General features: G+C 74.5%; 30 protein-coding genes and 2 pseudogenes. 12 read left to right on the forward strand and 20 right to left on the reverse strand.

Annotated features, from left to right (window positions below; genetic code table 11):
- A partial coding sequence (locus ACFV04_RS26790) for a C40 family peptidase (RefSeq protein WP_380533004.1) occupies positions 1-584 on the forward strand: 584 nt, incomplete at its 5' end.
- 13 nt (positions 585-597) lie between these two features.
- On the opposite strand, the gene ACFV04_RS26795 is transcribed toward ACFV04_RS26790, so the two are convergent.
- Positions 598-1,077 (reverse strand): MarR family winged helix-turn-helix transcriptional regulator, encoded by a 480-nt coding sequence (locus ACFV04_RS26795; protein ID WP_380533007.1) that lies wholly within the window; start codon positions 1,075-1,077, stop codon positions 598-600.
- A 198-nt stretch (positions 1,078-1,275) separates the two neighbouring features.
- Between ACFV04_RS26795 and ACFV04_RS26800 the strand changes: the two genes are divergently transcribed.
- Positions 1,276-1,686, forward strand: a complete 411-nt coding sequence (locus tag ACFV04_RS26800) for a VOC family protein (protein ID WP_380335769.1) — start codon at positions 1,276-1,278, stop codon at positions 1,684-1,686.
- A 178-nt stretch (positions 1,687-1,864) separates the two neighbouring features.
- The gene (locus tag ACFV04_RS26805) at positions 1,865-2,443 is read left to right on the forward strand and encodes a hypothetical protein (protein WP_380335772.1); all 579 of its coding nucleotides are present in this window, start codon (positions 1,865-1,867) and stop codon (positions 2,441-2,443) included.
- Between the two features lie 162 nt (positions 2,444-2,605).
- Here the strand turns inward: ACFV04_RS26805 and ACFV04_RS26810 are convergent, their stop codons facing one another.
- The 5 genes from ACFV04_RS26810 to ACFV04_RS26830 all read right to left on the reverse strand — a co-directional run bounded on the left by ACFV04_RS26810 (position 2,606) and on the right by ACFV04_RS26830 (position 7,984).
- On the reverse strand, positions 2,606-3,148 hold the full coding sequence (locus ACFV04_RS26810) for a hypothetical protein (protein ID WP_380335774.1): 543 nt from the start codon (positions 3,146-3,148) through the stop codon (positions 2,606-2,608).
- 146 nt (positions 3,149-3,294) lie between these two features.
- Positions 3,295-4,506, reverse strand: a complete 1,212-nt coding sequence (gene thrS, locus ACFV04_RS26815) for a threonine--tRNA ligase (protein WP_380533066.1) — start codon at positions 4,504-4,506, stop codon at positions 3,295-3,297.
- 447 nt (positions 4,507-4,953) lie between these two features.
- Entirely contained in the window at positions 4,954-5,685 is a 732-nt protein-coding gene (locus ACFV04_RS26820; RefSeq protein WP_380533011.1) for a leucine-rich repeat domain-containing protein, read from the reverse strand.
- A 309-nt stretch (positions 5,686-5,994) separates the two neighbouring features.
- Positions 5,995-7,176, reverse strand: coding sequence for a serine hydrolase domain-containing protein (locus tag ACFV04_RS26825; protein ID WP_380533014.1), 1,182 nt, complete (start codon positions 7,174-7,176; stop codon positions 5,995-5,997).
- A 319-nt stretch (positions 7,177-7,495) separates the two neighbouring features.
- Positions 7,496-7,984, reverse strand: a complete 489-nt coding sequence (locus ACFV04_RS26830) for a carboxymuconolactone decarboxylase family protein (RefSeq protein WP_380335780.1) — start codon at positions 7,982-7,984, stop codon at positions 7,496-7,498.
- 120 nt (positions 7,985-8,104) lie between these two features.
- On the opposite strand from ACFV04_RS26830, the gene ACFV04_RS26835 reads away from it, so the two are divergent.
- The 3 genes from ACFV04_RS26835 (at position 8,105) to ACFV04_RS26845 (ending at position 14,386) form a co-directional block, all read left to right on the forward strand.
- Positions 8,105-9,064 (forward strand): pirin family protein, encoded by a 960-nt coding sequence (locus ACFV04_RS26835; RefSeq protein ID WP_380533017.1) that lies wholly within the window; start codon positions 8,105-8,107, stop codon positions 9,062-9,064.
- Between the two features lie 469 nt (positions 9,065-9,533).
- A complete protein-coding gene (locus ACFV04_RS26840; RefSeq protein WP_380533020.1) occupies positions 9,534-10,616 on the forward strand; it encodes a site-specific integrase in 1,083 nt (360 codons plus the stop codon).
- Positions 10,617-11,440: 824 nt separating this feature from the next.
- The gene (locus ACFV04_RS26845) at positions 11,441-14,386 is read left to right on the forward strand and encodes a tetratricopeptide repeat protein (protein WP_380533023.1); all 2,946 of its coding nucleotides are present in this window, start codon (positions 11,441-11,443) and stop codon (positions 14,384-14,386) included.
- Between the two features lie 12 nt (positions 14,387-14,398).
- Here ACFV04_RS26845 and ACFV04_RS26850 read toward each other — a convergent pair whose 3' ends face one another.
- The 3 genes and pseudogenes from ACFV04_RS26850 to ACFV04_RS26860 all read right to left on the reverse strand — a co-directional run bounded on the left by ACFV04_RS26850 (position 14,399) and on the right by ACFV04_RS26860 (position 16,448).
- Positions 14,399-14,857: a hypothetical protein gene (locus tag ACFV04_RS26850; protein WP_380336035.1), complete on the reverse strand. Its 459-nt coding sequence runs from the start codon at positions 14,855-14,857 to the stop codon at positions 14,399-14,401.
- Positions 14,858-15,176: 319 nt separating this feature from the next.
- A pseudogene (locus tag ACFV04_RS26855) lies at positions 15,177-15,599 on the reverse strand (transposase family protein); the annotation flags it as partial.
- A gap of 309 nt (positions 15,600-15,908) precedes the next feature.
- Entirely contained in the window at positions 15,909-16,448 is a 540-nt protein-coding gene (locus ACFV04_RS26860) for a GNAT family N-acetyltransferase (protein WP_380335908.1), read from the reverse strand.
- Positions 16,449-16,939: 491 nt separating this feature from the next.
- Here ACFV04_RS26860 and ACFV04_RS26865 point away from each other — a divergent pair, with 491 nt between their 5' ends.
- Entirely contained in the window at positions 16,940-17,278 is a 339-nt protein-coding gene (locus ACFV04_RS26865; RefSeq protein WP_380533027.1) for a hypothetical protein, read from the forward strand.
- A gap of 70 nt (positions 17,279-17,348) precedes the next feature.
- Positions 17,349-17,585 (forward strand): three-helix bundle dimerization domain-containing protein, encoded by a 237-nt coding sequence (locus ACFV04_RS26870; protein ID WP_380533030.1) that lies wholly within the window; start codon positions 17,349-17,351, stop codon positions 17,583-17,585.
- Positions 17,586-17,724: 139 nt separating this feature from the next.
- Here ACFV04_RS26870 and ACFV04_RS26875 read toward each other — a convergent pair whose 3' ends face one another.
- The 3 genes from ACFV04_RS26875 to ACFV04_RS26885 form a co-directional block, all read right to left on the reverse strand.
- Positions 17,725-18,507 carry an oxidoreductase gene (locus ACFV04_RS26875; RefSeq protein WP_380533033.1) on the reverse strand — a complete coding sequence of 261 codons (783 nt, stop codon included), beginning with the start codon at positions 18,505-18,507 and terminating at the stop codon, positions 17,725-17,727.
- Between the two features lie 81 nt (positions 18,508-18,588).
- Positions 18,589-19,032: an SRPBCC family protein gene (locus ACFV04_RS26880; RefSeq protein ID WP_380533036.1), complete on the reverse strand. Its 444-nt coding sequence runs from the start codon at positions 19,030-19,032 to the stop codon at positions 18,589-18,591.
- A gap of 487 nt (positions 19,033-19,519) precedes the next feature.
- Complete coding sequence (locus ACFV04_RS26885) at positions 19,520-20,002, reverse strand: ribosome-inactivating family protein (RefSeq protein WP_380335917.1); 483 nt, start codon at positions 20,000-20,002, stop codon at positions 19,520-19,522.
- Positions 20,003-20,351: 349 nt separating this feature from the next.
- On the opposite strand from ACFV04_RS26885, the gene ACFV04_RS26890 reads away from it, so the two are divergent.
- Positions 20,352-23,120, forward strand: a complete 2,769-nt coding sequence (locus ACFV04_RS26890; protein ID WP_380533040.1) for a BTAD domain-containing putative transcriptional regulator — start codon at positions 20,352-20,354, stop codon at positions 23,118-23,120.
- A gap of 94 nt (positions 23,121-23,214) precedes the next feature.
- On the opposite strand, the gene ACFV04_RS26895 is transcribed toward ACFV04_RS26890, so the two are convergent.
- Entirely contained in the window at positions 23,215-23,739 is a 525-nt protein-coding gene (locus ACFV04_RS26895) for a hypothetical protein (RefSeq protein ID WP_380533042.1), read from the reverse strand.
- A 230-nt stretch (positions 23,740-23,969) separates the two neighbouring features.
- Between ACFV04_RS26895 and ACFV04_RS26900 the strand changes: the two genes are divergently transcribed.
- Both ACFV04_RS26900 and ACFV04_RS26905 read left to right on the forward strand, forming a co-directional pair.
- On the forward strand, positions 23,970-24,263 hold the full coding sequence (locus ACFV04_RS26900; protein ID WP_380335925.1) for a hypothetical protein: 294 nt from the start codon (positions 23,970-23,972) through the stop codon (positions 24,261-24,263).
- Positions 24,260-25,483 carry a hypothetical protein gene (locus ACFV04_RS26905; protein WP_380533045.1) on the forward strand — a complete coding sequence of 408 codons (1,224 nt, stop codon included), beginning with the start codon at positions 24,260-24,262 and terminating at the stop codon, positions 25,481-25,483. Before ACFV04_RS26900 ends, ACFV04_RS26905 begins: the two co-directional genes overlap by 4 nt.
- A gap of 606 nt (positions 25,484-26,089) precedes the next feature.
- Here ACFV04_RS26905 and ACFV04_RS26910 read toward each other — a convergent pair.
- Together ACFV04_RS26910 and ACFV04_RS26915 are read right to left on the reverse strand one after the other, a co-directional pair.
- The gene (locus ACFV04_RS26910; RefSeq protein WP_380533048.1) at positions 26,090-28,102 is read right to left on the reverse strand and encodes a hypothetical protein; all 2,013 of its coding nucleotides are present in this window, start codon (positions 28,100-28,102) and stop codon (positions 26,090-26,092) included.
- Positions 28,103-28,318: 216 nt separating this feature from the next.
- Positions 28,319-30,724: a BTAD domain-containing putative transcriptional regulator gene (locus tag ACFV04_RS26915; protein ID WP_380533051.1), complete on the reverse strand. Its 2,406-nt coding sequence runs from the start codon at positions 30,722-30,724 to the stop codon at positions 28,319-28,321.
- A 423-nt stretch (positions 30,725-31,147) separates the two neighbouring features.
- Between ACFV04_RS26915 and ACFV04_RS26920 the strand changes: the two genes are divergently transcribed.
- A complete protein-coding gene (locus tag ACFV04_RS26920) occupies positions 31,148-34,060 on the forward strand; it encodes a BTAD domain-containing putative transcriptional regulator (RefSeq protein ID WP_380533054.1) in 2,913 nt (970 codons plus the stop codon).
- On the opposite strand, the gene ACFV04_RS26925 is transcribed toward ACFV04_RS26920, so the two are convergent.
- From ACFV04_RS26925 to ACFV04_RS26945, 5 genes and pseudogenes are all read right to left on the reverse strand, one after another.
- The gene (locus ACFV04_RS26925; protein ID WP_380335940.1) at positions 33,997-34,587 is read right to left on the reverse strand and encodes a sigma-70 family RNA polymerase sigma factor; all 591 of its coding nucleotides are present in this window, start codon (positions 34,585-34,587) and stop codon (positions 33,997-33,999) included. The two genes, ACFV04_RS26920 and ACFV04_RS26925, sit on opposite strands and share 64 nt — an antisense overlap.
- 219 nt (positions 34,588-34,806) lie before the next feature.
- Positions 34,807-35,205, reverse strand: coding sequence for a hypothetical protein (locus ACFV04_RS26930; protein ID WP_380533057.1), 399 nt, complete (start codon positions 35,203-35,205; stop codon positions 34,807-34,809).
- A gap of 216 nt (positions 35,206-35,421) precedes the next feature.
- On the reverse strand, positions 35,422-36,627 hold the full coding sequence (locus ACFV04_RS26935) for a S8 family serine peptidase (RefSeq protein ID WP_380533060.1): 1,206 nt from the start codon (positions 36,625-36,627) through the stop codon (positions 35,422-35,424).
- Entirely contained in the window at positions 36,624-39,977 is a 3,354-nt protein-coding gene (locus ACFV04_RS26940) for a right-handed parallel beta-helix repeat-containing protein (RefSeq protein WP_380533063.1), read from the reverse strand. The genes ACFV04_RS26935 and ACFV04_RS26940 overlap by 4 nt, the downstream gene beginning before the upstream one ends.
- Positions 39,978-40,039: 62 nt before the next feature.
- Positions 40,040-40,692 (reverse strand): annotated as a pseudogene (locus ACFV04_RS26945) (hypothetical protein); the annotation flags it as partial.

The raw sequence follows: 40,692 nt of genomic DNA on the forward strand, positions 1-40,692 counted from the left end.
CGCTCGGGGCGGGCCTGGCCCCCGCGCTCGGCCCGGCGGCGCAGGCCGCGCACGCGGCGACCGCGGCACCGCACGGCTCGGCCGGCGGGCCGGGCGTGGCGGCGGTGGCCGCCGACGCGCTGGGCCTGCGGGTCGCCGCCGTGGCCGAGGCCCAGATCGGCGTGCCGTACGCCTGGGGCGGCGGCGACCGCCTCGGCGCCGGTCTCGGCTTCTGCGACGACGAGAACGGCTACCTCGACGGCGTGTGCATGGGCGAGAAGACGGTCGGCTTCGACTGCAGCGGCCTGTCGCTGTACTGCTGGTACCGGGCCAGCCAGGGCACGGTCGAGCTGGGCCACTACACCGTCGCCCAGTTCCACCGCGGCGCCCCGGTGGAGCGGGACGCGATCGCCCCGGGCGACCTGCTGTTCTTCTCCCGCCCCGACGCACCCCTGCACCACGTCGGGATCCACGTCGGCGACGGCGCGATGATCCACGCCGAGCGCACCGGGACGCTGGTCGCGCGCGTCGAGAACGTGCTCGACGTCCCGCGATGGGCGGGCGAGTTCGCCGGTGCCCGCCGCCCCGGGCAGCCCGTCGGCTGACCGTCCGCGCCGGTCACGGACCGCTGCGCCGCTCCCCCAGCCCCCGGTGGACCCGCAGCAGCAGCGACTGCAGCACCTCCCGTTCACCCACGTCCAGCGGCGCGAGCACCTCGTCCTGCACCACCCGCGCCTGGACGTCGAGTTCGGCGAGCAGCGCCCGCCCCGCCCCGGTGACCGAGACCGAGACCCGCCGCCGGTCGGCCGGGTCCCTGGCGCGCTCGACGTACCCGGCGACCGCGAGCTGCTCGACGACCTTGGCGAGGTCGCTCGGGTCGAGACCCAGCCGCCGGACCAGGTCCCGCTGGGCCTGCGGTCCGAAGTCGGCGAGCGAGGCCAGCACCGCCATGTCCCAGAGCCGCAGGCCGCGTTCGGCCAGCCGGTCGGCGAGCCGGCCGCGCGCCGCCTTGCCGATCCGGGAGAGCAGGTAGCTGCTCAGGTCCAGCAGGGTCGGGGGGAGTTCGGGCGGCGGGTCGATCGGGGTCTCGGAGGCCATGGCGGAAGTCTAGGGTGTCTTCCTATAGTGGGTCCCGACCCACTAATTCTCGACCCACCGGTTCCGCCCACCCCTTCCCGACCCGCCATTCCCGACCCGCCATTCCCGACCCGCCATTCCCGGGCCGCCGATGCCGCGCCGCCATACCCGGGCCGCCGGTTCCGTGCCGACCCGGGACCGGATCCCAGGAGTTCGACCGTGGATGCCCTGTACCCCCGACTGCTCGTCACCCGCTTCGCCGACTGCTTCGCCTTCTACCGCGCGACACTCCCGCCGCTCACCGGCGCCACCCTGGTCAAGGGCACGCCCGAGGGCCCGTACGCCAACTGGGACGTCGCCGACCAGGCCGTCCTCGTCCTCTTCGACCGCGCCGCGATGGCCGCCACCCTCGGCACCGTCGACCTGCCCGCCCGGCACGCCGCGCCCGCCCAGGACGCCGCGATGCTGGTGTTCCGGGTGGACGACGTGGACGCCGCCCTCGATCTCTGCCTGCGCCACGGCGGCACCCCGGTCGCCGCGGCGACCGACCGCCCGGAGTGGGGCCCGAACCTCCGCAGCGCGCATCTGCGCGACCCGGACGGCCACCTGATCGAGCTGCAGTCCTACTGACACGGTTGCCGCCGACGACGGCCCGGCAGGCCCCCGCCAATCTGCCGGTGAAGCTGCCGCAGGCTCCCGCCCGGCCGCCATAACCTTCACTCGGCGCCCACCGGAACACCACACTGACGGACAATCAGGAAACGGGCGCCGCAGGCCCATCACCTTCGAGAGGACCCGAAGACCGCCCATGACCAGTCTCCGTCTACGAGCCGCAGCCCTGACGGCCGTCGCCGCGATCGGGTTCGCCACCCTGAGCGCCGGCGCCGCCCAGGCCGCCCCCGCCCGGACCTCGGCCCCGGCGGCCGCCCAGGCGGCCCCGGCCGCCACGGCAGCCGCGCTGTCCGCCCCCACGCACATCCCGATGAACAGCGTCATCTCCAGGAACCAGGCCTGGTACTCGCCCGACCACCACATCATGCTGGCCATGCAGGGCGACGGCAACGTGGTCCTCTACCGCGACACCACCCCGATCTGGGTGGCCAAGGGCGCCATACCCAACGGCAACATCCTGGCCATGCAGGGCGACGGCAACCTCGTCGTCTACGCCGCCGACAACACCCCGCTCTGGTGGAGCGGGACGGCCGGTCACCCCGGCGCCGAGCTGACCGTCTACAACGAGGGCGTCATCGCGGTCGAGCTGAACGGCACCGTCCTCTGGACCTCGGCCCCGCCCGCTCCCCACCTCCCGCCCTGCCCGGTGTGGGGCCCGCCCTACCCCGGCCAGTGGATCCCGCCGTGGTGCCCGACCTGGCCGTTCCCCAGCTAGGCCTGTCCGCCCCCGGGCGCTCGGACCCCGGGCGCTCGGACCCCGGGCGCTCGGACCCCGGGCGCTCGGACCCCGGGCGCGCAAGGCTCGCCCGCACGCCCGGGGTGAGGCGGTCCGGGTCGGTCGTCACGCCCGACCCGGACCGCCCGTCGGCCCGCCCCGTCAGCGGTGGAAGACCTGCAGCTCCCGCACCGCGTCGTTGAAGTTCGCCCCGAGAGCCGGGGCCGGCAGGTCCACGGTCTTCTCGACGTCGAGGGTGGACCAGAGGTGGGCGGCGTTGCAGTTGTCGTAGCCCTTCATCGAGGACACGTTGAGCGCCACGTCGAAGTAATTCACCAGGTGGTAGCCGGTGGCGTCGCAGCCGCCCGCGTCCCCGTAGAAGGCGTAGATGACGCCGCCGCCGTAGCCGACGTCCTTGAACTCCTCCAGCAGGAGCGTGCGGTCGGCCGGCTGCTCCGCCGTACGGGTGCGGCCGTCGGCCAGGGCGAGCGCGTCGGCCAGGGAGTCCGGCGAACAGGAACGCCCGAGGAGCGGCGAGCCGCCGCCCGCGCCCGGCGCGTGCCCGACCACGGCGGCGCAGTACCGGACGTCGGGCACGGGCAGCGGTCGGAGCCGGGTCGCGTCGGCCGGGGCGGCCGCGACCGCCCCGGCAAGGGCCAGACAGCCGGCGAGGACGGGGGCGACGAGTCTTCGGGGGGTGCGCATCGGGAACCTCCGGGACGGGTGGGGCCAGCGGCGGCCGTGGACTCGGCCACCGCGCCCATTCGACGGGCGGCCGGCGTCCACGGCCCGGCCGACACACCGCTCACCGCACTGGTCCTCCGGATGCCACCGCCTGCGCGACGGCCCGCTCACCCCGCGGCGCCGTCCTCCCACAGCTCGGCGCCGCACCCGGCCACCCGTGCGCCGATCCGCGCCCACGCCTCCTCGGCCGGCAGCGGCTCCAGCCTCCGGCCGTTCCGCAGACGCAGCGCGACCCGGTCGTCCCCGGCCTCCCTGGCGCCGATCACCGCCTGGTACGGCACCAGCCGCGCCTCCCGGATCCGGGCACCGAGGGTGCCGCGCTCGGGCCCGGCGACCTCGGCGCGCAGACCGAGGTCGAGGCAGCGCTGCCGGAGCCATTCGGCCTGCGGCAGTTCGGCGTCGGAGACCGGCAGCAGCACCACCTGGACGGGCGCGAGCCAGGCCGGGAACGCGCCGCCGTACAGCTCGATCAGGTGGGCGACCACGCGCTCGACGCTGCCGATCACGCTGCGGTGGACCATCACCGGACGGTGCCTGGCGCCGCCCGGGCCGATGTAGTGCAGGTCGAACCGCTCGGGCTGGTGGAAGTCGACCTGGACGGTGGAGAGGGTGAACTCGCGTCCGGCGCCGTCGGCGATCTGCACGTCGATCTTGGGCCCGTAGAACGCGGCCTCGCCCTCCGCCGCCTCGAACGGCACCCCGGAGCGTTCCAGCACGTCGGTGAGCAGCGCGGTGGCGCGTTCCCAGAGTGCCGGATCCGCCACGTACTTGCCGCCCGCGCCGGGCAGCGAGAGGCGGTACCGGACCGGGACGATGCCGAGCGCGGCGTGCGCCTCGCGGATCAGCTCCAGTGCGGCGACGGCCTCGTCGGCGGCCTGCTCCGCGGTGCAGAACACGTGGGCGTCGTTCAGCTGGATCGCCCGGACCCTGGTCAGCCCGCCCAGCACCCCGGACGGCTCGGAGCGGTACATGCCGCCCAGTTCGGCCATCCGCAGCGGGAGTTCCCGGTAGCTGTGGGAGCGGGAACGGAAGATCAGCGCATGGTGCGGGCAGAGGCTGGGCCGCAGCACCACCTCTTCCGAGCCGAGGGCCATGGGCGGAAACATGTCCTCGCGGTAGTGCGCCCAGTGGCCGGAGATCTCGTACAGCTCGCGTTTGCCGAGCACCGGTGAGTAGACGTGGCGGTAGCCGGCCCGGCGCTCGCGGCCGCGGATGAACTCCTCCAGGGTGTGCCGGACGGCCGCGCCGTCGGGCAGCCAGTAAGGAAGGCCGGAGCCCATCAGCGGGTCGGTGTCGAACAGGTCGAGTTCACGGCCCAGCTTGCGGTGGTCGTGCGCGGTGCGGCTCTGCGCGGGACGGTCGTGCGCGGTGCGGCTCTGCGCGGGACGGTCGTGCGCGGTGCGGCTCTGCGCGGTGCGGTCGGGCTCGCGGTGGCCGTGCTGCGGGTTCACGTTCACGGTGGTGGTCTCCACTCTGGTGCTGCGGGCGAGTGGAGCCGGGAACGACGAAGCCCCGGGGCACTCGCCCCGGGGCTTCGGACTAGGTCAGCAGTCAGCGCGCCGGGACTCTTTCCGGCGTCGTCGTGGCGAGTGCAGCGCGCTTCATGTGATCAACCGTAGCAGGTCGACCGGCCGGCGCGGGGCCCCTCCGAACGGCTTCCGACGGACGGCCCCGGCCCGGACGGCGCCCGTACGCAGCGACGTCAGCGCCGTGCATCGCCCGTACGAAGCAACGTCAGCGCCGTGCGTCGCCCGTACGAAGCAACGTCAGTACAGGACCACGCAGTCGCGCGCACCGAGCGCGTCCAGCAGTCGGGCCGACGGCCGGACGTCGTTCCACCGCAGGTCCAGCTTCTCCAGGGCCGGCAGCGCACCCGGTTCGCCGAGCCAGCGCGGCAGTTCGGTGATCCGGTTGCCGCGCAGGTCGAGGCGGCGCAGCCGCGGCAGTCCGGCGAGCACGGCCGGGACGGCGGTGAGGGAGTTGTCCCTGAGTTCCAGCTCGCGCAGTTCGGTGAGCCCCGCCACGGAGTCCGGCAGATCGCTCAACTCGTTTCCCTGAAGCAAGAGTTCGCGGATCGCTCCGAGCTTGCCGATCTCCTCGGGTAGCGCGCCGAGCCGGTTGTGCTGCGCCCGGAGTTCGACCAGGGATGCCATCTCGCCGATGGTGGCGGGGAGTTCGGTGAGCCGGTTCTCGCCGACGTTGAGGTAGCGCAGCGCGGTGAGCCGTCCGAGGGTGTCCGGCAGGGCGGTCAGCGCGTTGTCGTGCAGGTAGAGGAAGTCGCCCAGCCCGGTGAGGGCGCCCAGTTCGGCGGGCACCTCGGCGAGCTTGTTGTGCCCGAGGTCGAGGGTGCGCAGCCCGGTCAACCGTCCGATCTCCGGCGGGAGTTCGGCGATCCCGGTGTCGGCGAGGATGAGCACCGTCAGGTCGGTGCGGTCCCACACCCCGGCCGGCACTTCGCCGAGCGGCTGCCGCCAGAGGTTCAACGTCACGTCCGTCACTGCGGCACTCCTCGGGTCTGCGGAAGCCGGAGGGTGCCGTCCACGACGCGGTGGAGCGGGGCCTCCGGGAACCCGGCGAGGTTATCGCGGCGCGGACCGCCGGTGGCAGCCGACCCGGACGCGCGGCCACTCCGGCCCGTCCGCGCATCGAGGATTCCCTCTCGGATTCCCGTATGGGGCTCCTCGTGGAGGGCTCGCCGTCGAGCACTCGCGTCGAGGACTCCCCCAGGCGGACGGGCCGGAGCGGTGACACGCCCCCGCGGGGTCAGTGAGGTACCCCGCCGGGGCCGTCGGCGCACCCGGATGGCGTCACCGGGTGCCGCAGAAGGCCTGCTCCAGGAAGCCGGCCTCCGCCACCGCCTGCGCCTGGAGCTGCGTGCCGTCGCCGCGCGGGGTGACGGACAGCGCGACCTGCCGGCTCCCCGAGTTCCACAGCTGCGAGCTGTAGCCGGGTACCCCGCCGTCGTGCCCCCAGACCGCCCCGCAGGAGAGCTGCCACCGGGCCAGTCCGAGCCCGTAGCTCAGGCCCGTGGGATGACCGTCGGCCTCGATCGGGACGGTCGTGGTCATCTCCTTCATCAGCTGCGGCGGGAGCAGCCGGCCACCGGTCAGGGCCTGCTCGAAGCGGCCCAGGTCGCTCAGGGTGGAGATCAGTTCGCCCGCCGAGTTCGCCCAGGAGACGCTCGCCACGGTGACGTCCCGGTCGCTGCGGTCCGCCGGGCCGGGGCCCTCGGGGAGCGTGAGGTAGCCGTGCGCGTGCGGGCCCCGGATGTCGGTCGCCGTCCCCGGGAAGTACGTCCCGGTCAGCCCGAGCGGGCGCAGGATGCGTGCGGTGATCTCCTGCGCGTAGCCGTGCCCGGTGACCCGCTCGATGATCATGCCGAGCAGGGTGTAGTTGACGTTGGAGTAGCCGAAGCGGGCGCCCGGAGGGAAGGCGGGTGCGTGCGCGACCGAGGCCGCGACCACCTGGGCCGGGGTGATCGTCCTGGTCAGACCGCCCTGGTCCAGCCAGTTCCGGAGCACCGCCGGGTCGCCCAGGTCGGGGAAGACGCCGCCCTTCTCGTTGGTCGCGTCCCAGAGGCCGGAGGTGTGGTCGAGCAACTGGCGCACGCTGACGTCCGCGCCGTTCGGGAGCAGTCCCGGCAGGTGGCGCTCCACCGGGTCGTCCAGGCCGATCCGGCCATCCCCCACCAGCTGGAGCACGGTGGTGGCGGTGAACACCTTGGTGATGCTGCCGGCCCGGAACCGCCCGTCCGTCCGGACCGGCGCGCCGGTGGCCAGGTCGGAGACGCCGGATCCGCCGCGCCAGACCCCGTTCCGGTCCCTGACCTCGGCGATCGCCGAGACGGCGCCGGCCCCGGTCACCGCCCGCAGCGCCGCTGTCCGGCGGCCGGCGGTCTCCTGCTGTCCGGCGGCGCCCTGTCCGCCGTCCACCTCGGCGGCACCCGCCGAGGCGACCGGCGCGGCCAGTGCCAGACAGACCGCCACCACCAGCGCGGACCCCGCGCGGCGCGCCGTACGGCCCGCACCCCGCCGCGCGCGCCCCGCGCCCCGTTCCGTACGCCCCCCACCCTGCTCCATGTGTCCCCACCCTCAGCGCGGCGAGCACTCCCTCGCCCTCGAAGCCCAGCTTCGCCGCCGCCCTGACGGTCGGTCATCCACCGCCGGGAGGAACCGTCCGTCCACCCCCCAAAGGAGGGCCTACGCCGAAAGGCGGAGAACCCTCCTCGAACCGCTGCGGCTCGGGCCCGTCCCGCCCGGAACCCTCCGGCTCGGGCCCGTCCCGCCCGGAACCCTCCGGCTCGTACCGCTACCGCGCCGGCGCCGGACGGACGGGGTGCTTGCTCATGATGGACACCCGGTTGAAGGCGTTGATGGTGATCGCGACCCACACCACCGCGGAGATCTCCGCCTCGCCCAGCACCTCGCGTGCAGCGGCGTAGGCCGCCGCCTGGAGGGCCGCGTCCGCCGGGTCGGTGGTCGCCTCGGCCAGCGCAAGGGCGGCGCGCTCCCGCGCGTCGAACACCTCGGTGTCGCGCCACGCCGGGAGCACGCCCAGCCGCTGGGTCGTCTCGCCCTCGCGCAGCGCGGCCCTGGTGTGGACGTTCAGGCAGTAGGCGCAGCCGTTGATCTGCGACACCCGGAGGTTGACGAGCTCGACCAGCCGACGGTCCAGGCCGGCTTCCGCGGCCACCTCGCGGGTCGCCTCGGCGGCCGCGACCAGTGCCTTGTAGGCCTGGGGGCTTTGCTTGTCGATGAACACCCGCCGGTCCGTCGGGACCACCGTCACATCACTCACCTGGACTCCTTAGGCTTGATCGCTGTCGCCCGTCACTCTGCCATGCCATGATAGTTGAATATAGAACTATCATGCCCGCAGAACCACCGCACGACCCCGCACCTGGGAGGGACCCCGACCGTGAGCACCACCGAGACCGACCTCGTCGAGCCGCACGCCGCCGACCCGCGCGTGGAGGTCCTGTCCCCGCGGGACGTCCCCCTCGGCGGCCCGCGCGCCATGACCGTACGCCGGACCCTGCCGCAGCGCTCCCGCACCCTGATCGGCGCCTGGTGCTTCGTGGACCACTACGGCCCCGACGACGTCGCCGACACCGGCGGCATGGACGTCGCCCCGCACCCGCACACCGGGCTGCAGACCGTCAGCTGGCTGTTCACCGGCGAGATCGAACACCGGGACAGCCTCGGCGTCCACGCCTACGTCCGCCCCGGCGAGGTCAACCTGATGACCTCCGGCCACGGCATCGCCCACTCCGAGGTCTCCACCCCGGCCACCACCACCCTGCACGGCGTCCAGCTGTGGGTCGCCCTGCCCGAGGAACACCGGCACACCGGCCGCGACTTCCACCACCACGCCCCGACCCCGGTGCGGCTCGACGGCGGCGAGGCCCGGGTCTTCCTCGGCACCCTGGCCGGCGACACCTCCCCCGTCCCCACCTTCAGCCCGCTGCTCGGCGCCGAGATCACCCTGCGCCCGCACGCCACCGTCACCCTCGCCGTCGACCCCGCCTTCGAACACGGCCTCCTGGTCGACCGCGGCGAGGTCCGCTTCGCCGGCACCCCGCTCCACCCCAACGACCTCGGCTACCTGGCCCCCGGCGCCACCACCGTCACCCTCACCAACACCGGCGACACCGACGCCCGGACCGTCCTCCTCGGCGGCACACCCTTCCAGGAGGAGATCGTCATGTGGTGGAACTTCATCGGGCGGTCCCACGAAGACATCACCCGAGCCCGCGAGGACTGGATGAGCTCCGCGAACCCCGACCGCTTCGGCGCCGTCGAGGGCTACCCGGGAGACCGCCTGCCCGCCCCGGAACTCCCGGGAATCCCCCTCAAGCCCCGCGGACGCACCCGCTGACCTGCGCGTTACGCAATCGGGGGTGCGGCGACCAGGTCCGCCGCACCCCCGAGGCGGAGCCCCCCTGCGCTCAGCCCAAAGTCCCCCTGTCGGCACTCGCTTCCGCACTCGACGTATGACACCGTTCGACCATCCCCGACAGCGTCTGACAGAACCAATGCTGACCCAATGCCGAGTTTGCTGACGATCCATCAGAACCGACCGCGGCACTCACGGAGCCCGGGCAGTCATCGCCGGGTGCCGCCGCGAGAACCGGCGGATGCCCGGCACGGCCCCCTTGCCGGCTGCCGAAGGACGGTCACCACCGGAGCGGCGCGGGCCGGAGAAGACAGCCACCATGCCGTCCGCTGCCCTCACCGGCGATCCTGCTTCAAGCCAGTTATTAGATCCGAGCCCTGCGAGATCTTCCGAGCCGCCCCTGCCGGCAAGAGCCCACCGTACGACCCCGCCCCGGCGCTAGGGTGACCTCATGGCGGACGCCCCGACGACAGCAGCACCCTCGGTCGAGGCGCTGGACGCCCTCGTCGAGCGCGCCTGCGAACCGCCGACCGGCACGTCCCGGGCGAAGCAACTGCGCTGGGTCGCCGGCGAACTGCGCACCGCCCTGGAGCGCGGCGCGATCGTGCCCACGGCCGCCGGCTCACTCGCCCTTCTCTTCGCGCCGAACACCCTCGCCGACTACCTCACCGCCGCTGAGCGGGGCCTGCTGCGGCGCAAGCCCGCCGCGCGACCGGGCCAAGCCTCACCCGCGTCCATGCGCGTCCGGGAGGACTGCCTCCGCATCCTCGGCGCCCGGGCCGGCATCACCGTCACGCTCCCGGACCGCGACCCGCCGCGGGTCGAGCTCCGGCCCGTGGTCGCCGCCCGCCCGCGCAGCATCCTGCTCGGCCACCTGGAACACTCGGCCCGCCCCGGCCGGTCCGAATCCCGCAGCCGGATCCTCGCGATCATCGGCACCGTGCTGGACACCGGCTGCCGCGCCGGCGAACTCTGCGCCCTGCGCACGGACGACGTCGACCTGCACCGCGGCACGATCCGCCTCACCCGCCTCCCCCAGCACCGCAACCCGCACACCACACCCGCCACCGTGACGGTCGGCCTGTCCGGCCCCACGCGGGCCGCGATGCGCCACTGGCTCACTGTCCGCAGCCGCCTCGTCGCACGCGACACCACCCAACCCGTCGGCCCGGGCAACGAGACCACCGACGCCCTGTGGGTGAGCATCGCCCCCAGCGGCCACCCCCGCCCCGGCCTGCCCCTGCACTTCCGCGGCCTGGCCCGCGCCTACGGCCGCGCAATCGACGACCTCAACACCGAGATGGCCGCAGAACCCGGCTGGCACCCCCTGCCCCGACGCATGGAACAGCTACGCCGCGCCATCGAGCTCGAACCGGCCGGCCCCAACGGTACGACTCCCCTCCTCCGCACCCGCGCGCCTGCAGGCAACCCCGAAGCAGCGGCACCGGACATTCGGATCGGACCAATGAACCGGCCCTATCCCGTAATGCGGGTGGGAACCACGGTTTCCGCGGCACCTGCGCAGAACCGGTGAGCCAGTTGGTCTCCTGCCTTGGTACGGGCACGACGCCCGGCACGAGGGCGCCGGACTTCTCGGCCAGGTAGGCGAGCGGATCGCCGAGCCCGCACGCACCATGGTGAGCAGCGAGGCTGGGACGGTGGCCCGGCGCTGGACCGAGCCGGGTCCGGCGTCGGCGGCAGGGCCGCGCGGTCGGCAGGCTACCGATCAGACCGTCGAAGCCTCCAGCCGTTCGAACCGGCTACCGGCGAGGACAGCTTCGCCAACCACCCCGCGCGCATTGTGTCCGAGGCCTTCCTCACCGCGTGGAGCCGACAGAAACTCGGCAGAATTCCGACGCAAGATGGACTCACTCCAGGCCGCCGCGACCGGACTGATCACGTTGCAAGCCCTCCAGGGCTGATCACGACCCGAGGGTAAAGCCCCAGGTCAAGCTCCACCAACCTGCCACCATCGCCCACATCAGCTGTCCGCGCGGGCGCCCCGACGCCGACTGTGCCCTTCAGGCCGCCGGGCGGGTCGTCGCAGGGGCCGTATCCACCGCTCACAGCGAGCTGCTGGAGGCGGCAGGGCGTCCGGGCGACGGCATCCATCATCGACCCCAGCAGGCCGGGTCGAAGCCGCACGAGCCCGCTCGGCGGGCGCTCCCTCACCGACCGTGGCCTGCCGGACCAGGGACCGGGATCGGGCGGGCGACGGACGGCGGGCGTCGGGCAGTAACCAGCAAGCAGCGGAGCAGACTTGTCCGCTGCCCTCCCCGCACCAGGCCCGGCCCGCTAGGGTCTATCCGACTTCCCGTCACATGCCGGGTGGGCATACCGAGCAGGGGCAGGTGCCTCGTGAGCGACGCCGACCGCAACTCCGACGACTCGCAGCCGCTGTACGTCCAGAACGTGATCGCCGTCAGCGGCTTCGCGTTCGGCACGATCGGGGCCGACATCCACGTTCACGGCGCCAGCGGGCTCCCGCTCTACCTCCTCGGCGCCTGGCAGGACACGGCGGACACCGACCGGGACTGGCTCCGCAAGCTGCCCAGCCGGATGCTCAACGCCCGCCGCGCCGTGGTGCCGTTCACCGGCCGACACGAGGAGCTCGACGAGCTGCGGGAGTGGCGGGACGGCGGTGGGCGGCTCAGCGTCCGGTGGCTGTACGGGCCGGGCGGTCAGGGCAAGAGCCGGCTCGCCGCGCGGTTCGCGGACGAGTCCGCCGAGGCCGGCTGGAAGGTCGCCGTCGCCGTCCACGGCCCCGATGCCGACCCGATCGAGCCCGGAAGTCAGGACCTGCGGCCCGACGGAACGGCCGGCCTCCTGCTGATCGTCGACTACGCCGACCGGTGGCTCACCACCAACCTGACCTGGCTGCTGAAGAACGCCCTGCTGCACCGGACCGGCGTGGCCACCCGGGTGCTGATGCTGGGACGCACGATGAACGAACTGCCGCAGCTCCGCGGCATCCTGGACACCTACCAGGCCGACGTCTCCGTCCAGCCCCTGGAGTCCCTGCCACCCGGCGGGGAGGCACGCGACGCGATGTTCACCGCCGCCCGCGACGCCTTCGCCGGCATCTACCGGTTCCGCGACACGACCGCGATTCAGCCGCCCCCGACGCTGGAGGGAGCGGAGTTCGGGCTGACCCTGGCCGTCCACATGGCCGCCCTGGTCGCCGTCGACGTCCACGCGGCGGGCGCGGGGTTAGCGGCCGACTCCAGCTGCGGCTCCGAGGGCGAAACGGCGGCGGAACCCACACCGCGCGCCGAGGTGCCGACCGACCGACCGGGCCTGACCATGTACCTCCTCGACCGCGAGCGGCTGCACTGGGCGCGGCTGTACGGCGACGGTGCCAACGCCGGTCAGGACGGGAACGGCTTCCGAACGCCGCCCGAGATCATGAACCGGACCGTGTACGCCGCCGTCCTCACCGGAACGCTCTCCCGCGGCGCCGGCAGGACGGTCCTCGGCCGGCTCCGGGTGCCCGACGCCCCCGAGGCGCTGGACGACCACAGGTCCTGCTACCCGCCGGCCGAAACCGGTGCCGACCTGGTCCTGGAGCCTCTCTACCCGGACCGCCTCGCCGAGGACTTCCTCGCCCTGACCATGCCGGGCCACCGGTTCGCCTACCCGGACCAGCCGTGGGCGGCCGCCGCCGCCTCAGCCCTGCTCGAACGTTCCGACGACGGGCCCGGCGCCGAGCGCGTCCCCGCGCCCTGGACCGCCCGCGCGGTCACCTTCCTTCTGTCCGCCGCCCAGCACTGGAACCACCTCGGCCCGCAGTACGTGCACCGACTGCTGCTGACGGACCCCCGGCTGGCGGTCGACGCCGGGAGCGCAGCCCTCACCATCCTCGCCGGCCTGCCCGACATCGTCCCCGTCCTCGAAGCCGTGGAGGCTCATTTCCCGGAGGGGCAGCACACCGACCTGGACCCCGGCATGGCCGCGGTGACCGCGATCCTGACCACTCACCGCCTCGGCCTCACCCGGGACCCGGCCGAACGCTCGCTCCTCTACGCCGCCCTGGCGACCCGCCAGTCCCACGCCGGCCTCGACCGCGAGGCGCTCGACACCAGTGAGCGGGCGGTCGAGTGTGTGCGCGGCCCGGCCGCCGAGGACCCCGCGCGGCACCTGCCCAACCTGTCCGGCGCCCTGGCCAACCTCGGTGTCTGCCTGTCAGCGATGAGACGGCTCCCCGAGTCGCTGGCCGTCACCGAGGAGGCCGTACGCCTGGCCCGCCGCCACGCCGCCGAGTACCCCGACGCGCCACCGGCCAACCTGGCCCGCCCCCTGAGCAACCTGGTCCATCAGCTCCTGGAGGCGGACCGCCTTCAGGAGGCCGTGGATGCCGCCCTGGAAGCGGCGCACCTGTACGGCGAGCTGTCTGACGTAGACCCCGACGGCTACCGGCCCGACCTGGCCCGCGCCCTGGTCAACGCCGGGATCGCGCTGTTCCAGCTGGGGCGCCGGGCCTTCGCCGTCGAGGTCGGGCTCGCCGCGCTCACCGTCTTCCGGGAGCTGGCCGCCGCCGATCCCGACCGGTACGAACCCAGGTACGCGACCTCACTGACCACCGTCGCCAACCACCTGTGGGGCATGGGACGCAGTGAGGAGGCCTGCGACGCCGCCACCATGGCTGTGGACATCCGCCGTCGGCTGGCCACCGTCAACCCGGACGCCTTCCGGGCTGCCCTCGCCCGGTCACTGATCGGCCTCGGCGTCTACCAGTGGGCGGCGGGCCGCGCCGCCGAGGCGCTGGAGACCAGCCAAGAGGCCGTGGCCCAATGGCGCGAACTGACCGCAGTCAACCCCGTCCTGCACGAGGAGTTCCTGGCCGGCGCTTTGTCCAACCTCGGCAACCGCCTCGCCGCCCTCGACCGGCCGGTGGCGGCGCTGGCGGCCACCGACGAGGCCGTGGACATCTACCGCAGGCAGGCCGCGAGCGGCAAGGACGTCGACCGGGACAGCGTGGGCCAGGCGTTGAACAACCTCGGCAACCGGCTCGCCACGGTGGGCCGCACGGAGGACGCCCTGAGGATGTCCGACGCCGCCGTGGGCATCTACCGCGCCCTGGCCGACGAGCACCCGTCGGCGTACCGGCCTGCGCTGGCCCGCGCACTCGCGAACCACGCCATCCACTGGGCCCAGACCGGCTTCGTCCGCAAGGGGTTGGCGATGACCGAGGAGGCCATCGAGATCATGCAGGAGTCGGCCCTGGCAAACCCCGGGGCGTTCACGGCCGACCTGAGGCGCTTCGAGGCCCTCCGGGACATGCTGCGCGCGGAGCTCGCCGGCTGACCGGACCGGACGTCAGCCAGTGACTCCCTCCGGGCTGCTGCCGCCCTGCCCCTTGCCCTCGTGGTAGATCAGGTTCCCGTCCTGGACACCGAAGGCTCGTCCGTTGCCGTGGGCGACGTTGGTCTGCTTGTAGACCCGGGTCCGCGCCTCAGCGGGCAGCGACGGAGTCAGCACGTCGTCCAGTACCCGCTCCAGCTCCCCGGCGAGTTCGGGCTGTCGGCGTAGAAGCTCGGACAGCCGCTGCTGCCAGTCCGCGGCGAGCGCCTCCCGCAGGGGCTCGTCATCCTGCTCCTCGGCCACCAGCACCTCCCGGCGCAGCTCGGCCAGGTCCTCGCCGACCAGCTCCGCACGGTCCGGACGGAACCGACGCCAGACGGCGACCACCCCGTCCCGCGCGTGCTCCCAGGCGTCGGTGGCCATCGCTCCGACGAGTGACGAACCCGCGAGGGCCGCGAGCGCGGCTGGATCCATGGAAACCCCTCCTCCCGCTCCGTCGAACCGAACGCCTTCGGTGAACCGCCGGAGCACTCCCTGGTGTGGCGTACCGCCCAGGGCGTTCCTGCCCCTCGCCGCGCGACCGGTAAACCCATCGGACCGGGCCGCGACTCGGCGCGCTGCCGTGGCGATGAAGCGTCACAGGGCGCCTGGCCGGGCGGGACCCAGGTCGACCCTCCGCCCGGGCGGAGGGCCGGCGCCGGACTGGGTGACCGCTCCCGGCGTCCGCCGCTGGCTTCTTCGGCGGGGTGCTGACCCGGCCGGGGAAGTCGCGGGCCAGGCCGGCATAGCCGGAATCGACTTCGGCTTTCACGTTCGGGTGCAGCCGCAACTGCTCCTCGATGCCCTCGGTGCGTACTGCGGTGACATCGTGCATCCGGCCCGGGCGGATCGCCCCGAGCCACAGCTCCCGACCCTGTTCGTCGCTGATCATTGTGGCTTTCTCGGTGTTCTGCTTCTTCTTGCCCGACACGAACGCCTTACGGCCCGGCCGCCCCGCCTTCGGGCGGCGTACCTGCACCTCGGTACCATCGATCCGCAGCGTGATCCCCTCGGCCTGGGCATGGGCGAACACGTCCGCAAGGGTCCTGAGCCTGATCCCGGGCCGATCCGGCACCGCGAAACCGCGAGCGGCCAGCAACGGGCGCACCTCGTCGACCGCCCGGTCGATCGTGGAGGGCGAGACTCCGAACAGCGCCGCGAGCACCCTGTGCGACAGCGCCCAGCGCAACACCACCAAGGTCACCAACACCCGGTCCACGAAGACCAGCTGGTGATCCGGCCGAGCCCCGGCTGCCCGCAATCGGCCATGGCCACGCCGTTTGGCCAGCTCAGAGTCGCGGGCTGCGGTCCACGGCCCGGCCAACTCGGTGATCAGCGCACCCAGGTGTTCCTTCGAGATCCCGCACAGGCAGAATCAGAGCAGGCCGCGCGGGCCCGACTCGACTTCACACTCCAGATGATCCCGCGCGGCTCTTTGCCTCCGGCACCAGGGCGACTGCCCTAGCCTGACCACCGATGCCCCCGATCATTCAGGCCCGGGCCGGTGCGCCCATTCCTGGTCGAGGATGCTGAAGACTTCGGAGTCACGCCAGCCGTCCCGGATCAGCGCGGTGTGCCGGTGTCGGCCCTCGTGGGTCATGCCGATCTTGCCCAGCACCCGGGCCGATGCGACGTTGCGAGGATCGCAGGTCGCATGGATCCGGTGCAGTCCCATCAGCCCAAACCCTCTGCCGAGAAGTTCCCGGCCGATGGCTGTGCCCACGCCTCGACCCCACACCCGAGGATGCACGAGATAGGAGATCTCGCCCTGACGGTGGGCCAGACTACGAACCTTCAGCTCGCCCATACCGACGAGTTCACCGTCGAGGCAGGCCGCATACACGAATCTCACCTGTGGGGACCGCAGCCGGGCATCCACCGCGCTTTGGACGAAGTCCCGCGTCTGTTCCTCGGTGTTCGGCCCCCACGCCTGGTAGCGGCAAGCCTCCGGCAGGCTGGCGAAGGCATGTACAGCGTGGCAGTCACCGACAACGAGCTCGCGCATAGTCACCGAGGTTTTGATCACGAGCCGATCCTGTCAGGCCAGCATCGCCAATTACCAGCACCAAGTCGCGGGGCCCCCGCACGATCAAGACCGCACATTATCGTGCGGCAACTCGTTAACCCGGGGGTGCTGCCGGGTCCGTCGGCTCACTGATCCACGGTGCTCAGCCGACCGGTCCCGTCATCACGTGCGACCCGACCGCCGGTTCGAGGAGCGACAAGGTTCGCTGCCGGGTATCGAGGCCGACGCGGATCCCGAAGGGCGCACATCCGATTCCGGGACCCGGGCTTCATGAGGACGAGCCATCTGACGCGTCGAGCCATCCCGGTCATGTCATGTACAAGACGTCATGGTGCTTGTTCTCGGTCAGGAATCGGGCGGGAACCAGGGCAGGTCCCGGTACCGGCAGGCGATCCGGTCCGGACAGCCGGAGAATGCTGAATGCAGGGGCCGGCTGTCGGGTGGGCCGGCGGGTCGGCGCAAGGCAGGTGGATGGGAAGGGGTGTGAGCCGGTGCAGCTGGTTGCGGCTGAGGACTGGGCGACCGCCTGGGCCCGGTGGGCCAGGGAGCTTCCGACCGGGCGGATCGCGGCCGGGCTGCTGGTCGATCTCGTCGCCGATCCGAGACAGCACCTCGCCCGGACAGCGACGTTTCCGGTGACGGCCGCGGCCGTGGCCCTGCGCATCGAACCGGGTCTCCTGCGGGAGGCGCTCCGCGACCTGGCCGACGCGGGCCTGCTCACCCTGACCTGCCACGAAGCCGCAGAGCCCGGGAGCGAGGTCGCCGTGGTGACCCTCACCCCGCCGGCGTCGCACCGCAAACCGATAGGCCCGCGCCGTGCCGGCTGGTGAACCGAAACACGAACTGCCCGGGCGGCGGCGACTGCCCGACCCCGCGCCCGGCCACCCCGGATCGGGTGCGGTGACCACGACCTGGGTTTCGCCGGAGGACGAGGAGGCGATGAGGCTGGTTGCCGCCCGGCTCAAGCCCGCCCGCCCCGAGGCCGACCCGGCCACCGTGGACGCTCTCGTCGTGGGTGCCTACGACGAACTACGCGACGCCAGGGTCCGGACGTTCGTCCCGATCCTGACGGAGCGACGCGCCGGGGCCCTGCTCGCGATGCCACCATCGGACAGCCGCCCCTCCCCGGAGGGCTGACCGGCTGCGCACTTCGGGCGGGCGTACTGGTCCCTGGGATTCCGGGCCCCGCACCGCGCACACCCACACCGGGCCCGGCCGAGGCGAGCGGGATGAGGCTGCGATCCCTCGGCCCCCGCCTGCACGGGCCGAGCGGAGTTCAGAGCGTCTGGACCAGTCCGCCGTCGATGACGAAGTCGCTCCCGGTGACGTTTCCGGCCCGGTCGCCGGCCAGCAACACAACGAGGTCGGCGACCTCCTGCGGGCTGCTGAAACGACCGGTCGCCGACTGCGCGACGGCGCTGCGGGCGATCTCCGCCGGATCTCCGCCCCCCGCCTCGGCCAGCGTCGCGGCGACACCGTCGTCACCGAGCCACAGTGCTGTGGAGACCGGCCCGGGGCTGACCGTGTTCACCCGCACACCGTGCGGCCCGACCTCCTTGGAGAGGGCCTTGCAGAAGTTGGAGAGCGCCGCCTTGGCCGCGCAGTAGTCGATGACCATCGGGTCGGGCAGGAACGCGTTGACCGAACTCACGGTCACGATCGAGGAGTTGCCACGCTCGATCAGATGGGGCAGGGCCGCTCGGGTGGTCCGGACGGCGGAGAGAAAGTTGATCGTCAGCCCGTGGAGCCAGTCGTCGTCGGTGACCGACAGGAAGCCGGTCGGCCGCGGGCGCACCGCGCCGACGTTGTTGACCAGGATGTCCAGTCCGCCGAACCGGGAGACCGCTTCGGCGACTGCGGCTGCGGGGCCGTCCGCCGTGGTGAGATCGGCCGACACCGGGTGCACCTGCGGGGCGAGGTCGGCCGGCGGACCGGTGGTGCCGCGCGCCACCGCGACCACGTGTGCGCCTTCGGCGGCGAGCGCCCGCGTCACGGCGAGTCCGATCCCCTTGCTGGCCCCGGTGACGAGGGCGGCCTTGCCCGCGAGGTGCAGGTCCATGGGCGACTCCTCGGGTGCGGGGCGCGGCCGCAGCACGACGGTGCTGCGCCGGAACGGCGATGCGGGTGCCCGGTGCCGCGGTCAGGATCGCTCGACGGCGGCTTTGATCCGGAGGCCGAAGCCGGGGGCGTCCTTGCGGGCCGCGTGCAGGGCCGGGCCGAGCAGGATCTTGCCGAGGCCGTGCCCTTCGAGCACGTTGAAGATCCGGACGCGGGTCCGGCCGTCCGGCAGTGGTTCGAGGTCGTAGCCACCCTCGGCGGTGATCAGGTTCTTGCTCTGCTCGCTCCACCGGACGCTGCGCGGCGCCTCCACGCCGGTGATGCGGAACTCGCGGGAGGACTTCATCCCGGCGTCCTTCACGGTGCTGCGGAAGACCGTTCCGACGGTGGTCGGGCCCTCCGGAGTCTTCGTGATCTCCAGGACCCGGGGGCTGAAGTCGGGGTCGTGGCGGCCGTCGGCGAGGTACGCGAAGACCTCCTCCACCGGGCGGTCGACCTCGACGCTCGCCTCGAACTGTCCGGACATGTCGGCTCCTCGCGGTGGGCCCGGCAGGCGCTTCACAGCCAGGATTCCAGAGAGTCCCGACTCACGCCTCCCGGCTGCGGGGGAGCGGGAGGGCGATCGGTCCGAAGCACCCCACCGACCACCTCTCCGACCACATCGGCGCCTGGGGCTCGGCGCCTGGGCCCGGTTTCCGGGACACCGACCCGGGTAGAGCCCTGCCCCTCGGGAGTGGATCATCGGCGGGCGTCGTTCACCGCGTCGCGTGCCTGGTCGAGGTCGACGACCTCGCCGTTGGGCCCGGTCGGGTGCAGGTCGCCGCCGGGCAGGGTCGGTTGCGAGCTTGCCGTCGCGGATGGGGTGCGATCTGCGGGATTTGCTCCCTCGTGGTGACCAGCCGGACTGCGAACACGACGGTGTCAGCGCCCTCGATCGCGTCCTGCCCGGAGGCGGCGTGTGCGAGCGGCCCGGGCCCGTCCGTGAGTTCCTCCGAGGGCGAGGTGACGTCGGGTCAGAGTTCGGAGTGGTTCCAGTCGCCCGTGGAGCTGACCTGGCTGGTGGTGCCGATCAGCATCGCCATCCAGCGCTGGACGTCGCCGTAGCTGTAGAACGTGCCGACGCCGGTGACGTTGACGGGCGGGGTGCTGGGGTTGTTGGTGACGTCGTAGGCGTATTGGGAGATCTGGTCCCAGGAGTTCTCCAGGTACTGCTGCGTCAGGGGCAGCCCGTTGTAGAACGGCGTGTTGCCGCCCTGGATGTCGCGGGTCACGCCGTAGACGTCCCAGAAGCGCGCGGCCTCGGAGGTGAACTGGATCATGAACATCAGTGACCTGGCGACGTTCTGCTGGTTGGCGCCGTAGGGGTAGCCGGTGGTCGCGAGATTGTCGATCGAGCCCATGAGGTCGTACCAGCCGATGGGCATCGACTCCCGCCCCCGGCCCGCGGCCTGCCGCATCGCGTTGTCGGCACGAACCTTCGGCCGCGCGGAGCGCATCGGGGATCCGTGGATCTCGCGGGACCGGGAAGGCCACCTGGCCACCGCTCCCACCCCGCGCCGTTCGCAGGTCGCCCGTCGCCCGTCGCCCGTCGCCCGTCGCCCGTCGCCCGTCGCCCGTGCGGTCGTTCCGGGCTTCCAGGCGTTCACACCGCCAGAAGGTCGTAGGGGCTGTGGATCCACGATCGTCGCCCCGTCGGGTCCCGAGGTTCATCGACACTTCATGGACAGCTGTCCATGAAGTCCGGTCGGTCTCGGACTCCGGCCCCGGACCGGCCCGGCACGCCCGCCACCGGCCCGATAGGGTGCGGCGCCGGGGGTCGGAGACGGACGAGAGCACAGGAGCGGCGTGCGGATTCTGCTGCTGGGACCGCTGGAGCTGCGGACCGCCATGGGGACGACCGTCCACGTCGGAGGCGCCCGGCGCCGTGCAGTACTGACCGCGCTCGCCCTGGAGGCCAACCGCATCGTGCCCGTCGAGCGGCTGCTCGACCTCGCCTGGGACCACGCCCCTCCGCCCACCGCGCGGGCCGCGCTGCAGGGCCACGTCGCCAAGCTGCGCGCTCTGCTGGGCGACGGCCTGCGCCTGGAGACCCGCTCCCCCGGCTACGTGCTGCGCGCCGACCCGGACCTGATCGACGCCCACCGGCTGGGCCGGCTGGTCGACCGCGCCCGCACCGAAGCCTCCGACGAGGCGGCCGTACCGCTGCTGCGCGAGGCCGTCGCACTCCGCCGGGGCCCCGCGCTCACCGACTGCGGCTCCACCGCGCTGCGCGAGGGTGCCGCAGTCCGGCTGGAGACCCTCCGGGTCGAGGCCCTGGAGCAGCTGGCCGAACGGCTGCTGCGCACCGGGCAGGGCCACACGGTGACCGCCGAGCTCACCGGGGCGCTGAGCGAACACCCGCTGCGGGAGTCACTGGTCCGCCTCGCCATGCTCTGCCTGCACCAGGAAGGCAGGCCCGCCGAGGCCGTCGCCGTGTACGAGGCGACCCGGCGACGGCTGGCCGAGGAGACCGGGATCGATCCCGGTACCGCCCTCCAGGAGACCCTCGCCCGGATCCGGTCCACCCCGCAGGCCAAGCCCCCCGCCGCCCCGGCCCGACTGCCGCGTGAACCCGGCCGCTTCGTCGGACGGGAGGCCGAACTGGCCTGGCTGAGCCGACAGAGCGGCGCGGACCACGGACCGGGCCCGGACGCCCGCGGCGCGCACCGGCTGCTTCTGGTGACCGGCCCGGCCGGGGTCGGGAAGACAGCGCTCGTGCTGCGCTGGGCGCACCGGAACGCCGAGGCGTTCCCGGACGGGCGGATCGGCGTCAACCTCCGCGGCTTCGACGAGACCGAGCCGCTGAGTCCCGAGGAGGCGCTCACCGAGCTGCTGCGCGGCCTCGGTGCCGATGACGGAGCCCTCCCCGCCGACCGGGAGGAGCTGACCGCCGCCTACCGGACCCTGTTGACCGACCGCCGGGTGCTGCTCGTGCTGGAGAACGCGCGGGATGCCGAGCAGGTGCTCCCGCTGCTGCCCGCCGAGCCCGGCTGCGCCATGGTGGTGACCAGTCGGCACCGGCTCACCGGGCTGCTCCCGCTCGACGGCGCGCGGGCGTTGACCCTGGGGTCACTCGACGCCGAGAAGGCCTTCGAGGTGCTGGCCGGAGTCGCGGGCCGGCCGCGGCTGGAGGCCGAGCGGGCGGCAGCGGAACGGGTGATCGACCTGTGCGAGGGGCTGCCGCTGGCGCTGCGGATCGCGGGCTCGCGCCTGGCGACCCGGCCGCACTGGCGGGTCGCCACCCTGGCCGGCGAACTCGCCGACGAGCGCTCCCGGCTGGCCGTCCTGGCCACCCAGGGCACGCTGAGCGTCGCGGCGGCCATGGAACTGACGGTCCGTACCCTGCCCGAGCCGGCCGTCGCGTTGTTCCGGCTGCTCGGCACCCACCCGGGCCAGCAGGTCGACACCGCGGCGGCGGCCACCCTGGCCGGCACCGACCTGCGCACGGCCGCCGCCACGCTGGAGCTGCTGCACCTGGCGCACCTGGTCGAGGAGAGCGCACCGGGCCGCTTCGAGCGGCATGACCTGGTGCGGCTGCACGCCCGGCAGGCCGCTGAGGAACTGCCGGCCGCCACCCGGCAGGCGGCCCTGGAGCGGCTGTTCGACCACTACCTGGCCGCGACCGCCGCCGGGCTCGTGCTCGCCCGGCCGGAGGCGCGCCACCACCGCCCGGCCCACCGCCCGACCGGCGGCACCCCGGAGTTCGCCACGTCGGCGGACGCCCTGGCCTGGTTCCGGGCCGAGGAGCCGACCGTCCGCGCCCTGATCGCCCTGGCCTGCCAGTGGGGGGCCCACCGGCACGCCTGCCGGATGGTCGAGAACGCCGGCTACCTCTACCTCGACGCGGGGCTGTTCCGCGCCTGGGAGGAGGCCGCCCGGCAGGCCCTGACGGCCGCCGGGAGCGCCGGCACCGGCGCCGACTGGCCGCACCTGTATTCCAACCACAGCCTCTCGCTGGGCTGGCTGGGCCGGCGGCGGGAGGCACTGGAGCAGTCCGAGCGCGCCGTCGCCGTCGCCGACCCGGAGAGCCGCCCGGTCATGCGACACCGGTACCTCAGCATGCGGACCAGCTTCGCCGACGACTACGGCGAGCCCGGCAAGGCCCTCGCGGGCTTCGCCGAGACGGTGGCCCACGCGCGGGAGCAGGGCGATCCCCGGCTGCTCTCCCAGGCGCTCAACAATCTGGCGCACACGCTGTTCCGGGCGGAGCGCTCCGAGGAGGCGCTCGCACCGATCGAGGAGTCGCTGGAGCTGTTGGCCGGGCGCGAGTCGGACCCGTACCTGGTGATCTCCACCAAGACCCACGCCCAGATCCTGCGCGCCCTGGGCCGCACCGACGAGGCCGTGGCACAGATCCACCGGGTGCTGGAACTCGGCCGGGCGCAGGGCAACCAGGCCCACGCGGAGTTCGACTTCGCCGACTTCATCGGCCAGGTGATGTACGACCGGGGGCTGGTGGCCGAGGCGCGCCGGAGCTGGGAGCGGGCCGTGGAACTCGCCGCCGAGCAAGGGCGGATGACCCGTCAGGTGGAGCTGGTGCAGGCCCGGCTGGCCCGCTGCTTCCCCGCGGAATAGCCGTCAGCCGCTCCACGAGGCGGTCGAGGTGGTCGGCCGGGCGGCACCTCCCGTGCCGGTGGTCCGGCCCGCCGGGGCGGCCGGCCGCAGGAAGTCAGGCTCGGAGCCCGCGGTGGTCGGCCGCGCGCCGGGAGCGGTGGTCGTGCTGCGCGCCGGGAGCGGTGGTTCCGCACGCCGGGCCGGCCGAGGTGCGCAGCGCGGCCGACCCGGTCGAGACCGCCGGGGCCCGGTGCTCGGCGGTGGTGCGGCGCGCGGCGGGGGCCGCGGTCGCCGGTGCGGGCTCGTCACCGTCCGGGGCGACCCACTCGATCCGCAGCACCAGGTTGCGGTCCTGGCGGTCGCCCGCCACATCGCGGTTGCGGTTGTGCACGGCCTGCGTCAGCACACCCCGGATCTCCTGGCAACGGCCCTGCACCGCACGGATGGTGGGGCACCACTCGCCCGCGTGACGGTGCTCCAGGTCGAGCTGCCGGCGCTCCGCCTCGACCAGGTGGACGGCGCCGACCTCGCCGGGGATCTCCACAGGCCCGGCGCCCGCGACGGCCACCACCGCGCGATGCGGGACGCGCCCCTCCACCTCCGTCACCGTGATCCGGCTCGCCCCCTGGTACCAGGCCATCGTCTTCCTCCCCCGTCCGTGCTCGCGCCGACCGCCGGCCACCCACCGCCGACCGGCCTCGGCCGGTAGCACGGACGGCGCCCCCTCCCGGTTCGACCCGCCCGAACCCGATCTGAACCCTCGGCGGGCGGATTCCGTGCAACGGGACGAATCGACGGGGCCGACCCCGGCCCGCAGACCACTGCGGCCGCCCGGACCCGAACCGGCGACAGCTTCTGGGGGAGACGAACGTGAGCAGCACGGCGACACGGCGACGGACCGCACTGGTCTGCGCCGCAGCGGCCCTCGGCCTCGTCGCGGCGGGAGTCCTCGCGGTACGGGTCCCCCCGCCCGCGCGCGGCCCCGTCCAGGCGCACCCGGCGCAGCCGCCCCGGCCGGTGGCAGTGGCCGTGGCCGTGGCCGTGGTGTACGACCCCGCCCTGCGGCCGTCGGGCACCTCGCGCAGCGGGATCCGGGTGCTGCTGCCCGGAGCGGGCGCCCCGGCCGACGTGGCCCGGCTCGTGGACGGGCAGGCCCTGCGGTGACCGACCAGCACGGCGGTACGCCCGAGACCCCGCAGCCCGACAGCGCCCGGGCCACCGTCCTCCAACTGCCTTGGGTCAGTGCCGAACCCGTCGCCCCCTCCCGGCCGGGCGCCGCCGAGCGTCTGCGGACCGCCCTACGGCAAGCCCGCCACCGCGCCACCGCACTCGGCGCGGCGGCACGCGGGACGGCCACCCGGGCCGTCGCCGCCCGGCCACGGCCGGCCCGCGGCCGCCTCCGCCTCCGCCTCCCGGTGCGCCCGCTCGGGCGGGGCACCCGCAGGCCCTGGGACGCCCGGCGGATCACCATGGTGGCGGCGATGGGCTGCGGCGCCGTCCTGCTGCTGCTCGCCCCCTTCCTCAAGCCGGACGCCACCCCCCGCGACCCGGCCGCCGCCACGGCACCCGGCGGCATTTCACCGCAGGGCAGCCACGGCCGACGCCACCCGGCGGGCACCGAAGCGCCCACCGACCAGGCGTCGCCGGCGAGCGCCGCACCGTCGGAGCCCCCCAGCCCCACGGCGACCGCCACCGAGTCGGCGACCGCCCCGCCCTCGGCCGAGCCCACGACGACCGCGCCGACCGCCCCCCGCTCCACCGCCGCCACCCAGGCGCCGTCCGCCTCGGCGGCGCCCGCGACGCCCGCAGCACCCGCCGCACCGCCAGCCGCACCGGCGCTCCCCGCGCCCGCTCCGCCGGCCCCGCAGCCCGCCTTCCAGGCGGTGGCCGGATTCGGCTGCTCGGGCCCGGGAGGCCGCTTCCAGGAGGTCGGCGCGTTCCGTCAGGGCAACGACGGCTGGGTGACCGTCACCAGCGGCGGCGACACCGGCGACTCCTGCGACGGGCGCTACGAGGCGGTGCCGATGTCCGGCGACAGGAACAAGGACGACAACAGCACCTACGCCCTGTGGACCTTCGACGTCGGCGCCGGCTCGGCGAGCTGCGGCATCTCGGTGTACGTACCGTCCTCCGGCTCGATCCAGCAGGTCGGCGGCGCGCCCGCCTACTACACGGTGGCCGGAGGCTCCGGCGTCGACCTGGGCGCCTTCACCGTCGACCAGGTCGGCCACCGCGGCAGCTGGGTCGACACCGGCACCTTCCGCCCGGCGGGCGGCCCGCTGGTCGTGCGCCTCCACAACCGCGGCCAGGACTGGACCGGCTCCGGCCGGCCCACCCACGCCCACATCGCTGCCGCCCCCATCCGCGTCACCTGCGGCCCCTGACCACCCTCCCCCGCCCGGTCGGCCCGTCTCCCTGTCCCCACGGGCCGACCGGGCCCCCTCCATACGGGCCGGCCCGCCCCCGGGAAACCTGCCGACCAAGATCGCCGAGCGTAAGCCCACAGCTCGTCCCGCTCGGAAGCGATCAGTCGGAGCCTCGGATCACGTCCCCCCGCCGGTCGGTCGGCCAGGGGATCTCCTGGAGAACGTCCTCAGGAGTCGGCACTGCGTCCGGGTAGTGCCGGCGGATCTCCCGGATCACCGAGGCGTCCGCAGTGCAGACCTCCCGACTCCCGCTGTCGAACTCCCGCTGTCGAACTCCCGCAGCACCACCCTCAGCTCATCGCCTGCCTACCCCGCGAAGTCCCCGTCGACGGCGCGACCAGGGCCGGGAGCGCCAGGGTGCCGATCCCGGCGCCGGAGCGGAATCCTTCCCGATCTCGGCGACCTGGTGACCGGATGGGCATCGTCGATCCGCACCTTCCAGGTGAGACCGAGCCCGAAGCTCCCGAGACGCACCAGGAGTTCCGCCGGCGTGGCGTAGTAACTGACGGAAGGCTCGATCCTGCCCGGGAGAACGGTCACGCCGTGCAGCGATCCGGTGCGGAGTCAGTTCGACTCCTCGGCGGCCCGGCGGCGACGGCTGCCGACCATCCCGAAGCCGCCGCCGATCAGCAGCAGCGCGCCGGCTCCGGCGACCACGACACTGGTGGCGCTGCCGCCCCCGGTGGAGGCGAGGGGCTGGCCGTTGGCGTCCGTGGCCGCGGTGGTGGTGGGAGCGGCGGCAGCGGCGGCCGGGGCGGTGTGCTTCGTCGTCGGCGACGGGGTGGCGGTCGCCGTCGGCGTCGCGGTGGGGGTGACCACCGGGGCCGGGGCCTGGGTGGTGGGGGCCGGAGTCGCGGTGCGGCTCGGGGCCGGCTGCTGGGTCGGGCGCTCGGTGATGGGCTTGGCAGTGGGCTCGGGTGTCGGCTCGGTGGTGGGCTGACCGGTGGACGTCGAGGTCGCCGTGGCGCCCGGGCTCCCGGCCGGGGTGGTCGGGGTGGTCGGGGTGACCACCGGGTCGGCCGTGGTGGCGCAGTCGGTGGTGGGGGTCTGGGCAGGGGTGACGGGTGCGGTGCTCGTGGTGGCCGTCGGGGAGGTCCGGTGCTTCGAGGGCGTGGCCGTCGGCGGACCCGATTCCGGCGAGGCCGACGCGGTGGTGGGCTTGGAGGCGCCCTTCTTGGGCTTGTCGGGCTTCGCGCTCTGCGTGGGATCGGCCGGCTCGGCGGTGTTCTTCGGCTTCGTGGTCTCGTCCCCGGAGTCCCCGGAGTCCCCGGAGTCCCCGGAGTCCCCGGAGTCCCCGGTGTCCCCGGAGTCGTCCGAATCATCCGGGGAGGCCGTCGGGGAGGCCGTCTTCCCGCGCTTGGCCTCCGTCGCCGTCTGAAGCTTGGTCGGCGAGCCGGAGGCGCTGGGCCCGGGGGCGAGCGTTCCGACGGGTCGGCCGCTCCGGGCGGCGGCCGTGGTCTCGGCCTCGGCCGGGGCCGAGGCGGTCGTGAGGACGGTGACCTCCGGCGAGGGGCTGACCGTCGGGCCGGGGCAGTGCGTGGCCGTGCCCGAGGACGTGGAGTCGACGTGGTAGCCGGCCACGATCTTGGTGAACTCGTACGGGCTCTGCTGGATCCCGCCGCACTTCGAGGCGTTGTCCGCGGTGAAGGCCCCGGCGCAGGCGCGGTCCCGGTTGACGGCCCAGAAGGTGAAGCGGGCGAGGTGGTGGGCGGCGGCGAAGTCCCGCATGGCCTGGAAATCCGCCGGGGAGACCACTTCGTCCGGGGAGTCGCTGTGCCCGTTGATCGAGGACAGGCCGGCGTGCCGCCAGGCGGTGTCCTGGTCGTAGCCGTAGGCCTTGACGAGGGTCTGCTGGAGCCCGGTGAGGGCGGACTTGGTGGCGTCGACCATGGTGCCCTGGTGGCGGTCGAAGTCGAACGGCATGACGACCCAGCCGTCCGCCTCCAGGCCGGCCTTGGCGGCCGTCGTGATGAGGTCGGTGCCGTCGGCGTCGGGGCCGTTCTCCTCGGTGCTGAAGGTGACGTAGATCCTCAGGCCGGGGTTTTTCGCCTTGACCGCTTTGAGCGCGTCGACGACCCGGTGACGGGATTCGGCTCCGGTCAGCTCGGTGCTCTCGATGTCGATGTCGATCGCCTTCAGCTGGTAGGCGTCGATCACCTTCTGGTAGGCGGCGGCGAGCTGGGCCGCGTCGGTGCACTTCTCGCCGAGCTTGGCGCCGTCCCAGCCGCCGAAGGAGGCTACGACGTCGCCGCCGGCGGCGCGGATCGCCTTGATCTTCGCTTCTTCGTCGCTGCCGGTCAGCCGGCGCGTGCCGTCCCAGGCCGGCTCGCAGCCCTGGTTGGCGAGCAGGAAGGCCAGGGTGAACTGCCGGATGCCGGTCGCCTTCATCACCTCGACCGGGTCCTGGGCGTCACCCGAGTCGCCCCAGCCCAGGTACTCGTAGACGGAGTTGAGTCCGACCGGGTCGGTGGCGGCGGCCGGAGCGTCGTTCTGCGCGACGATCAGGACGCCGCCGGCGGCGAGCGCGGTGGCGGCGGCGGCGATCCGCCGACGGCGGCTGAGCCGGTGTTTGGACATGGCTGGGATCTCCTCGGCTGGGGAAGGGGGCGAGGCCGTCCCCGCCGCCGCGGCGCCCTGGCGCGGGCGGACTCGGGGCACCGGCCCGGTCCTGCCGGGCCGCGCGGACGGGATCCGGTTCGAGGTGGCACCGTGTCCGGCCGGGGCACGGTCCTCGGGGTCACCGCCGCACGCAGGGGTCCTCAGCGAGGGACACGGAACCGGACCGCCCCCGGTTCACCGGGTCGGCGATCCGCCCGGCGGACCGTCGACTGCTCTGCCGGCGTGCGGCTCCGGCCCGGTCGTCCGGGCCCGCTCGGCCTCGGTCGGCGCCGGCGCCGGCTCTCCGGGCCCCGCGGGTGGCGGAGCGGTCCGCGCGTCCGCGGCGGGCCTCGGGTGGGATCCTTCGGGCCGCGCCGCCCTCGGCTCCACCGGGGCACCGCGCACCAGTTCGTCCAACAGCCGCTCCAGCCGGTCGGGCGCGGCGTCGTCCGCCGCCGTCCCTGCCGGGACCGTCCCCACGGCGACCGCACGCTCCGGAGCCGCACGCTCGGGAACCGCCGGCTCCCCCGACGTACGCTCCGACCCGGCACCCTCGGGAGCCCCCGGCCGGTCGCCCCGGCCGTCCCCCGGTCGCTCCTCCCGGTAGCCGTCGAGGGTGCGGCTCAGCCGGTCGACCAGCCGGGCACGCCCGGAGTCGGCGGCCTGCTCGGGGGCGGTCGGTTCGGGCACCTGACGGACCAGTTCGCCGACGAGCCGGCGGGCCAGCTCCAGGGCCTGCTCGGCGGTCTGCAGCGCGCGGGCGGAGACGCCCTGCGCCGGGACGACGCCGGTCACGCACTTCAGTGCCTCGCCCGCCGCGTTCACCACGTGGTCGAGCAGCCGCCGGGTGGCGGCCACCCGCTCCGGGCAGGGCAGTTCGGCGGCCAGCTCCACGGCGTAGAGCCGGGCGAGGCGGTCGACCTGGAAGAGCCCCGGCAGGGCCTCCAGCACGAGGTGGGCCGCGTCCAGTTCGGCGAGCAGTTCGCGGGCGCGGGCCGGCGAGGCGCCGGTGAGCGCCGCGGCGTCGCCGCTGTCGAGGGTCTCGCCGGGGTGCAGTCCGGAGAGGGCGAACAGGCGTCGCGCCTCCTCGGGCAGCACCCGGACGCTGCGGCCGAGCGCCGTCGCCATGCCGAGTGCGCCGCCGGTGGCGAGGGCGGCCAGGCCGGTGCGCTGGTCGGACATCTCCTCCGCCAGGTCGGTCAGCGACCAGGCGGGCCGGGACGCGAGGCGGGCTCCGGCGACCCGCAGGGCCAGCGGCAGCCGGTCGCAGAGCGCGGCCAGCCGACGGGCCGCGCCCGGCTCGGCAGCGATGCGCTCCGGTCCGGCGACCCGGCCGAGGAGTTCGACGGCTTCCTCCTCGGGCAGGCCCGCGACCGGCAGCGGGATCGCGGCCTCGCGAACCACCAGATCGGTCAGCCGGGAGCGGCTGGTGACGACGACGACCGGCTCGGGCGCGGCGGGCAGCAACGGTTCGACCTGCTCGGCGGAGCGGGCGCCGTCGAGGACGAGCAGCAGCCTGCGTCCCTCCGTCAGGGCGCGGAACAGCGCGGCGGCCTGGGCCGGTTCGCCGGGCACCTCGGCGGCCGGGACGCCCAGCCAGCCGAGCACCGCGGCGAGGGCTTCGGCCGGGGTGAGCGGCTCCTCCTCGCCGAAGCCCCGCAGGTTCAGGTGGATCCGGCCGTCGGGGAAGCGGTCGGCGTGGGTGTGCGCCCAGTGCAGGACCAGGCTGCTCTTGCCGGCCCCGGCGACCCCGGTGACCAGCACCGGCCGGCCCTCGGCGCGCAGCGTCGCGTCGTCCAGCTGCCGCAGTTCGGCCGCGCGGCCGACCAGGCCGACGTTCATCCGCGGCAGCGCACCGCCGGTCCGTGCGACGGCAGTCGGCGCGACGGCGGCCGGAGCGCCGCCGATCGGCGCGACGGCGGCCGGAGCGGCGGTGCCGTTCTCGGTGTGGCCGAGGGCCGTGCCCGCCGCGCGCAGTAGCGGGCCCGGGGTCAGGCCGTGGGCGGCGAGCCTCGTCCGGGCCCGCTCGTGGGCGAGCCTGGCATCGGCGGCCCGGCCGGCCTGGTGGAGGCAACGGGTCAGCAGGGCGGCGGCCGACCCCCGTAGCGGGTCGGCGGTGACGACGGCCTGCAGGTCGGGGAGGGCTTGGGCGCCGCGGCCCAGCGCCAGCAGGCGTTCGGCCAGCGCTTCGGCGGCCAGGACTCGGGCGGTGTCCAGCCGACGGCCGGTGGTCTCGGTGAGGGTGCGTGAGCCACAGTCCGTCAGGGCCGGCCCGTCCCAGAGGTCGAGGGCCTCGCGCAGCAGGCCGACGGCGCGTTCGGCGTCGGCGGCCTCCTCGGCGGCGGCCGTCAGGCGTTCGAAGCGCGTGGCGTCGACCAGCTCCGGCTCGCCGACCAGGACGTAACCCTCGGGCCTGGTCAGCAGGCACAGGCCTTCGCCGAGTCCGCGCCGGACGGCGGAGACGTGGCCCTGGAGGGCGGCCCGGGCGGTCGGCGGCGGCGCGCCGTCCCACACCGTGTCGAGCAGCCGCTCGACCGGGACGGGGTGGTTCAACTCGCTTGCGAGCAGGGCGAGCACGGCCCGACGGCGGGCGCCGGCCACGACGACCGGGCGCCCTTGTTCACAGCAGACTTCGACTCGGCCGAGCAGCCGGACGCGCACACTCTCTCCTGAGCGCCTGGGGGACGGGACGGGGACGGGTTGGAACGGGGACGGGCCGGAACGGGCTGGACTGGGTGGGACGGGCCGAGGATATGGAGGCGGTCGATCTTCGTCCAAGCCCCCGCCGGGAATGGTAAGGAAACCCAACTGGCATACTTCGCTTCGGATTTGGCCTGCCCGAGCACCGATCTGCGATACCCAAGCTTCGTGCGGAGTTCACCTGCCGATCACCATGGACACGGCATCTCCGTCACCCCGAAGGCCGTCGGCCACCTCTTGTGACGCGCGTAGAGTCACTCTGCGCAAGGAATGATTGAATGGCTGCCCGGCAGAACTGCCGGACGCCGAACCCATGGGGAGCACATGCGCATCCGGCTGCTCGGGCCGACCGAGCTCAGGGCCGCCGACGACCGGACCATCCCGGTCCAGGGGGCCAAGCGCCGAGGCGTACTGGCCCTGCTGGCCCTGGAGTTCGGCCGGTGCGTGCGGATCGAGCGGTTCTACGACCTGCTGTGGGACGAAACGCCCCCGGCGCAGGCGAAGGCCGTACTGCAAGGCCACGTCGCCGCACTGCGCAAGCACCTGAACGGCACCTCCCTCACCCTGGAGACCCAGTCGCCGGGCTACCTCCTCGACGGTGACGCGGCGTCGGTCGACGTCCACCGCTTCCGCGCGCTCGCCGCCCGCGCCGGCGAGGAGCCGGACGACGCGACGGCGGCCGACCTCTTCGGCGAAGCCCTCCGGCTCTGGGAGGGCGACGCGCTCGCCGATCTGCCCGACACCGAACGGCGGCACGAGCTGGCGGGCCGACTGGAGCGCGCCCACGAACAGGCCGTGCACGACTGGGCCGAACGGCTGCTGCGCACCGGCCGGGGCAGCACGGCCCTCCCCGTCCTCGAACGACTCCTGCACACCGAATGGCTCCAGGAGCCGACCGCCGCCCTGCTGGTGCGCTGCCTGCACCAGGCCGGGCGCCCGGCCGAGGCGCTGCAGCTCTACCACCGCGCACGCACCGGCCTCGCCACCCAGCTCGGCCTGCGCCCCGGCGCGGCACTGCAGGCCGCCCTGACGGCCGTCCTCGCCGACGAGCGCTCCCCGGCGGATCCGGGCGGCACCCCGGACCGAGCAGAGCCCGCCGCCGTACCGGACCGGCCGTCACCCCTCCCCCGGCAGGCCGCCGGCGCAGCCGCCCGGCCCGCGACGGGCTCGCTGCCCCGCCGCACGCCCGGCTTCGTCGGCCGGTCCGCGGAACTGGACTGGCTCGACCACGCCTGCGGCGCCGACCGCCCCGACCACGCGCTGGCCGTGGTGGTGGGCGCGGCCGGCGCCGGGAAGACCGCCACCGTGGTGTGCTGGGCCCACGCCGCCGCCGACGGGTTCCGCGACGGGCACCTGCACCACGACCTGCGGGGCTTCGACCCGGCCTGCCCCAGCGACCCCGGCGAGGTGCTGGGCCGGTTCCTGCGGGCGCTCGGGCTCGCCGAGGCCGAGATCCCCGAGGACCGCGCCCGGCGGGGGGAGCTCTACCGGACACTCACCGCCGACCGCGAACTGCTGGTCCTGCTCGACAACGTGCGCAGCGCCGCCGACGTCACCGAGCTGCTTCCGGCCGGCCCGCGCAGCGCGACGGTCGTGACCAGTCGCAACACCCTGGAGGACCTGGTCGTCTCCGAGGGGGCCGCACTGCTGCGACTGGAGGCGCTGCCCGAGGCCGACGCGCTCGGTCTGCTCGCCCAGGTCCTCGGTGCGGAGCGGCTCGCCGCCGAGCCGGCGGCCGCCCGACGGCTGGCCGAGCTGTGCGACCGCCTCCCGCTCGCGCTGCGGATCGCCGCGGCCCGGCTCGCCGCCCAGCCGGCCTGGACGGTCGGCGCCCTCGTCGCCGAGGTCGAGGACGAGCGCACCCGGCTGCCCGCGCTGGATGCCCACGGCGGCGTGAGCGTGCGCTCGGCACTCAACCTGACGCTGCGTCGGCTGCCGCCGACCGCCGGCCGGCTGGTCGCCCTGCTGGCGGTGACCCCCGCACCGGAGGTGGACGTACCGGCCGCCGCCGCACTGCTGGCGGTCCCGGCCGGAGAGGCCCGGCGGGCACTCGGCGCCCTGACCGCCCACCACCTGCTCTGCGAGACCACCCCGGGCCGGTACGGGCGTCACGACCTGATCCGGCTGTACGGCCGGGAGCTGCTGGACGCCGGGCCGCCTGCGGGTCGGCACACGGCCCTGGTCCGGCTGCTCGACTACTACCTCGCCACCGCCACCGCGGGCGCCTGCCTGCTCCAGCCGCACCTGACGGAGTTCGAGCGGCCGGTCGAGTTCCCCCCGCCCGCGCTGCCCGACCTGCCGGACGTGCGCTCCGCGCTGGACTGGTTCCGCGCCGAGGAGCCCGCCGTACGGGCCCTGGTCGCCGCCGGGACGGAGGCGGGCGAGGACGACCGCGCCTGGCAACTGGCGTTCCTCGCCAACTGCCTCTACTTCGGGGCCGGTCGGCTCACCGACCGGCTGGACTGCCTCAGGCACGGGCTCGCCGCGGCCACCCGGACCGGGGATCCGATGGCGACGGCCCTGATGGAGGCCGCCACCGCGCGGGCGCTCAGCGGCAAGCGGCGTCCCACGGAGGCGCTGGCCATCGCCCGCCGGGCCGACGAACGCACCCGCGACCACGACGGCCCCGCACAGATCTACTCCATGGGCGTGCTGGCGGTGGCGCTCGCCGACCACGGCGATCTCGCCGAGGCCCGACGGCTCTCCGACACGACCGTGCGCCGGCTGGACGAACTCGGCCTGCACCAGGCCGGCGCGGCGGTCATGAGCACCGCGGCGACCCTGGCGAACCTGAGCGGCGACGGGCTGACGGCGCTGCGCCACGCCCGCGAGGCCCGGCGGCTGCTGGCCCCGCACCCGCACGCCACCTTCCACCTGCTCGCCCTCGCCGAGGAGGCCCAGGCACTGCGGCTGCTCGGCCTGGTGGAGGAGTCGGAGCTGGCCTGGGAGGAGGCGGCGGCCCGTTGCCGGGCCAGCGCGGCGCGCCACCTGGAGGCCGCGGTCGAGCAGCGCTACGCCGACTTCCTGCTGTCCACCGGGCGTGCGGGCCCGGCGGTGGCGCGGCTGCGCACCGCGCTGCGGCTGCACGGGGAGCTCGGCGACACGGGCGGCGTCGCCGAGCTCGGGGCGCGGATCGCCGTGATCGACGGCGAACTCGTGGGTGAACTCGCCTCTCAGACCACGGCGACGGGGATCCCCCGGGCCGCCAGGATCGGCCGCAACGCCCGCACCGCGTAGAAGTTGCGGGACTTCACCGTCCCGACCGGGACGCCGAGCGACGACGCGACCTCGGCCGTCGAGCGACCCTTGAGGTGCAGCTCGACCAGCACGTCGCGGTGGTGCGGCTGGAGCTCCGCCAACGCCCCCGCCACGTCGCGGGCGGTGAGCACCTCGTCGTACGGGTCCTTGGTGGCGGCGTACTCGTCGGGCGACACGTCGCCGACCTCCCGGGCCCGTGCACTGGCGGTCCGGAAGTGGTCGATCGCGATCCGGCGGGCCACCGTGAACAGCCACGGACGGCTCTCCTCGATGCCGCGGTCGTGGGCGGCCGGGTTCTGCCAGGCCCGCAGGAAGGTCTCCTGCAGGATGTCCTCCGCCTTGCCCCGGTCACCGCTGGTGACCCGGAGCATGGCGCGCAGCAGGCCCGGGCCGTGCACCCGGTACAGCTCGGCGAGGGTGTCCTGGTCCAGGGTCGTGCGGCCCCCGGAGGGGTGTTCGGCGCGCTGCTCGGCGCCCGCTGGTGAGTCGACGGCTTCCTCGGCCACGGCTCTGTCCTTCGCTCCGGTACAACGGAATCGGCGGGCAGCCGCTGGGACGGTGTGTGATGAGCCCCGGTGCCTCGCCCTGACGGGAAAACCGTCCCAGCCGCCGCCAACGTCCGCCCAACGGCGCCGTCGGCCCCCGCGTTGGCGGACGTTGGACTCCGTCGGACTCCGTCGGACCCCTGCCGCGCCGCCGCGGGCCCGCCCACTCCCGAGGGGACCTCAGCGGCCGACCGTGAGCGCGGCGGTGAGCTGCTGGACGCCGTCCTCCCCGAAGCGCCGCACCAGGACGGCGACCCAGCCGGTCAGTTCGACGCGTTCCTCCTCGGTCCAGGCCGCGGCCGAGGGGTGCTCGTCGACCATGAGGACGCGGGCCAGCAGCAGGTCGTCGGGACCGGGGGCGGGGCAGGCGCGTCCGGCCAGGCCGTCCAGGGCCAGTCGCCGGGCCGTGCCGACGACGTCCCGGGCGGGGGCCGGGGGTACGGTCCAGCCCGGCGGGAGCGTCCCGGCCGACCGGGCCGGGCCGGCCGGCGGTTCGGCCTCGCCCGCCAGCCAGGCGGCGATCAGCCGGCGCGCCGTCGCCTCGTCGTCCTGTCCGTTCCCGTCCCGACCGTCCGTCATGACCGTCAGTCTCCCACCGTCGGGGACCACCGCCGTGGTCGCCATCGGAGCCCACCTCACCCGTCTGCCGCCCCATGGACGCGGGGCCGCTCGCCTGCCGTGTCTCGGCACCGTCGTGTGGTTGAACGTAAAACGGGCCCGGGTGTGTTCAATCCTGCCCGGCCTCGTTCCCCGGTGGCACCGGACCGTGCCCGCACCCGCGCGCCGCGTCGGCCGTCAGCCCGCGGCGCGTTCCGTCCGTCGGCGACCGACCCGTGCGGTCAGGGCGCCGAAACCCACCAGCAGGACCACGCCGGTGCTGGTGCCCGCCACCGCGAGGGCCCGCCAGGCCTCGGAACGGTCCGGCCCGGGACCGACCAGGACCGGGTCTCCCGACACGTCGGAGCGGGCCGCCTCAGGCCAGGAGCCGGTGACGGCGGCGACCGGATCGACCACCCCGAACCCCACCGCGGCGTCCGGCAGCCGGGTGCCCGGGTGGTAGGCGGTCGCCTCCAGCCGCCGGGTCAGCTGCTCCGCGGTCAGCTCGGGCCGCAGCGCGAGCACCAGGGCCGCCGTGCCGGCCGCGTAGGCGGTCGCGCAGCCCGGCCCCGAAGCGGTGAACAGGCCCCCACCGGGGCCGGTGCCCGTCACGAGCTCGCCGGGGGCGGCCAGGTCGACCCGCCCGCCCGGGCCGCCGCCGGAGGGGCCGTTCGGCCCGGTGGAGGCCACCGCCAGCACGCCCGGGTAGGAGGCGGGGAACACCGGCGCGCTGCTGCTGCGACCGTCCGGGGCCGCCGGGGCGAGGATCAGCGCGCCGTGGGCCGCCGCGTACGCCACCGCGTCGCCGAGCGCGTCGCTCGGCCCGGGGACGGGCACCTCGACCGCGATCACCCGGGCACCCCCGTCGACGGCGGCGCGGATACCGCCGCCCAGCAGGTCCGGGGTGGTGGCCCCGGCATCGTCGGTGACCGCGACCGCCAGGACCCGCGCCTCGGGGGCGAGCCCGGCCGGGCCGGCGTCGCCGGTGCGTCGGCCGGCCACCAGGGCGGCCGCGAAGGTGCCGTACCCGACGCAGTCGCGGCCCGCATCGCCCGCGCCGACGAGCCGGGGCCCGAGCCGCAGCCGCCCGGACAGGGACGGCTGCGCGGCGTCCACCCCGGAGCCGACCACCGCGACCGTGACGCCGGCGCCCCGGCTCAGCGACCAGGCCTCCTCGGGGCGCAGCGCGGCCTGCGCCCAGCCCGCCGTGTCGGCCGGGCGCTCGGACGGTTTCACGCAGCCGTTCCTCTGCACGTCCGGACGGGTCTGGGCGATCAGCGGCGGTGGCACCGCGGTGGCCGGGGCGGTGGGTGCCGGTGCCGCCGTGGCCGGCGGGGCGGCAGCGGCCAGCAGGGCCCCGGCGACCGCGAGTCCCGCCGCGGCCCGTGCCCGACGCCCGGTCATACCGCGCTGCCCGACCGCGCCGGGGCGAGGTCCTGCGGCAGCAGCAGGCTGAGCTCGGCCAGGTCGGCGACGTCGAGCCGGCTCAGCCGCCCGGCCTGGCGGGTGATCATGCCCTCCAGGGTCTGCCGGGCGGTGCGGCCGTTGCCGAAGGTGCGGTCGCGGGGCATCGCGGCGAAGGCGCGGGTGAGCGCGTCCACGGTCTCCGGGGCCAGGACGTACCCTGCCTTCTCCGTGTGCATCCCGACGATGGTGACCAGTTCCTCGTCCGTGTAGTGCCCGAACTCGACCTGCCGGGAGAAGCGCGAGGCCAGTCCGGGATTGGAGGCGAGGAAGCCGCGCATCTCCTCCTCGTAGCCGGCCACGATCACCACCACCTCGTCGCGGTGGTCCTCCATCAGCTTCATCAGGGTGTCGACGGCCTCCTGCCCGAAGTCGTTGCCGGCCCCGCCGCGAGGGGTGAGGGTGTAGGCCTCGTCGACGAAGAGCACGCCGCCCCGGGCCCGGTCGAAGGCCTCCTTGGTGAGCTGCGCGGTGTGGCCGACGTACCGGCCGACCAGGTCGGCGCGGGCGGTCTCGACCAGCTGGCCCGAGGGCAGTACGCCCAGCTCGGCCAGCAGCCGCCCGTACAGCCGGGCGACGGTCGTCTTGCCGGTGCCGGGAGGGCCGGCGAAGACCAGGTGGTGGCTGATCGCGGCGGTCGGCAGCCCGGCCTCCTCCCGGCGGCGCACCTGGGTGATCAGGTTCACCAGGTCCTCGACCTGTTCCTTGGCCTCGGGCAGGCCGACCATGGCGCGCAGCTCGGCCAGGACGGCGGCGCTGTCCGCACCCCGCTGCGGCCCGGCGGCCTCCTGCCCGGTGTCCTCGGCCACCAGCACCGCCAGGTCCGCGTCGGTGATCTCGGGCAGCTGGGCGAGCCTGGTGGCCTGCCGGTCGACCATCTCCTCGAAGACCTTGCGGGCGGCCCGGCCGTTGCCGAAGTCCGCGCCCTTGGGCATCCGGTCGAACAGCGCGGTCAGCGCCTCCCGGGTGCCGTCGGCGAGTTCGTAGCCGTGTCCGCCGGCCGCCCGCTCGACGATGGTGACCAGCTCGTCCACCTCGTAGTTGGCGAACTCGACGGTGCGGCTGAACCGCGAGGCCAGTCCCGGGTTGCTGGCCAGGAAGTCGGTCATCTCGGCGGAGTAGCCGGCCACGATCACCACGATGTCGTCGCGGTGGTCCTCCATCAGCTTGACCAGGGTGTCGATCGCCTCGCGGCCGAAGTCCGGGCCGCTGCCGCCGGATCCGGCGGACAGCGCGTACGCCTCGTCGACGAACAGCACCCCGCCGAGCGCCTCGGTGAACACCTCGGTGGTCTTGATCGCGGTGCCGCCGATGATCGAGGCGACCAGGTCGGCGCGGGCGACCTCGGTCAGGTGGCCGCTGCGCAGCACCCCGAGGTCCGCCAGGATGCTGCCGTAGAGCCGGGCGACGGTCGTCTTGCCGGTGCCGGGCGGCCCGGCGAAGACCAGGTGCCGGCTCATCGGCAGGGCGGGCATGCCCGCGAGTTCGCGGCGCCGGGCCAGCTTGTTGAGGTTGACCAGGGTGGCGACCTGCTCCTTGACAGCGGTGAGGCCGACCAGGGAGGCCAGCACCTCCAGCGGCCCCTGCAGTCCGGGCTCCGGCGGCGCTGCGGGCTCGGCCGGCTCGCCCGGCCGGCCGGGGTCGACGGCGGTGGCCGCCGCGCCCGGGGCCCCGGGTGCGGCGCTCGCCGAGCCGTGCGCATCGGGGGTGCCGTTCTCCCGGCTGTGCAGGTTCTCCACCGAGAGCCGGGTACTGGGGACGGTCTGGCGCAGCCCGGAGCCCCGGTTGCCGGTGACCGTGCAGCCGGTGACCCGGACCGCCTCGGCCGAGTCGACGCGGATCCCGTCCCCGGTGTTGTCCGATGCCTCGACCTGGGTCAGGACGACGCGGGCGCCGGCGCCGAGCCGGACCCCGTGCCGTCGGTTTCCGCGCGCCCGCACCCGGGTGCAGGTGAGTTCGCCGTGGTCGACGGCCACGCCGTCCGAGGCCGAGTCGACGACTTCGCAGTCCCGCAGCACGGCCACCCCGGCCTCGCCGACGTGGACGCCCGCGCCCCGGGCCCCGCGGACCGTGGTGGCGCCGACGAAGGTGTTGGCGCCGTCCGCGATGAGCACGCCGGCCCCGCCCGCGGCCAGGACCTCGGAGTTCTCCAGCCTTCCGCGGCCGTCCCGGACCGCCTCCACCCCGTTGCCCCCGGCGTCGGTGACGGTGGCGCGGCGGATCAGCGGGTTGGCCCCCGCGCTGATCCGGACCCCGGCGCCGCGTACGTCGCGGACCTCCAGCCGGTCGAGCTCGGGGGTGCTGTCCCCGGTGAGGTCGACCCCGGTGTCGCCGCAGTCGCGCACGGCCAGCCTGGTCATGACCGGGCCGGCCGAGCCGTCGACGTGCACGCCGACCGTCTCGGCGCCGCCGACCTCGCAGTCCTCGAAGGTTCCGCGCGAGCGCGCGGTGACGTGGATGCCGTGGCCGCGGGTGCGGACGGTGCGGCAGCGGCGCAGCAGCGGGTCGGTGCCGCCGCCCAGCATGATGCCGTGGCCGGTGGTGGCGGTGAAGGTGCAGTCCTCCAACTGCACCCGGGAGGCGGAGCTGATGTAGACGCCGACGGGCGCGTCGCGGACGGCGGTGCGCAGCACCCGGGTGGTGCTGCGCTCCTCCAGGGCGATCGCGGGCTTGTCGGTGGTGGAGATCTCGCAGCCCTCGATGGTGCCCCGGGCCTCGCCGTTGGCGCACACGCCGTTGCCCCGGGCGTCGCGCATGACGCAGTTGCGGACGACGGGGTCGGCGTTCTCACCGATCACCAGCGCGGAGGTGCCGAGGTGCTCGATGACGCAGTCCTCGATGACGCTGGCCCCGGTGGAGGTCTCCACGATGCCCGCGCCCGCCGAGTTGACGACGCGGCAGCCGCGCATCGCCAGCGCGCCCTGCTGCCGGGTCAGCACCGCCGTCCAGGAGTTGCCGACCACCTCGCAGTCCTGGAGGGCGGCCTGGCCGCGGGGGACGTCCACGGCGGGCAGTTCCTCGTCCTGACCGTGCAGGACCAGGCCGGTGAGCTGCACGGCCTCGGCGACGACCTGGACCACGCAGCCGCGCCGCGGGGTGATCTGCACGGTGCCGCGGACGTCCTCGGCGGCGATGGTGACCATCTTGGTGATCACCAGGTTCTCCTCGTACCGCCCGGGGCGTACGGAGATCACCGCCCCGCTGCGGGCCGCTTCCAGGGCCTCGCCGATGGTGCGGTAGGCGCCGCCCGCCCTCTGTTCCTGGCACACCGTCAAGACGTGGCGCGACATGGCTCGGGTTGTTCCCTTCGTTCTGCTTGTGTGTCAGTCGCCCCGGTCCGCCGCGGGGCGGGTCATCCGGTGCAGTCGGCCTTCACGGTCGAGGCGGCCAGGTGGGCTCCGGCAGTGCTGCCCCAGTCGATGCCGCGGGTGTGGAGCACGACCGCGATCCGGTTGCCGCTCACCGGGTAGGTGCCGACGTTCACCCACCGCCCGAGGTTCTGCGGCTGGTTGATCGAGAACGAGCCGCTGGTGCTGCCGCCGTCCTGCACCGTGTAGTACGCGGGGGCGCCGCCGACCGCCTTGAGGTCGCCGCCGTTCGGGATGTAGACGGACAGTCGGCAGGTGCCCGTGGAGACCCGGCCGGTGGTGAAGGTCCACACCACCGAGTTCTCGTCGTCCTTGTTCCGGTCCCCGGACATCGGCACCGAGGTGAACTGGCCGCTGCAGCCCCCGCCGCCGTCGGAGCGGGTGACCCAGTCCTTGGAGCCGGAGGACCGGCCCTTCTCGGAGTAGCCCGTGCCGTCGGAGGAGCAGCCGGGTCCGGCGTACGCGGCGTAGGACGGCGGGGCCGGCGGGGCCGGCGGCGTGACCGCCGTGGGCGGCTTCGGCGGCTGGGGCTGGGGCTGGGGGGCCGGCGGCTGGACCGGGCCGGGGGCGGGCGGGGGGACCGGGTTCTGCGGCGCGCCGCCCGTGGTCGGGCCGGCGCCCGACCCCGCGCCGGTCC

Origin of the sequence: Kitasatospora sp. NPDC059599 (assembly GCF_042735125.1) — a bacterium.
Lineage (GTDB): Bacteria > Actinomycetota > Actinomycetes > Streptomycetales > Streptomycetaceae > Kitasatospora.

Bases quoted from the DNA above. Each gene is read 5' to 3' on its own strand.
- ACFV04_RS26810 (WP_380335774.1), bottom strand. From the start codon at position 3,148: ATGCGCACCCCCCGAAGACTCGTCGCCCCCGTCCTCGCCGGCTGTCTG.
- ACFV04_RS26885 (WP_380335917.1), bottom strand. From the start codon at position 20,002: ATGCGCTCCGCGCGGCCGAAGGTTCGTGCCGACAACGCGATGCGGCAG.
- ACFV04_RS26920 (WP_380533054.1), top strand. From the start codon at position 31,148: ATGCGCATCCGGCTGCTCGGGCCGACCGAGCTCAGGGCCGCCGACGAC.
- ACFV04_RS26875 (WP_380533033.1), bottom strand. From the start codon at position 18,507: ATGGACCTGCACCTCGCGGGCAAGGCCGCCCTCGTCACCGGGGCCAGC.
- ACFV04_RS26805 (WP_380335772.1), top strand. From the start codon at position 1,865: ATGACCAGTCTCCGTCTACGAGCCGCAGCCCTGACGGCCGTCGCCGCG.
- ACFV04_RS26795 (WP_380533007.1), bottom strand. From the start codon at position 1,077: ATGGCCTCCGAGACCCCGATCGACCCGCCGCCCGAACTCCCCCCGACC.
- ACFV04_RS26935 (WP_380533060.1), bottom strand. From the start codon at position 36,627: ATGACCGGGCGTCGGGCACGGGCCGCGGCGGGACTCGCGGTCGCCGGG.
- ACFV04_RS26895 (WP_380533042.1), bottom strand. From the start codon at position 23,739: ATGGCCTGGTACCAGGGGGCGAGCCGGATCACGGTGACGGAGGTGGAG.
- ACFV04_RS26880 (WP_380533036.1), bottom strand. From the start codon at position 19,032: ATGTCCGGACAGTTCGAGGCGAGCGTCGAGGTCGACCGCCCGGTGGAG.
- ACFV04_RS26940 (WP_380533063.1), bottom strand. From the start codon at position 39,977: ATGTCGCGCCACGTCTTGACGGTGTGCCAGGAACAGAGGGCGGGCGGC.
- ACFV04_RS26840 (WP_380533020.1), top strand. From the start codon at position 9,534: ATGGCGGACGCCCCGACGACAGCAGCACCCTCGGTCGAGGCGCTGGAC.
- ACFV04_RS26910 (WP_380533048.1), bottom strand. From the start codon at position 28,102: ATGTCCAAACACCGGCTCAGCCGCCGTCGGCGGATCGCCGCCGCCGCC.
- ACFV04_RS26850 (WP_380336035.1), bottom strand. From the start codon at position 14,857: ATGGATCCAGCCGCGCTCGCGGCCCTCGCGGGTTCGTCACTCGTCGGA.
- ACFV04_RS26930 (WP_380533057.1), bottom strand. From the start codon at position 35,205: ATGACGGACGGTCGGGACGGGAACGGACAGGACGACGAGGCGACGGCG.